Here is a 55,918-nt window from a genome sequence, read left to right on the forward strand (position 1 = left end):
GCGCGACCAGGCCGGCGATCAGGATCAGCAGCGAGAGCACGCCCGCGAAGATCGGTCGATCGATGAAGAATTTCGAGAGGTTCATGGTGTTCTTTTCATTCGCACGGTGGCTCAGGACTTGGCCACGGCCATCGCGGGGGTCTCGGCACGGGCGTTCATGGGCACCACCTGCGGTTGCACCACGTCACCGGGGCGCACGCGCTGCAGACCGTTGACGACGATGCGTTCGCCGGGTTTCAGGCCGCTGAGCACGGTGCGCAGGCCATCGACCGACGCGCCCAGCGTGACGGCGCGGTACTCGGTCTTGTCGCCCTCGCCCACCACCAGCACGTACTTCTTGTCCTGGTCGGTGCCGACGGCGCGCTCGCTCACCAGCAAGGTGCGCGCGGTCTGCGGCTGGCCCATGCGGATGCGGGCGAACTGCCCGGGCATCAGGTGCCCGTCCTTGTTGTCGAACACGGCGCGCACGCGCACCGTGCCACTGCGCGGGTCGACCTGGTTGTCGATCAGCTGCAGCTGGCCGGCGTAGGGCGTGTCGGCGCTGTCCGAGGTGCCCATCTGCACGGGAATGCGATCGATCCGTTGGCGTGCGCTGTGGCCGGCACCGGCCAGGCCCTTGAGCGCGCCGGCCACGGTTTTTTCGTCGGCGTCGAAGCTGGCGTAAATCGGGCTGACCGAGACCAGGGTGGTGAGCACGGGCGCGCCCGGGCCGGCGGCAACGAGGTTGCCCACCGTCACCTCCAGCCGGCCGATGCGCCCGGCCACCGGGGCGCGCACCTGCGTGTAGCCCAGGCTCAGGCGGGCGGTCTGCAGCTGCGCCTGCGCGGCCTTGAGGTTGGCCTCGGCCTCGCGCAGCCCGTTCTCGCGGTCGTCCAGCTCGCGCTGGGCGATCGCCTTGTCGTCCCACAGGCGGCGGGCGCGGGCGTGTTCGCTGGTCGCGTAGGTCACACGCGCCTGGGCCGCGCCCGCCTGCGCGGCGGCCCGCGCCACCTCGGCCTCATACGGCGCGGGGTCGATGGAGATCAGCAGCTCGCCCTTGGCCACCAGCGCGCCCTCGCGGAAATGCGTGGCCTGCACCACACCCGCGACGCGCGAGCGGATGTCCACGCGCTCCACCGCCTCCAGGCGGCCGGAGAACTCGTCCCAGGCGGCGATGTCGCTCTCGGTCACGGTGGCCACGGACACCGGCATGGGCGGCGGCGCGCTCGGCACCGCACTGGCTTGCGCGGGGTTGGACTTCTGTGCGAGCACGATCACCACGAGGGTGACGGCGGCCAGGGCAGCGGCGGTCGGCCACCAGATGCGGCGTTTGAAAGTGGGCAGCTTGGACATGGTTGTTCCTTTTTGAGGGCGAGCGGGACCGTTCCCGGTGGATGACCGGGGTGGGCGTTTCAGGGTGGTGAGAAAGGGGGGCGGTCCGTCAGGACGGCGGCGGCGTCGCGGCCTGGTAGAAGGCGCGGACGTGTTCGCGCACCTCGATGGCGCACGGACATTCTTCAGCGGGCCGATCGCTCAGCGAGTCGGGCCAGCCGGTGGTGGGGGGCAGCACGCCGCTGTGCACGGCAATGCCCGCCTCGCGCAGGCGCTCGGCATAGGTCAGGGCTTCGTCGCGCATCGGGTCGTCGCCGCCGGTCAGGATCAGCGTGGGCGGCAGGCCGGCCAGCCGCTGCGCGCGGCTGGGCACGGCGTAGGGGTGCTCGGCGTCCATCGGCCCGCGCAAATACTGCTGCCAGCCGTCCATCCATTTGCAGCCGGTGGCTTCGCCCATGGTCTGGCGCAGCGAGGCGGTGGCGTTGCACGGGTCCAGCATGGGGGCGACCAGCACCTGCCCTGCCAGCGGCGGGTGGCCACGGTCGCGCACCATCAGCGCCACCGCGGCGGCGATGTTGCCGCCGGCTTCTTCACCGGCCAGGAACAGCGGCGCGTCCTTGCCGGCCAGGCGGCTGCGCTGCTTGTACAGCCACTCCAGCGCCGCGTAGCCGGCCTCCACGGCCTCAGGGAAACGGTGCGCGGGCGCCAGCGGGTAGGCCAGCGAGGCCACCACCGCGCCCGAGCTGGCCAGCAGCCCGGCCAGGCAGGCGCCGCTGTCCAGATCGCCCGAAACAAAGGCACCGCCGTGGAAGTGCAGGACCAGCGGCAAAACGCCGCCGCGTGGCCTCTGGCCCCAGACGCGCAGCTCCCGCGGTGGCGTGCCAGGCACCCACAGGGTTTGGGACGGGTCCATCGGGACGAAGGGAGCGGTAGTTGAAACCATGGGCTGAACTATAGGCATGCCTTTCATGCGGATAAAGCCACCGGCCAACAGTTGTCCGTTTCCATTGCATGAACAATCCGACCACAAAACAGCATTTGCAGGAGTGAGGGCATGGATCAGATCCAATCGATACGGGTGTTTGCGCGGGTGGTGGAGGCCGGCACCTTCACCAAGGCGGCGGAGTCGCTGAACCTGCCCAAGGGCACGGTGACCAAGCTGGTGCAGCACCTGGAGTCGCGCCTGAAGGTCAAGCTGCTCAACCGCACCACGCGGCGCGTGACCGTCACGCCCGATGGCGCGGCCTACTACGAGCGCACGGTGCGTGTGCTCAACGATCTCGACGACATCGAGGCCAGCATGACCAACGCGCAGGCCAAACCCAGCGGGCGGCTGCGTGTGGACGTGGGCACCTCCGTGGCGCGCGAGATCATCATCCCCGCGCTGGCGGACTTCTTCCAGCGCTTCCCCGACATCCAGCTCGACCTGGGTGTGACCGACCGTTCTGTGGACCTGCTGGTCGACAACGTGGACTGCGTGATCCGGGGCGGCGAACTGGTGGACCAGTCGCTGGTGGCACGGCGCGTGGCCAATGTGCCGCTGATCACCGTGGCCTCGCCGGCCTACTTGAAAGCCCATGGCACCCCCACGCACCCGGAGCAGCTGGAGGAGGAGCACCACATGGTGAATCACTTCTCCACCCGCAACGGGCGGCCTTTCTCGAACGCATTCGCGAAGGACGGCGAGCGGCTGGAGATCTCGGGCCGCTACAAGCTGTCGGTGAACGAAAGCAACGCGCTCACGGCGGCGGTGCTGGCGGGTCTGGGTGTTTCACAGATCGCCACCGTGACGGCCCGGCCCTTGATCGAGCGCGGCGAGCTGGTGCAGGTGTTGAGCGACTGGACCGGGCCCGTCATTCCGCTCTACGTGGTGTACCCGCCCAACCGGCACCTGAGCGCAAAGGTGCGGGCCTTCGTGGAGTGGGTCGCCGAGCTGTTCTCGCAATATCCTGAGATGTCGCGTTGACGGGCTCGCCGCTGGCGGGCCACTCGTTGCGACCCGATCCAGGGAAGGTCAACTCGGGGCTGGATGAACACGTGGGGGATGCAGCTCCACGACCGCCTGATGCGGCGGCCGCCTCTGTTGACACGTCCGTGTCGGGAACGCCTCGACACCCGGCATTGACCTTGTGCACCCCGCGTCTCGCCCCCCACGGCAAGCAGCCGGCAGCATCAACACTGTGTTGACATTGTGTCGACGCAGTGGCGAGACCGCGCGGTGTTTCCGAAAGCACCGCGTCGATCCGATGTTCAATAAATCTTTCTGAATCAACGACCTGCGTTCGGTGATCCGCGCTCGCGCTGCATGGCACGCCCATTGCAAAGAAGCCCACAGGCAATCCCGCCCGCCGCTTCTTTTGATGAGGTTTCCATGAGCATCGACGCCACCCTGATCGCACCCGATCAACTCGCCACGCTGCAAGCCGCCGAACCGGTGGTGATCATCGACACGCGCGACGCCGACACCTTTGCCGCCGGCCACATTCCCGGCGCGGTGAACCTGCGCGAGGTGTTCACGTTTCTCGCCACCTCCACGCCCGAGGGCCTGCAGGCGCTCAAGGCCACCTTTGCCGACGCGCTGGGCAAGGCCGGCCTCTCGGGCGCCGAGACCGCCGTGTTTTACGAAGACGCGATGAACAGCGGCTACGGCCAGTCGTGCCGCGGCTACTACCTGCTGACCTGGCTGGGCTACCCCAAGATCAAGGTGCTCAACGGCGGCTTCAGCGCCTGGAAGGCGGCCGGCCTGCCGGTGTCCACCGAAGCGGCCACGCCCACGCCCGCCACCTTCCCCGAGCTGACTATGAGCGACGTGATGCTCACACAGGCCGATGTGATGGCTGCGCTGGGCACCGACACGGTGTTGCTCGACGTGCGCGATGTGGACGAGTGGATCGGCGACAGCTCTTCGCCCTACGGCAAAGACTTCGCGCCGCGCAAGGGCCGCCTGCCCGGCGCCAAGTGGGTGGAGTGGTACCGCTTCATGAAGCCTTCGGCCCAGGGCCCGGTGTTCAAGACGCCCGACGAGGTGAAGGCCGAGTGCGCCACCGCCGGCATCACCACCGACGACACCATCTACCTCTACTGCTTCAAGGGCGCGCGCGCGTCCAACACCTTCCTGGCGCTCAAGCAGGCCGGCTTCTCTGACGTGCGCATGTACTTCGGCTCGTGGAACGAGTGGTCGCGCGACGAGAGCCTGCCGATCGAGACCGGCCTGCCCGTGGCCACTTCCACCAAGTCGAGCAAAAAGCCCGAGCTCGCGCTGGCCGCCTGAACCCGCCCCGCTGCCGTGGCCCGCTTCCCTTCCATCCCCGCTGTCTCTGCCCCTCAACCGCACTCCGCTGAAACACCCATGTCTTCCACCGACACCCTCGAACCCACCGCGCCCGTCACCACCGTCAAGGCGACCCTGCGCCCCATCGACGGCAAGGGCCTCGCCGACTTCGCCGCCGGCGGCAAGGCCAACCCGGCCCGGCGCGGCACCAACAAGGTCCACACCGTGATGGAGGGGCAGTACCGCTCGCTGTCGCACGTGGGCGAGAAACACGTGGTGGTGGTGGACGAGCCGCTGCACCTGTTTGGCGAAGACACGGCGCCCGCGCCGGGGGAGATCGTGCTCTCGGGCCTGGGCGGCTGCATCGCCGTGGGTGTGACGGCCGTGGCCACCTGGAAGGGCGTGAAGCTGAGCAGGCTGGAGGTGTTCCTCGAAGGCGACATCGGCAACCCGGCCGCCTGGGGCGCGGGCGGTGCGCTGGAGAAGACCCCGCCCGAGATGGGCTTTCAGGCGATCCGCGTGAAGGTGCTGGTGGAGGGGGACGCGAGCCGCGAGGTGCTGGATCAGATCGTGCAGCAGGCCAACTTCTATTCGCCGGTGGCCAACACGATGCGCAACCCGATCCCGTTCGAGATCAGCATGGCCTGAGGACATCGCCCCCACGCTCCGCCGCTGCGCGGGTCGCTGCCCCAGGACTGGTGAAGGACCCGGTCCTTGCCGTCTCCTGGGGCTGGGATCGCCTTGGGGCGGCCCGGCGGCGATCCCGCCCGCCTTGATCACTTTTGAAATGAGTTGGTTATGAACCCCGCCGACCTGCCCCCCGAACTCGCCGCCCCGCCCGCAGGGCTCATCGCCGCCGTGCGCGCCATTGCGCAGGGCCCGCTCGCCGAGCAGGCCTACGCCATCGACCGTGGCGCCTACCCGGCCGACGTGATGAAACAGCTGGCGGCGGCCGGCGCGATGAGCGCGCACCTGCCGCAGGCCGACGGCACGCCGGGCGACCATGGCCAGGCCATCCTGGCGATGGCCGAGGCGTCCAAGGTCTGCGGCGCCACCGGCTTCATGATGTGGTGCCAGTGCGTGGCGGGGATGTACATGCAGGCCTCGGGCAACCCGGCGCTCACCGGCGAGCGGCTGGCGCGCCACGTGCGCGGCGAGACGCTGGGCGGCACCGGCCTGTCGAACCCGATGAAGAGCTTTGCGCAGATCGAAAGCCTGTTGCTCAAGGCCACGCCGGTGAAGGGCGGCTACCTCGTCAACGGCACCCTGCCCTGGGTCAGCAACCTCGGGCCCGACCACTACTTTGGCGCGATTGCGGCCGTGTTCGAAGACGGCGCCAGCGCGGGCCGCGAGATGATGTTCATGCTGCGCTGCGACGCGCCCGGCGTGGCGCTCAAGGCCTGCCCGGAGTTCTCGGGCATGGAGGGCACGGGCACCTACAGCGTGCACTGCAAGGACCTGTTCGTGGGCAGCGACGACATCGTGGCCGACCCGGCCAAACCGTACATCGCCCGCATCCGCGGCGGCTTCGTGCTGCTGCAGTGCGGCATCGCGGCCGGCATCATCCAGGGCGCGATCGACAGCATGTGGGCGGTGGAGGGCCAGTTGGGCCACGTGAACCAGTATCTTGAAGACCGGCCGGCTGATTTGCAGGCCGAGTTTGACGCGCTGGTGGGCCGCATCATGAAGCTGGCACAGACGCCGTTCGACCCCTCGACCGACTACTTCATCGACGTGCTCGACGCGCGCGCCCACGGCGCCGAGCTCTGCCTGCGCGCGGCCAACTCGGCGCTGATGCACCAGGGCGCACGCGGCTACCTGATGAGCAGCGAGGTGCAGCGCCGCGTGCGCGAAGCGCAGTTCGTCGCCATCGTCACGCCGGCCATCAAACACCTGCGCAAAGAGATCGCCCGGCTGAGCGCCGAGGAGATGCCGGCATGAGTGCCTTGTCCAATATCTACGGCGAGGTGCGTGAGCTCCCTCTCGCGGCGACGCTTCCGGCGGTCGCCGTCGGCGCGCCGTTCCAGCAGTACATCTGCGACGCCTGTGGCTACATCTACGACGAGGCCGTGGGCGACGCCGACAGCGGGCTGGCCGCGGGCACGCGCTTCGACGACATCCCGGACGACTGGTACTGCCCGCTCTGCGGCGTGACCAAGAGCGACTTCACGCTGTACGAAGCGCCGAACATTGAAGCGCTGCGCGCCCGCAGCGGCAGCGCCGCCCCGGTGGCGCTGCGCGGCGGCACGCCGGGCGTGCTCATCGTCGGCGGCGGCCGCGCCGGCTGGCAGATGGCCGAAGCCCTGCGCGCGCTGGACGCGGCCCTGCCCATCACCCTGGTCAGCGCCTGCGCGGCCGACGTGTACGACAAGCCGCTGCTGTCGGTGGCAATGGCGCGGCAGATGGACCCGGGCACGCTGGTGAAAGAAACCGGCGCCGACGCCGCGAAGCGCCTGACGGTGCGCCTGCTCGCCCACACCGACGCGGTGCGCATCTGCCCCGACACCCGCAGCCTGCGCACCACGCGCGGCACGCTGCGCTACGACCAGCTGGTGCTGGCCCACGGTGCACAGGCCGCGCTGCCGCCGGCGCTGCCGGCCACGCGGGTCTGGCGCATCAACCACCTCGGCGCCTACCAACGGCTGCGCGCCGCGCTGGGCGACTCACCGAAGGACGTGGTGATCGTCGGCGCCGGCCTGATCGGCAGCGAACTCGCCAACGACCTCGCGCTCGGCGGTCACCGCATCGCCCTGCTCGACGTGATGGCGCAGCCGCTGGCGCGCTGGCCGGGCGAGGCGGTGGGCGCGCCGCTGCTCGACGCCTGGAAAGACCTGCCGATCCGCTTCGTGGGCGGCGTGCAGGTGGCCGGCGTCGACAAGATCGGCGACAAATACCGCGTCGCCACCGCCTGCGGGCAGAAGTTCGCGGCCGACCAGGTGATCGCCGCGGCAGGGCTGGCCACGCCCCCCCGGCTGGCACAGAGCGCCGGGCTGGCCTGGGACAACGGCATCGCGGTGGACGCGGCCACGCTGCAGACCAGCGACCCGCGCATCCACGCGCTGGGCGACTGCATCACCATCGCCGGCCAGGCCAGCCGCTACATCGAACCCATCGGCCGGCAGGCACGGGCGATTGCGGCCCACCTCTGCGGTCGCGAACCGGCGCCCTACGAAGCGAAGCCTGCGGTGGTGCGGGTAAAGACAACGACGCACCCGATGACGCTGCACTGAGCGGGCCTCGCGGGCGATGCTGAACAAAGCGGCTGGGCAGACCGACCAAGGCGCGTGGATTCCGTTTCCGGGCTGGCTTCCTGCTCGACAGTGTTTGCGGTATTCTTACCGAACCACCATCGATCAGAATCAAGCCAGAAAATGCCAACCACCGCCACCCTCTCCAGCAAGTTCCAGATCTCCATTCCCAAAGCCGTTCGCGAAGAACTGCATTGGGAAGCGGGGCAAGAATTTGTGTTCATCCCCAAGGACAAAGGCGTTCTCATGATGCCGGTGCCCAAGCTCGAAGAGCTGGCCGGCATCGCCAAAGGGGCACGCAAGGAAGGCTACCGTGACCGCAAGGACCGCTTCTGATGGCAGCGCCCTTGCGCGTGGTCGATACCTCGGCCTGGATCGAATGGCTGGTGGCTTCGACGATTGGCAAAAAACTGGCCAATGAGTTTCCCGACAAAACGCTTTGCATCGTGCCCACCATCGTGCAGCTGGAACTGTCCAAATGGCTGTGGCGAGAACTGGGCGAGGCGCAAGCCGATCAGGTGATGGCCTACACCCTGAAATGCCGGGTGGAGCCGCTGGACACGGCGACGGCCTTGCTCGCAGCCGACCTGCACCGCCAGCACAAACTCGCCACCGCCGACGCCATCGTCTACGCCACGGCGGTGCAACACGGCGCCGAGCTGCTGACCTGCGACGCGCATTTCAAAGGTCTGCCTGGCGTGGTGCTGTTCCCCAAATCGGCTGCTCGTTAAGACCCTTGCTGGCAATGCCCCGATTCTTTCGGGCAACTCCCCCCAGCGCAGCGTGCGCCCTCAGAGCCCCAGCTCGCTCAAGCCGGGGTGGCCGTCGGGCCGTCGGCCCAGCGGCCAATGGAACAGCCGCTCGCTTTCATGGATGGGCCGGTCGTTGATGCTGGCGTGGCGCTCTTCCATGTAGCCCAAATCGTTGAACTGCCAGTTCTCGTTGCCGTGCGAACGGAACCACTGGCCTGAATCGTCGTGCCACTCGTAGACGAAGCGCACCGCGATGCGGTGGCTGTCAAAGGCCCACAGTTCCTTGATGAGCCGGTAGTCCAGCTCCTTCGCCCACTTGCGCACCAGGAAGGCGTGCACCTCGGCCCGGCCGACCGGGAACTCCGCGCGGTTGCGCCAGCGCGTGTCCTCGGTGTAGACCTTGACCACGCGGTCCGGGTCGCGGCTGTTCCACGCGTCTTCGGCCCCGCGCACCTTCTGCGCGGCGGATTCGGCGGTGAACGGCGGCAGTGGCGGGCGCGGCTCCATCAGTACTGCTTGTAGGGAAGAAATTTGCCCGACATCACGATGTTCACGCGGTCGCCATTCGGGTCGGCCTGGCGCTGCATGTCCATCTTGAAATCGATCGCGCTCATGATGCCGTCGCCGAACTCTTCGTGGATCAGTTCCTTGAAGGTGGTGCCGTACACGCTCACCAGTTCGTAGAAGCGGTAGATCAGCGGGTCGGTCGGCACGCTGGTGGGCAGCGAGCCCTTGTAGGGCACGACCATCAGCCACTTCTGCTCGTCGGCGGAGAGGCCGAAGATCTTGCCCAGCACCTTGGCCTGCGGCGGTGTGGCGGTCATCTGGCCCAGGCACAGGGCCGTGGTCCATTCCTTGGACTGGCCCACCTTCTTGGCCACGTCGGCCCAGCTCAGGCCTTTGCTGACTTTGGTGGAGATGATTTTTTCGGTGACGTCGAGTCGGCTCATGGTGTTGCCTCTGGGTGTTGAAGAAGTGGGAAATGGAATCAATGGGCTTTGGCCCGAGATACAAGGAAATCAACGATGTGGTTGCGCAGGTCGTAGTAACCATCGAGGTGGTGCAGCTGCGCCCGCGTGCGGCCGCGCGGCAGCGGGTTGACCACCACCTCGGCCATGCCACCAGGCCGGTAGCCCTGCCCGGTCTCCTGGCCGTTGGTCATGAGCAGGATGCGGTCGGCCAGCAGGATGGCTTCGTCCACGTCGTGCGTGATCATGAACACGGTCTGGTGCGTCTCGCGCACGATGGCCATCAGCTCGTCCTGGATGGTGCCGCGCGTGAGCGCGTCCAGCGCGCCGAAGGGCTCGTCGAGCAGCAGCATCTTGGGCTGGATGGCGAACGCGCGCGCGATGCCCACGCGCTGCTTCATGCCGCCCGAGAGCTGGCTCGGCTTCTTGTCGATGGCGGGCAGCAGGCCCACCAGCGCAACGAACTTTTCGGCGTGTTCGTTGATCTGCGCTTTGCTCCACTCGGGCCAACGCGACTTCACGGCGAAGGCGATGTTCTGCCGCACGGTGAGCCAGGGCATGAGCGCGTGGCTCTGGAACACCACGCCGCGCTCCAGGCTGGGGCCGGCGATTTCGCGGCCGTCCATGAAGCAGTGGCCCGAGGTGGCGGTGTCCAGACCCGCGAGCACGTTGAGGATGGTGGTCTTGCCGCAGCCGCTGTGGCCGATGATGCAGACGAACTCGCCCTTGTCGAGGGTGAACGAGACGTCGGCGAACACCGGCTTGTCCGCCTGGTAGGCCTTGGCGAGCTGTTCGACTTTGAGGAAACCTGAAGACATGGAGAAGCCCTTTGGGTTGGCCGCGACCACTGGGGCCGCAAGCGTTGTGCCTTCACGCACGCTGGTGTCACTCCACATAGGTCACCGCCTTCTGCAGCTGCGCAAACATCAGGTCCAGCAACATGCCGACCACGCCGATCAGCAGCACGGCGAAGATCACGTTGGTCAGCGAGAGGTTGTTCCACTCGTTCCACACGAAGTAGCCCACGCCCGTGCCGCCCACCAGCATCTCGGCCGCCACGATCACGAGCCAGGCGATGCCCATGCTGATGCGCATGCCGGTGAGGATGGTGGGCGCTGCGGCGGGCAGGATCACCTGGAAGGCCTTGCGCAGCGGGTTGACCTCCAGCGTGCTGGCCACGTTGAGCCATTCGCGTTTGACGGCGGACACACCGAAGGCGGTGTTGATCAACATGGGCCACACCGAGCAGATGAAGATCACGAAGATGCCGCTCACGTCCGAGTCCTTGAGCGTGTAGAGCGCCAGCGGCATCCAGGCCAGCGGGCTGATCGGCTTCAGGACTTGCACGAAGGGATCGAAGGCCTTGCGCATCAGCGGCGACATGCCGATGAGGAAACCCACGGGAATCGCCACCGCCATGGCCAGCAGGAAGCCGAGACCGACACGGCCCAGCGAATGCGCGAGCTGGATGCCGATGCCCTTGTCGTTCGGGCCCTTGTCGTAGAACGGGTCGGACAGGTGCGCCCAGCTGGCCTTGGCCACCTCGATGGGCGGCGGGAAGCCGCTGCTCTTGGCGGCGCCCGGGTCCTTGCCCATCATCTTCGCGTACTCGATCTCTTCGGCCGTCATGCCGGTGGACGCACCGCCGATGGTCGGGCCGGAGGTCGCGAGTTGCCAGGCGCCGAGAAAGCACACGAAGATCAGCAGCGAGACCACCGCCGCACGCAGGTTCAGACTGACTGTTTTCATTTCACGAACTCCTGCTTGCAAACAGAAACCCTGTGGGCGTGAAGAGGTGCAAACCGGGAGGCACCGCCGGGCCGGCTTTGCCGGACGGCCAGTGCCGCCCCCTTGAGGGGGTCGCGCGCAGCGCGGCGGGGGTGCTTCATACTTTGCTGATCGCGAAGCTCTTGAGGTAGGCGTCGGCCTTGGCCGGGTCGAACTCCTTGCCCATGATGGTGTGCTTGGTGTAGGTCGGGCCGGCCTTGAACTCCATGCCCAGGTTCTTCATGTGCTTGCGCGCGTCGGTGATCAGGAACACCTTCTCGGCCACGGCCTTGTAGTCCACATCGCCCTTCACATAGCCCCAGCGCTTCATCTGCGTGAGCATCCACACGGCCATGCTCTGCCAGGGCATGGGGTCGAAGTCGGCGCGGTCGGGCACGTTCTGGATCTTGCCCAGGCCGTCGGCGAACTTGCCGCTGAGCACCTGGTTCAACACGGCCTCGGGCTGGTTGAGGTACTGGCTGGGCGCGATCACCTTGGCGATCAGTTCGCGGTTCTTGGGCTGGCGCGCCATGGCGGCGGCGTTGAGCACGGCGCGGTAGAGCGCCGCAAAGGTGTTGGGGTTCTTCTGGATGAACTCGGTGCTGGTGCCGAAGGCGCAGCAGGGGTGGCCGTTCCAGAGGTCCTTGGTGAGCACGTGGATGAAGCCCACTTCGTCGAACACCGCGCGCTGGTTGAAGGGATCGGGGCCGAGGAAGCCGTCGATGTTGCCGGCGCGCAGGTTGGCCACCATCTCGGCCGGCGGGATCACGCGCAGCTGCACGTCGGTGTCGGGGTTCAGGCCGTTCTCGGCCAGGTAGTAGCGCAGCAGGAAGTTGTGGATCGAGTAGTCGAACGGGATGCCGAACTTGAAGCCCTTCCAGTTCTTCGGGTCGCGGTTGTCCTTGTGCTTGAGCGCGAGCGTGATGGCCTGGCCATTGATGTTCTGGATCGTGGCCACGTTCATCGGCACGGCGTTGCTGCCCAGGCCGAGCGAGATGGCCAGTGGCATCGGCGAGAGGAAGTGCGAGGCGTCGTATTCCTTGTTGATCATCTTGTCGCGCACCAGCGCCCAGCCCGCGGTCTTGGTGACTTCGACGTTGAGGCCCTGCTTCTGGTAGAAGCCCAGCGGGTGCGCCATGATCAGCGGCGTGGCGCAGGTGATCGGGATGAAGCCGATCTTGAGGTTGGTCTTCTCCAGCGAACCTTGTTTCTCTTGCGCCATGGCTTGCAGGCTGGCCACCGGCAACACGCTGGCAATGGCGGCCATGGCCGTGCCCTTGCCCACCGCGCGCAGGAAGCGCCGGCGCACCTCGTCGTGCGGGAACAGCGCCTTGACCAGCGTGGCTTCGATGAACTCGTTGCTGTAGGCCTCGAACTCGGCGGTCTCGCTGCGCCGACGCAGTTCCACGGCCGCACCATCGGCGGCCACCTCGGCGTGGTGGTCGGCGATGGTGTGGTCACGCCCGCAGCTGCACTTGAGCATGAGCGGGCGGTCGGCGTTGTAGGGATCGAAGAATTCGGACATGGCGCGCACCTCGGGAGTTGATGACGCGGTGGGCGTTGCAAGCAACGGGCCAGTGGCGGCCCGGAGTTGGCTGTTTGCCGTCGCGCAGGCAAAGTCGCGAGGCCTTCGCCGACGCCGTGTAGGGCCAGCCCTACACGGCGGTGGTCAAACGGTGCCGTTCAACGCGGCGCGCGGTGCCGTTCGGCGTAGAGCGCGAGTTCCACGTCGTTCTTGGTGCCGGTCTTCTCCAGCACGCGGGCCCGGTAGGTGCTCACCGTGTTGGGCGCCAGGCCGAGCTGCGCACCAATTTCGCTCACGCTCTGGCCTTGCGTGAGCAGGCGGTAGACCTGGTGCTCGCGGTGCGAGAGTGTTTCGGGCCCGGCCTGCGCGGTCGTGTTGCCCACGGCGGCGGCCAGCGCTTCGGCGGTGGCCTGCGTGAGGAACACGCCCCCGCCAGCGGCCTTGCGCACGGCGTAGAGCATGTCGTCGGGGTCGGCGCTCTTGTTGAGATAGCCGCAAGCCCCCATGCGGATGCAGCGCACCGCGTACTGCTTCTCGGGGTAGGTGCTGAGCATGAGCACCGGCAGGCGCGGGTGCTCGCGCTTGATCGCCTGCAGCACGTCCAGCCCGTCCAGCTCGGGCATGGCGATGTCGAGCAGCACCAGGTCCAGGCCCTCGCTGCCGTGGAAGGCCTTGACCTCGGCCAGCACCTCGGGACCGGTCTGCGCCTCGGCCACCACCTGCACGTCGGGCGCGTCGGCCAGGATCTGCTTGAGCCCCTCGCGCACGATGCGGTGGTCGTCACCGATCAACACGCGCAGGGTGGTGGCGACCACGTCGTTCATGACGGCTCCTCTCCGGGCAGGCTCAGCTGCAGGCGCATCTGCGTGCCCTCGCCGGGCGCGCTGGTGATGTGAATCTGGCCGCCGAAGTGCCGCGCCCGTTCGCGCATGCCCATCACGCCATAAGCGTCGCCGGCCTCGAAGGCCTGCGCCGGCGCGCCCACGCCGTCGTCCTGCACGGTGAGCAGCAGTTCGCCCGCGGCCACGGCGATCACCACCCGCAGGTGGCGGGCCTGCGCATGGCGGCCCACGTTGCTCAGCATCTCCTGGAAGATGCGGAACACCGCCATCGCCATCGGTTCGGGCGGCTCGGGCCAGTGCTCATCCGGGTCCATGTCCATGCACCAGTCCAGTGCAAGCTCGGCCGACTGCACGAACTCCTGCGCCTGCCACTCCAGCGCCGCCCACAGGCCCTGGTGGTCGAGGATGCTGGGGCGCAGGTCGGTGATGATGCGGCCCACGTTGTCGACCGCGCTCTCGATCAGGCGGCTCATGTTCTGGCACTTGCAGCGCATGCGGGTGCGCATGTCTTCGGCCGCCTCGGGGCTGCGCTGCTGCTGCTCGGCCAGGCGCTTGTCCATCCAGTTGACGTCCATCTTGAGCGCCACCAGCAGGCTGCCCAGCTCGTCGTGCACCTCGCGCGCGATGCGGGTGCGCTCGTCCTCGCGCACGGTCTCCGACCAGGCCGCCAGCTCGCGCACCTGCCGCAGCGCGGTTTCGAGCGCCAGCGTGCGCTCACGCACGCGTTCCTCCAGCTGGTCCTTGGCGCGCTGCAGTGCGTCGGCCGCTCGCCGGCGCTCGGTGATGTCGACAAAGGTCACCACCGCGCCGCGCACCTGCGCGTCCTCGATCACCGGGTGGCTGGAGTACTCGACCGGAAAGGCCGAGCCGTCGCGGCGCCAGAACACCTCGCTGTCGATGCGGCAGGGCAGGCCGCGGCGGAAGGCATTGAAGATCGGGCACTCGGCCTCGGGGTAGGGCGAGCCGTCCGGGCGCGCGTGGTGCGTCAGCTCGTGCATGTTGCGCCCGATCACCTCGTGCGGCTCATAGCCGATCAGCCGGGCGCCCGCCGGGTTGATGAACACGCAGGCACCGTCCAGGTCCACCCCGTAGATGCCTTCGCCGGTGGAGGCCAGCAGCAGCGCCACCGGGTCGCGCCAGGACCCGACCGCGGGCGAGTGGCTCAACTGGACTGGGGCATCGAGGGTCATGACACCCCTCAAGCAATCGATGTGCCCGGGCGCTCAGGTCCCGCCGCGCCCCTGGCCCACCCACGCAAACCCTGAGCCCGGCACCCCGTCCGCCAATACATAATTGATCACTGATATTTAACCGCGCCCTGCGCCCGCCCTGATGAACCCTCGCTCCTTTGCCCCGCTGCTCTGCGCACTCTGGGTCGGCCTCACCGGCGTCGCCCACGCGGCCGAGGTGAGGTTCCAGCCGGTGGCCCCGGGCGTTTACGCCTTCATCGGTGAAAAGTCCGGCCGCACGTACGACAACGAAGGCCTGAACGCCAACATCGGCCTGGTGGTCACGCCGGCCGGCGCGCTGCTGATCGACAGCGGCGCCAGCCTCCAGGGCGCCCAGCAGATCCAGGCGGCGGTCAAAAAGGTCACCGACCAGCCGGTGAAGTGGGTCATCAACACCGGCGGGCAGGACCACCGCTGGCTGGGCAACGGTTACTTCGCCGCCCAGGGCGCCGAAGTCATCGCCCACGCCAACGCCAAGGCCGACATGCTGGCCCGCGGTGGCGACCACCTCGCGGCCCTGAAGACCGAGCTGAAGGAGAAGCTCGACGGCACCGTGCCCACGCTGCCGACGCGCTGGCTGGCGGGCCACGACGAGACCCTGAACCTGGGCGGCACGGAGGTGGAGGTGAAGCACCGCGGCGGCGCCCACACGCCGGGCGACCTGATGGTCTGGCTGCCGCAGCAGAAGCTGGTGTTCAGCGGCGACATCGTCTACGTCGACCGCATGCTCGGCGTGATCCCGGTCAGCCACACCGGCCGCTGGCTGCAGAGCTTTGCCGCGCTGGAGGCGCTGCAACCGGCGCGCATCGTGCCCGGTCATGGCGACGTGTGCGAGCTGCCCAAAGCCCAGGCGCAGACGCGCGACTACCTGCAGGCGATGCGTGCGCACATGAAGCAAGCGGTGGAGAACGGCACGGACATCGGCGCCGCCATCAAGGCCTTCGATGCGAAGCCCTGGCAGGGCCTGCTCAACGCCGCCGAGCTGCACCCCGGCAACGCGAGCCGCACGTACCTGGAGCTGGAGCGGGAGTGAGGCGGCGCGGCATCAGCCGCGCGCGTCGAACGCCATGATCGAGCGAGCCACCTGACTCAGCGGCAGCACATCGTCCACCCCGCCCAGCGCCACCGCTTCCTTGGGCATGCCGTAGACCACGCAGCTGGCCTCGTCCTGCGCCAGGGTGCGGGCACCCTTGTCGTGCAGCGCCTTCATGCCGCGCGCGCCGTCGTCGCCCATGCCGGTGAGGATGATGGCCAGCGCATCGCGCCCCGCGCAGTCGGCGGCCGAGCGGAACAGCACATCGACCGAGGGTTTGTGGCGGTTCACCGGCGGACCGTCGGCCACCACGGCGAAGTACTGGCCCGCGGCCTTGCGCAGCTGCATGTGGCGCCCGCCGGGCGCGATCAGCACCAGACCGCGCTCCAGCCGGTCGCCATCGCGCGCCTCGCGCACGTTCATCGCGCACAGGCCGTCCAGCCGCTGCGCATACATCGCGGTGAATTTCTCGGGCATGTGAAGCACCACGGCGATGCCGGGGCTGTCGCCGGGCAACGCGGTCAGCACCGATTCGATGGCCTGCGTGCCGCCGGTGGAGGCACCGAGCACGATGGGCTTGTTGACCGAGAGCGCGTGCAGGCCCGCCACGGGCGGGCGCGAGACGGCGGCGGCCGGCGAGCGCTCGGCGGGCGCGGCCGCACGGCGCGGCCGCGAGCGCGCCGCGGTCTTGAGCGTCTGCAGCAGCTCGCGCCGCGACTCTTCGAGGAACTGCTTGAGCCCCAGGCGCGGCTTGGCCACCACGGCCACCGCGCCGGCGGCCAGCGCGTCCAGCGCCATGCGGCTGCCGTCGGTGGTGAGCGTCGAGCAGATCACGGTCGGAATCGGGGCCTCCTCCATGATCTGGCGCAGGAAGGTCAGCCCGTCCATGCCGGGCATCTCGATGTCCAGCAGCAGCACGTCGGGCCGGTTCTTGCGGATGGCGAGACCGGCGATCAGCGGGTTGGGCGCACTGCCCACGAGTTCGATGGCGGCATCGTCCTTGATCAGGTGCATCAGCGTCTGCCGCACCACCGCCGAGTCGTCCACCACATAGACTTTGATGTTCATGAGTCGCTTTCAGACCGGCACCTGACGGACCTCGGGCGCGGCTGCGCCCACCGTCCAGCGCAGCCGCCGGTACATCCGTCCCCCCAGGTCCTGCCCGATCACGCGCACCCCGCGGTCACGCAGCGTGGTCAGCGTCCACAGGGCATTCGCTTCGCCGACGTGCTGCTGGGTGATCAGGCCCGGAAACATGTTGCCGCCGCCATACACATAGGCCTCGCAAAGGCGCAGGCTGATGCCACGCGCCAGCAGCAGCCGGTCCATCGCCTCGACGGCCACCGAGCCGTAGGAGGTGCTGGATTTTTCATGCGAGAGCGGCGGCTTGCTGTGCACGATGTGACACATCACACCGATGGTGCGGCGCGGGTCGGTGAGGATGACGGCCACGCAGGACCCGAGCAGGGTGTGGAGCACCTCGCCCCGCTCGGCGCAGGCCACGTCGCCCGGGTGCAGGGTGCGCACGGCATCGGGCGCCGGTCGCGTCATCGGCGCGGTCAGCACACTGCCGGACAGCGTGGCGTCGAATTTCATGCGTCCAGCTTGCGAAAGGCACCCGGGGCCATGACCTGCAGCGGCGTCCGGCAGGGCACACGGCCTTCGGCGGTGCCGATGAAGAACAGCCCGCCCGGGCGCAGCTGCGCCAGCACACGGTCGACCACCGCGATCTTGGTGGGCGGGTCGAAATAGATCAGCACATTGCGCAGGAACACCACATCGAAAGGGCCCAGGCCGGTGATCGGCTGGCACAGGTTGACCTGGCCGAACCGCACGTGCCCGCGCAGCGGGTCCTTCATCTGGACCAGCCCCTCGGCATCCCCTTCGCCGCGCAGGCAGTGGCGCTTGAGGCGTTCGGGCGACACATGGCGCAGCCGGTCTTCGGGGTAGATGCCCTGGGCCGCGCTGCGCAACACGCGGTCGCTGATGTCGGTGCCGAGGATGCTCCAGGCCGCGCCCACATGGCCCCTGGCCTGCAGGTCGGCCAGCAACATGGCGGTGCTGTAGGCCTCGTCGCCGAACGAAGAGGCCGCGCTCCAGACCGCCAGCGACTGCGGCCGGGTGGCGACCAGTTCGCGCTCCAGCAGATCAAAGTGCGCCGGCTCGCGGAAAAAGTAGGTTTCGTTGGTGGTGAGCAGGTCGATCGCGACCTGCAGTTCGCCCTGGTCGTCGTCGCCGGCGATCAGGGCGGCGTAGGCCTCGTAGCCCGCCAAGCCCAGGCGCTGGATGCGCGGCGCCAGGCGCGACGACACCAGCGGGCGCTTGGACTCGGAGAACGACAGACCACAGACCTCGTACATCAGGCCCGTGATCTGGCGGTAGCTGCGATCACACAGCGGGTTCATGGACGTGCTTTCGATCCCGGTCCCGGCGCTGCGCTCATGCCGCTTCCGTCTGCTGGGCGGCCTCGCAGAGTTGCGCCATCTCGCTGATGTCGAAGGCCTTGTCCGGGTCCAGGATGATGACGAAGCGCGCGGCGAGTTTGCCCATGCCCAGGATGAAGTCGCGCCGCACGGCCGAGCCAAAACTCGGCGGCGGCTCGATCTGGTCGGCCGGGATCTCGATCACTTCACTGACCGCATCGACCAGCAGGCCGAGCTCGATCCGCTCGCCCTCGCGCACCGCGTCGAAGATGACGATGCAGGTCTTCTTGCCGATCTGTGCGGCCGCGTGGCCGAAGCGCGCGTGCAGATCGATCACCGGCACCACGGCACCGCGCAGGTTGATCACCCCGCGCACAAAGTCGGGCATGAGCGGCACGGTGGTCATGGGACCGACCTGGATGATCTCGCGCACGGTGCGGATGTCCATCGCGAAGACCTCCTTGCCGAGCAGAAAGGTCAGGAACTGGGCGGCGCCCTCGGCGACCTCGGTTTTCTGGGTGGCCATGGATCGCTCCGGTCAGTACGGGCGGAAGTTGCCGGTGCCGGTGCGCGGCACCGGTGCACCTGCCACCGCGGCCATGCGCAGGTTCGACCCCGCCCCCTTGCGGCGCTGCACCGGCTCGGGAGCGCCCCTGTGCCCCACCGCCTCGTGGTCGTCGGAGCCGAAGAAGGCCACCGCCTGCTGCAGCTGCTCGGCCTGGCCGGACAGCTCTTCGGAGGTGGCGGCCAGCTCTTCGGAGGCCGAGGCGTTCTGCTGCGTGGCCTTGCTGAGCTGGCCCATGGCGCCACCGATCTGCGTGACGGTCTGGCTCTGCTCGCTGGACGCTGCGGCGATTTCCTGCACCAGCTCGGAGGTGCGCTGGATCGACGGCACGATCTCACCCAGCAGCCGGCCCGCCCGCTCGGCCGTGTCCACGCTGTTGCCGGCGAGGTCGCCGATCTCCTTGGCCGCTTCCTGGCTGCGTTCGGCCAGCTTGCGCACTTCGGCGGCCACCACGGCAAAGCCCTTGCCGTGCTCGCCGGCGCGCGCCGCTTCGATGGCGGCATTGAGCGCCAGCAGGTTGGTCTGGTAGGCGATGTCGTCGACGATGCTGATCTTGGCGGCGATCTGCTTCATCGCCTGCACGGTCTGGGTGACGGCCTGGCCACCGTCGCCGGCTTCCTTGCTGGCCTTGGTGGCCATGCTGTCGGTCACGCGGGCGTTGTCGCTGTTCTGCGAGATCGAGGCCGACATCAGTTCGATCGAGGCGGTGCTCTCCTCGACCGACGACGCCTGCTCGCTGGCGGCCTGCGACAGGCTCTGCGCCGTGGCGCTGACCTGGTTGGCCGCGCCGGTCAGCGCGTCGGCGGCGGAGCGCACCTCATCGATGATGCCCGCGAGCTTCTCGCAGCTGGCGTTGGCGTCCTGCTTGACCTGGTCGAAGGTGCCCGCGGCCTGTCGCACGATGCGCTGCGTCAGGTCGCCGTTGGCCAGGCCCGAGAACACACGGCCCACGTCGTCCACGATCGCGGCCAGCGTTTCGCTGGTGGCGTTGGCATCGTCCTTGACCTGGCCAAAGGTGCCGGTGTAGTCGCGGGTGATGCGTTGCGTCAGGTCGCCGTTGGCCAGCGCGCCGAACACGCGCCCCACGTCTTCAAAAATCACCGAGGTGGTTTCCATCAGACCGTTGACGCCTTCGCACAGCACGGCGATGGGGCCTGACTTGCCGTCCATGGGAATGCGCCGGGACAGGTCGCCGTTGCGCGCGGCCGTGGCCACCTGCTGGGCCTGTTCGACGGCGTTCTCCAGCATGGCCTTGGCCTTGACCTGCTCGGTGACCTCGGTGGCGATCTTGACGATCTTCACGACGCGCCCCATCTCGTCGTTGACCGGCGCGTAGACGGCCTGGATCCAGACCTCCTGCCCGGTCTTGGTGACGCGCCGGAACACGTCGGACTGCGGCTTGCCGTCGGCCAGGTCGCGCCAGAACTGGGCGTAGGCCGGCGAAGTCACCTGCGCCGGATCGACGAACAAGCGGTGGTGCTGGCCCACCACCTCGTCAGCGCGGTAGCCCATCACCTGCAGGAAGTTCCGGTTGGCGTTGAGCACATGGCCACCCAGGTCGAACTCGATGTAGGCGTAGGAGTTGTCGATGGCGGCCAGGATGCCGCGTGCGTTCTGGCGCTCGATCTCGGTCGTGGTGATGTCGTAGCGCACCCCGAGGTACTTCATCGGCTTGCCGTTCTCACCCAGGATCGGTGCGATCACCGCGTCGACGTAGTACGGCGTGCCGTCCTTGGCGCGGTTCTTGATGAGCCCGCGGAACATCTGCCCGCGGCCGATGGTCGACCACATCTGCTTGAACACGTCCTTGGACATGTCGGGGTGCCGCGTGGTGTTGTGCGGCTGGCCGATCAGTTCCTCGCGCGAGAACTTGGACACCTCGATGAACTTCTCGTTGATCGAAAGGATGTCGCCCTTCTTGTCGGCCTCCGAGACGATGCTGGTCTCGTTCATGATGTCCGTGCGCACCTTGAGCTCGGCCTCCACAGCGTCCAGCCGCGCCCGCAGTTCGGCCAGGGAGGCCTCGGCTTCGGTGCGTGCGCGCGACTGCTGCTCCAGCTCGTCGTTGAGGCGTTCCAGCTCGGAGCCGGCAAAGACACGGGCGGCCCAGGAGGGGGTGTTCGGGTTCATGGAGCTCATCCTTCAAAAAGTGGATTGTTCGGCTGGGTTGGAACCAGGGCAGGAGACGCGACGAGGTCGGCGTTGGGGATCGGGCGGCTGGATCGCCAGCTGGCTCAGAGACGCCACGTCGAAAATGAGGGCCACGTCGCCGTTGCCCAGGATCGAGGAACCGGACATGCCGCGCAGGCTGCGGAACATGCGGCCCAGCGGCTTGATCACGGTCTGGTGCTGGCCGAGCAGCTGGTCCACGAGCACGCCAAAGCGATGGCCGCCGGACTGGATGACGACCACGCTCACGCGCTCGGGCTCGAGCGAATCGAGCGCATACAGGGTGCGCAGGCTCACCACCGGCAGCACCTGGCCGCGCAGTTCGACCACACCGCGTCCGCTGGCGTCCATGCCGGTGGTGGTGGAGCGGTTTTCGATCACCTCGACCACCGCGTCGAGCGGGAAGATGAAACGGGAGGCGCCCACGCCGACCAGGAAGCCGTCGATGATGGCCAGGGTCAGCGGCAGGCGGATCTCGATGGTGGAGCCCTGTCCTTCCTCGCTGCTGAGCTGCACCGAGCCGCGCAGGGCTTCGATGTTGCGGCGCACGACGTCCATCCCGACGCCACGGCCACTGAGGTTGGTGACCTTCTCGGCGGTGGAGAAGCCGGGCGCGAAGATCAGCTTGAGGATGTCGGCGTCCGGCGGCACCACCCCGTCCTCCAGCAGGCCGCGCTCCCAGGCGCGGGCCAGCACCTTGTCGCGCCGCACGCCGCGGCCGTCGTCGGTGATGCGGATCAGGATGCTGCCGGACTCGTGGCAGGCCGAGAGGATGAGCCGGCCCTGCGCCGGCTTGCCGGCGGCGATGCGCTGCTCGGGCGTCTCCAGCCCGTGGTCCAGACCGTTGCGCACCAGGTGCATCAGCGGGTCGGCGATGCGCTCGACCACCGACTTGTCCAGTTCGGTGTCGCCACCGACGATCTCCAGCTGCACGTCCTTGCCCAGCTCGGCCGCGGTGTCGCGCACCACGCGCCGGAAGCGCGAGAAGGTTTCGCCGATGGGCACCATGCGCAGCTGCAGCGTGCCGTTGCGGATTTCTTCGATCAGGCGGCTGATCTGGTCGTTGGCCTCGATCAGCGAGCCCTGGCGCGACTGGCGCGCCAGCAGCGAGGCGCCGGCGCCCGCAATCACCAGCTCGCCCAGCAGGTTGATCACGGCATCGAGCCGGTCGGCCTGCACACGGATGAAGCGCTGGTCCTCACCGCCCTCGCGTGCCTTGGCGGCGCCCGTTGCGGGCCTGCTGGCTGGTGCTGCGCCGCGCACGGCGGGCGCGGGGTCGGTGCCCTCGGGGGTTGACCGGCTCCCACCTGCGGCCGGTGCCGGCGGGGTGATCTGCAGCGTGACGTCGTCGCGCACGAAGCTGAACGCGGCCTCGATCGCCGCGTGGTCGGCGGAGGTCTCGAGGTCGAAACAGAAGCTCAGGTGGCAGCTTTCGGGATCGATGGCGTCGACCCCGGGCACGGCCGAGGTGTCGCAGGCGATGCGGGTGATGGTGCCCAGGCTGCGCACGTAGTTGAGGATGGCCAGCGGGTCCATGCCGTTGCGGAAGGTGTCGGCGTGGAAGGCCACGCTCACCGTCCAGGCACCGCCCGCGGGGTCTGTGGCGGCGTTCGACGGCCCCTGCGGTGTGGCCGGAGACGGTCGGGGCGTGTCGCCGCTGAAGGCCTGCAGCCGCTCTTCCAGGTCGGCGCGCTGCGCCGCCTCGTCGTCGCCGACAGGCGCCTGCGACTGGGCCTGGCGGATCAGGAAGCGGATCTGGTCGTTGCACTGCAGCAGCAGCGTGCCCATGTCGGGTGTGAAGGCCACCGCGCCATCGCGCAGCCGGTCCAGCAGGGTTTCGACGTGGTGGGTGAAGGCGACCACTTCGTCCAGGCCGAAGATGCCGGCCGAGCCCTTGACCGTGTGTGCGCAGCGGAACAGCGCGCCCAGCAGCTCCGCATTGTCCGGCTGGTCCTCCAGCTCCAGCAGCAGCAGCTCGATCGATTCGAGCTGCTCGTCGGACTCGCTGACGAAGGCCGGCAGGGCCTCGGTGATGAAGCTCTGGTCGTTGTCGTGCTGGCTCATGAGGTCGCTCCAGGTGCGGTGCGGGTCGACAGCCAGTCCGTCAGCCCCAGGGCGGCGCAGGCGTCCGCCAGCGGGGTGCTCGGCCGCAGCAGCCGCAGCGCCAGCGACCGGGCGTCCAGGGAACGCGCCAGCGACACCAGCAGCTGCACACCGGCGGCGTCGACCTGGTCGACGGACGAGGCCTCCAGCGCCCATCCGTCGTCGGCATCGGGCGCTGTGCCTGCGGCGGTATCGGCCAGCCAGGCCAGGCACAAGCCGCGCAACTCGCCGGCGGTGTAGATGGTCAGCTCCTGGGGCAGGCTGCGCGGTGCGTCCATGTCGTGCCCCTCAGGGAAGAATGAGTTTGGAGACCGCGTCCAGCAGCTGGGGCGGGTTGAAGGGCTTGACGATCCAGGCCTTGGCACCGGCGGCCCGGCCCAGCTCTTTCTTGGCCTCCTGGCCTTCGGTGGTGAGCATCACCACCGGGGTGAATTTGTGGCGCGGGTGCTTCTTGACTTCGGTCACGAAGGCAATGCCGTCCATCACCGGCATGTTCACGTCGCTGACGATCAGGTTCACCTTGCCCGCCTTCTCCAGCTGGGCCAGGCCCTCCTTGCCGTCGCCGGCTTCGAGCACGTCGTAGCCAGCGCGGTTGAGGGCCAGCTTCACCACCATGCGCAGTGAACTGGAGTCGTCGACGATCAGAATGGTCTTGGCCATGGGTGCTCCCGGTTCAGAAGAAAGTGGTCTCGCTGGCGCCACGGGCCGCCTCGGAAGGGGCAACGCCCGCCGTGACCTGGCGCTGTTCGTCGGTGGTGTAGCCGGCCGTCAGCAGCGCGGTCCATTCCTCGGTCGCCGGCACACTGCCTTGCTCCAGAGCCGTCTGCAGCTGCTGCGCGGCACTCGCCATCGACCCGCTCACCTGGTCAAGGATCTGGTGGACGCGGTCCTGGAACTGGAAGGCGATCATGAGTTGCTCGACCAGCGCCTTGACCATCACGCCGCGCTCACGAAACTCCGCGGCGCGCTGATTGAGCCCGCCAACGACACCGTGCATCTCGGAGATCACCTCGGTCACGATGTCCCCGGAGGCCTGCATCGAACGCTGGTCCTCGTGCACCTGCTGGTCTGCCTCGCGCAGCACGGTGTTCATGTGCGTGCCAAACCGCCCCACCTGTTCGGTGATGTGCTTGCCGGTGCTGCCCGACTCGTTGGACAGGCGGCGCACCTCGGCCGCCACCACGGCAAACCCGCGCCCGCTCTCGCCCGCACGCGCCGCTTCGATGGCCGCATTGATTGACAGCAGATTGGTCTGGCGTGCCAGCTTGCCGACGTCCTCGGCCATTTCAGCCAGACTCACCGACGAGGCCGCGATGGAGCGCACCGAGCCGTGGATGCGGTCCCTTGATTCAATGAATGCCGCGAAGCCCTGCAGCAGTTCGTTCAGTCGCGTTTCGCAGCGGGCCAGTGTGCCGGCGCGCTCGTCCATCTCGGTGGCGGTGAAGTCGCCGGGCGTCACGATGGCATCCAGCTCCTGCAGGATGGTGGTAAAGCCTTCCAGCAGCTTGTGGGTCGCATCCTGCATTTGCTCCTGCGCGGTGCACAGGTGGGCCGACCACAGCTGCACGGCCTGCGTCACCCGCTGAGCCACCTCCTCTGCCGAGGGGGCCGCAGCGGCCCGCGACGAGGCGGGCATCAGCCAGCTGAAGGGCTGCAGCAGCCAGGCACTCAAACCAGACGGACGCTCCAGCCTGGACGGCTGGAATCGCAACGGAACGGTCATGTCGGAACCCCACGGCAGTTCAAAGGGTGGGGCTTTCGGAGCCCCTACCGTCACGCTATCGACCGTCCGTCAAGCGACTTGAGCAAACATAAGCCCATCAATATGAAACAACTTGTTTCAGAATGGCACAGGGATCGGCGCTCACGCCCCCCGCTGGATCGGCACCGTGCGCCGCGCCGGCTTCTCCGCCCGCGCCCGCAGCTGACCGCAGCCGCCGTCCACGTCCTGCCCGGCCGACTGGCGCAGCTTGGTCAGGATGCCGCGGCGGTGCAGGTGGCGCGCGATGGCCGCCGCCTTCTCCCAGCTCGGGCGCTGGTAGGGCATGCCCTCGACGGCGTTGAACGGGATCATGTTCAGGATCGCGTACTTGCCGGTGAGCAGGCGCACGATGCCGTCGAGTTCTTCCTCGCTGTCGTTGATGCCGTCGAGCAGCGTCCACTGGTATTGAATGGGGTAGTCGGTCGCGCGGGCGTAGGCCTCGCCCGCGGCCACCAGCTCGTCGGGCGTCATGCGCGGCGCGCGCGGCAGCAGCCTCTCGCGCAGATCGGCCTTGGTCGTGTGCAGCGAGAGCGCCAGCGCGGGCTTGACCGGCCCCCTGGGCAGCGCCTCGAACACGCGCGGGTCGCCCACGGTGGAGAACACCAGGTTCTTGTGGCCGATGTTGCCGATGGTGCCGAGCAGGTCGATGGCTTCCATCACGTTGTCCAGGTTGTGCGCGGGCTCGCCCATGCCCATGAACACCACCTTCTTCACCGGCCGCAGGCTGCGCGCGAGCGCCACCTGCGCCACGATCTCGGCGCTGCCCACCTGGCGGATCAGGCCGGTGGTGCCGGTCATGCAGAACACGCAGCCCACCGCGCAGCCGATCTGCGTCGAGACGCAGACGCCGTCGCGCGGCAGCAGCACGGTCTCGACCATCTGGCCGTCGCCCAGCTTCACCAGCAGGCGCGCCGAACCGTCTTCGCCCGGGTGCTGTGATTCGAGCCGCGCGAGCCCCGCCAGATCGGCTTCGATGGCGGGCAGCTCGGCGCGCAGCGTGGCGGGCAGGAAGTGTTCGATCTGCCGCCTGCCCGACGTCTGCGGCAGCGCCAGGCTCCACAGGCGGAGCACGCGGTGTTGGTGGCGCTCATTGGCCCCGAGCGCGTGCAGGCGCTCGCGCAGGTGTTCGATGCGATGAAACGAAGTCATGGTCGGGGCGATTGTCGGCCATGGCCTGCAGGGATAACCCTGCAATGTCTTTGCACAGACAGTCACCGGCGGCGCGCGCCGATAGCATTTTTCCCTTCCCAAGCACGCCACCGCCGCCATGAACCGACTCACCCCCCGCCCACCGCTGACCCCCGCCCAGTTGCACGGCGCCGTTGACTGGGCCATCGTCTCGCGGCGCAGCATCCGCGCCTTCCTGCCCGACCCGGTGGAGCGGGCCCAGGTGGAGGCCCTGCTCGCCGTGGCGCGGCACGCCGCCTCTGGCGTGAACACACAGCCGTGGAAAGTGCATGTGCTCACCGGGGCGGCCAAGGAGCGGCTGAGCCGGGCCATCGCCGCCGTGGACGACGACCCGGCCCAGTCGGGTCAGCTGAGCGAGCCCTACCCCTACTACCCGCAGGACTGGGTGTCGCCCTATGTGGACCGGCGCCGCAAGGTCGGCTGGGACCTGTATGGCCTGCTGGGCATCGACAAGGCCGACAAGGCACGGATGCACCACCAGCACGGCCGCAACTACCGCTTCTTCGACGCCCCGGTGGGCCTGATCTTCACGATCGACCGGGTCATGCAGATGGGCAGCCTGATCGACTACGGCATGTTTCTGCAGAGCGTGATGGTGGCCGCGCGGGCCCGCTCGCTGGACACCTGCGCGCAGGTCGCCTTCACCCGCTTTCACCGGGTGATCGCCGCCGAGCTGGGCCTGCCGGAGAGCGAGATGGTGGTCTGCGGCATGAGCCTGGGCCACGCCGACCCCAGCCGCATCGAGAACGCGCTGGTCACCACACGGGAGCCGGTCGAGGCCTTCACCACGTTCCACGCATGACACAACCGACCCAGGAGACCCCATGAACCGCCACCCCTACGCCGCCGGACTGGACCGCAACCCCGCCAACCACCTGCCGCTCACGCCGCTGGGTTTTCTGGACCGCAGCGCGCTGGTGCATCCCGAGCGCGTGGCCCTGGTGCATGGCACTCTGCGCCAGACCTGGGCGCAGACACGCGAACGCGCCTACCGCCTGGCCTCGGGGCTGGTGGCGCTGGGTGTGCAGCGGGGCGACACGGTCTCGATCATCGCCCCCAACACACCGGCCATGCTGGAGGCCCATTTCGGTGTGCCCCTGTCGGGTGCCGTGCTCAACGCCATCAACTGCCGGCTCGACGCGGAGGGCATCGCCTTCATCCTGCGCCACGGTGAATCGCGGGTGTTGCTGGTGGACCGGGAGTTCACCGACGTTGTCGCCCGGGCGGTGGCCGGGCTTGCGTCACCGCCGCGCCTGATCACCATCCACGACAGCCTGGCACCCGAGGGGGCCGCCCTGGGCGACACCGACTACGAGCAGTTGCTGGCGAGCGGCGACCCCGGCTTTGCCGGCGTGTGGCCGGAAGACGAATGGGCCCCGATCGCACTGAACTACACCTCGGGCACCACCGGCGACCCCAAGGGCGTGGTGCCCAGCCACCGCGGCACCTACCTCATGAGCCAGCTGCAACTGACCGACTGGGCCATGCCCAGGGCACCGGTCTACCTGTGGACCTTGCCCATGTTCCACGCCAACGGCTGGTGTTTCACGTGGGCCATCACGGCGGCAGCGGGCACCCACGTGTGCCTGCGCAAGGTCACGGGCGAGGCCATCTTCCAGGCCATCACCGAGCAAGGGGTGGACCACTTCTGCGCCGCGCCCACCGTGCTCGCCATGCTGGCCAGCGCCGGGGAGCACCGCCGCGAGCCGCTGCCGCGCAAGGTCCGGGTCCTGACGGCGGGGTCGCCTCCACCGGCGGCCATCCTGCAAAGCGTGGCGGGCATGGGTTTCGACATCGATCACGTGTACGGCATCACCGAGGTCTCGGGCACACCGGTGAGCTGCGCCCGCCAACCCGAATGGGCCGGCCTGGCCGATGCCGACCGCGCCCGGCTGCAAGCGCGGCAGGGCGTGCGGGCGGCGGCGCTGGAGCACCTGGCGGTGCTCGACCCTGAAACCCTGACGCCGGTGCCCCGGGACGGCAAGACCGCGGGGGAAATGATGATCCGCGGCAACACGGTGATGATGGGTTACCTCAAGAACCCGCAGGCCACGGAGAAGGCGTTCGCCGGGGGCTGGTTTCACACCGGCGACGTGGCCGTGGTGCACCCGGACGGTTATGTCCAGATCACCGACCGGTCCAAGGACGTGATCATTTCCGGCGGCGAAAACATCTCGTCGGTCGAGGTCGAAGACCTCCTGCACCGGCATCCCGCCGTGCTGTACGCGGCGGTGGTGGCGCAGCCCGACGAACGCTGGGGCGAGGTGCCTTGCGCCTTCGTCGAGCTCAAACCGGCGGCCCTGCCCGTCACCGAGGCCGAACTCATCGCGTTCTGCCGCGACCAGATGGCCCATTTCAAATGCCCGCGCCGGGTGGTGTTCCTCGCCCTGCCGAAAACGGCCACCGGCAAGATCCAGAAGTTCCGGCTGCGGGAGCTGGCCGGCAGCCAGGACGCCATCACCCGACCGGCCCAGCTGCCCGCAGCGGCCTGACGCTCCATCCCGCGGTCACCCGCCTCGCGCAATGGCCTTCAGCACGTCGAGATCGGTCACCTCGATGGAGCCGTAACTCAGGCGGAGGGCGCCCCGCTCCTGAAGCTCTTGCAGGGTCCGGTTGACCACCTGGCGCGAGAGGCCGCACAGGCGCCCGATCTCCTCCTGCGAGAGGGTGATGCGGCGCTCCGTGCTGGGGTACAGGTCCGAATGGAACAGGCCCGCGAGGCCGTAGGCCACCTGCGCCGTGATGTCGCCCAGCCGCTGGTTCTGCACCATGGCAACGAAGTGGCCGAGCCGCGCATTGAGATGCCCGACCATCCACAGGGCAAACGGATGGCTGTCTTCCAGCAGCCACATGAAACTGCTCCGGGGCAGGAAAGCCACCGCCGAGTCGCGCAGTGCCACCACCTCGTAGGGACGGGGCTCCCCTTTGAGCACCGCGCCTTCGCCAAACCAGGCGCCCGCCGGCACGCTCGCGAACGTGCTGCTCTTGCCCGCTTCGGTGATGTTTTCCAGCTTGAGCATGCCGTCCATCACCCCCAGCCAATGCGCCGACGGCGTGGCACGGGCGCACACGGTCGTGCCGGCCGCAAACGGCCGAACGGCCATGTCGAACCGGACGCGGTCCAGCTGGGCATCGGTCAGTTGGCGGGTCCAGGTCGAGCTGGCCAGGAGGGCGTCCAGGGTGGTCGTTGTCACGGTGTCTCGTCTGTCTTTGTGTGGTGCGATGCGTCAGCCATTCTGAACAGGCACGGCGTCGATGCCAAGCGCCATTGTCCCCGCCCGTGACACGACCGCGCCCCCGGCGGACAATGCCTTTCAAAAGGAGACCCCACGATGAAATCCGTGTCCCACATCCAGCGCAACCCGCACGGCCATTGGGTCGGTGACGGCTTCCCGGTGCGCAGCATCTTTTCGTACAACGACAACCCGACGGCGTTCTCGCCGTTCCTGCTGCTCGATTTCGGCGGCCCCACCACCTTCGACGCGACCACGAAGCGCCGCGGCGTGGGCGCGCACCCGCACCGCGGTTTCGAGACCGTGACCATCGTCTACAACGGCGAGGTCTCGCACCGCGACTCGACCGGCGCGGGCGGCACCATCGGCCCCGGCGATGTGCAGTGGATGACGGCCGCGTCGGGCATCGTGCACGAGGAGTTCCACAGCGAGGCCTTCGCCCGCAGCGGCGGGCCGTTCCAGATGGTGCAGCTGTGGGTGAACCTGCCGGCGCGTGACAAAATGGCGCCGCCCGGTTACCAGGGCATCACCGCGGCGCAAACGCCCACGGTGGACTTGCCCGAAGGGGCTGGCACCGCACGCCTGATCGCGGGCTCGTTGCTCGGCGCGCAAGGCCCGGCGCACACCTTCACCCCCATGCAGGTGTGGGACGTGCAGATCAAGGCCGGCCACACCGTGACCCTGCCCGCGCCTGAGGGCCACACCACGGTGCCGCTGGTGCTCAAGGGCCGGGTGAAGACGCAGGACGGCGCCGAAGCGACCGATGCCGAGATGATCGTTTACGAGCGCGCGGGCGAGGGGGTGACGCTCACCGCCGTGACCGACACCACCCTGCTCTGGCTGGCAGGTGAACCCATCGACGAACCGGTGGTGGGGTATGGGCCGTTCGTGATGAACAGCGAAGCCGAGATCCACCAGGCCTTTGCCGACTTTCAGAGCGGCGCCATGGGCAGGCTTTGACCACTCATCAATACAAGGAGAAAACGATGCTGGACATGGTGATCAACGCCCGCGCGGCCGACCTCGGCCACGGCCTGATGGTGCGGCGCGTGCTGCCCTTCGCGAAGCGCCGCAATGTCGGCCCTTTCGTCTTTCTCGACCACGCCGGTCCGGTGCCGCTGCCTCCGCAGTACGACCGCGCCGCCGACGTGCGCCCGCACCCGCACATCGGGCTGTCCACCGTGAGCTACCTGCTCAGCGGCCAGATCATGCACCGCGACAGCCTGGGCACGCTGCAGCTCATCCGCCCCGGCGAGGTGAACTGGATGACCGCCGGGCGCGGCATCACCCACAGTGAGCGCTTCACCCACCCCGATTCATATGCCGACGGCGGACTGGAGCTGATGCAGCTCTGGGTGGCGCTGCCCGAGGCGGACGAAGAATGTGATCCCGCGTTCACCCACTACCCGGCGAGCGCCTTGCCGGTGATCGAATCGGAAGGTGTGTGGATGCGCCTGGTGGCCGGCAGCGCCTACGGCGAGAGCAGCCCGGTGCACACGCACTCACCGCTGTTCTACCTGCACACCGAGTGGCAGGCCGGCGCACGCAAGGCCCTGCCCGGCGGCCACCGCGAACAGGCGGTGTACGTGGCCAAGGGCGAGATTCAACACGCGGGCGAGGTCTACCAGCCCGGCCAGTTGCTGGTGTTCGGCGACGACGTGGATGCGGTGATCACCGCCCGCACGCCGGCCACGCTGATGCTCTTCGGCGGCGAGCCCCTGGGCGAGCGCCACATCTTCTGGAACTTCGTGTCATCGCGCAAAGAGCGCATCGAGCAGGCCAAGGCCGACTGGGCCGCCGGCCGCTTCGCGCTGCCGCCGGACGACAAGGACGAGTGGATTCCGCTGCCAGCCTGAAGGCCGGTGGACCAGCGCTGGCTCACCCAGAGGGTGATGCCAAGAGCAGCGCCAGCAGAGAAAGAACGCGCCCGGAGCGCGTGCCCCAACCCAGAACACGGCGGAACCGGCTCCGCCGGGCCGCTCGTGTTGCCCCCCCTCAGGGGGGTGACGCCGCAGGCGGCGCGGGGGGGACTCCGTAATAAGTCCGGTACCAGTCCACAAACCGCTGCACACCGACCTGCAGGTCGGTGTCGGCGCGCACGCCGAAGCCCCGCTCCAGCGCCGAGGTGTCGGCCCAGGTGTCGGGCACATCGCCCTGCTGCATGGGCATGAAATGTTTGATGGCTTCGCGGCCCGTGGCCTGTTCCAGGCAGGCGATGAAGTCCATCAGCGGCACCGGGCCGTTGTGGCCCACGTTGAGCACGCGGTGCGCGGCCTGCCCGTCGTGCGCCACCGGCGGCACGCCCGCCACCGCGAGCACGGCGTCGACCACGTCGTCCACGAAGGTGAAGTCGCGGCGCATCTGGCCGTGGTTGTAGACGTCGATGGGCCGGCCTTCGAAGATCGCGCGCACGAACTTGAAGATCGCCATGTCCGGCCGGCCCCAGGGGCCGTAGACCGTGAAGAAGCGCAGCGCGCTCGCCGGGATGCCGTAGAGGTGGCTGTAGCTGTGGGCCATCAGCTCGTTGGCCTTCTTGCTCGCGGCGTAGAGCGAGATCGGCGCGTCGGTCACCATGTCTTCGCGCAGCGGCATCTGGCGCGCCGCGCCGTAGATGGAGCTCGACGAGGCGTACACGAGGTGCTTCACCCCATGGTGGCGGCAGCCTTCGAGCACGGTCAGCATGCCGGCGAGGTTGCTGTCGAGGTAGGCCATCGGGTGCTCCACCGAGTACCGCACGCCGGCCTGCGCCGCGAGGTGCAGCACGATGTCGTAGTGCCCCTCGTCGAACAGCTTCGCCGTGGCCTCGCGCTCGGCGAGGTCGAGCCGGTGGAACACGAAACCGGGCCGCGCCTGCAGCAGCCTGAGCCGCGCCTCCTTGAGGCTGGGCTCGTAGTACGGGCTCATGTTGTCCACGCCGTCCACGGCCAGCCCGAGGTCCAGCAGGCGCTGGCTCAGGTGAAAGCCGATGAAGCCGGCGGCGCCGGTGATCAGGATGCGCGGCGCAGGAAGGGTCTCAAGCAGGTTCATGGCAGGACACCCCGGATGTCGGGGCGGTAGACGAAGCGCTGGGCCCGGGTGGGCGCGGCACAGCTCGCGCGCATGGCGTCGGCACCGAACAGCACCCACTCGCGGCGGTGCGCCTCGCCCAGCGAGACGGCCTTGGCCACATCGAAACACTCGAGCGTCGCGTCGGTCGGCACCAGCAGCTGGCGGTTCGGCGCTTCGCGCATCCAGACCCAGGCGTTGCGCTCCTGCTGCGCCAGCGGCGCGAGGTAGCTGAAGTGGGTCAGCGGGCGGTGGCTGAACAGCAAGAACTGCTCTTTGAAAAAGATGAGCGCCAGTTCAGCGTTCGCCGGCAGCTTCTGTTCCACCTGCTCCATCATGTCCTGCGGCGTGCGGTAGGGGTCGACACGCGGCCAGATCATCAGCGACACGAACACCCAGATCGTGAGGCTGGTGGCGGCCATGCGCACCAGCAGGTCGCGCCGGCGGATCACGATCAGCAGCACCAACAAGGTCGTGCCCATGGTGATCAGCGGCGTGGCCAGTGTGGCGATCAGCTCGGCGTAGTCGGGCGCCTTGCGCAGCAGGCGCTCGGGCGAGAACCGCAGCATCAGACCCAGGCCACCGAGCGCCGCCGCGAGCGCACACAGGAACCACTGGAAAAAAGCACTGGTGCGCCCGCCCAGCCCCTGCGCACGGACCTTGGTCCACAGCACGCCCATCACCAGCGCCAGCATGGGCAGGGCTGGGAAGATGTAGACCTCGCGCTTGCCCGAGCTGATCGAGAAGAAGAGCAGCACCAGTCCGACCCAGGCCAGCAGCACCTTGAGCCGGGGGTCCTCGCGCAACAGCGCCAGCAGCGACCGGAAGAACACCAGCAGCAGCACCGGCAGCGGGAACCAGACAGTCGGGATCGCCTGCGTGAAGAAGTAGTGCCAGGGCTTGACGTGGTGCCAGGCGTTGACGAAGCGCTCGCCGGTCTGGCGGAACAGCAGGTCGTTGCGGTAGGCCACCATGGTGTCGGTGCCAATGCTGTGCACCTGCCAGAGCATGGGGCCCAGCCACAGCGCCACGGTGGCCGCCATCACCAACACGCCCGCCACCAGCTTCCAGCGCCACACCGGCACCGCGCCGCCGCCAGGGTTCTTCGCCCAGAAGGCCAATGGCAGCAACATCAGCAGCGGCAGGAAACCCACCCCCTTGGTCATGATGCCCAGCGCCATCGCAGCCCACGCCGTGAAGTACCAGCCCCAGTGCGGCCCGGTGAAAAAGTGGCGCAGCAGGCCGTAGCAGCCCAGCGTGATCCAGAAGGTCACGAGCGCGTCGATCTGGCCGGCCTTGCCCTGCAGCAGGAACTGCGGCGTGAACACCAGCACCAGCACCGCGAACAGCGCGGCCTGCGGGCTCCACAGGCGGCGGCCGAGGTCGTGCACCAGCATCAGCGTGCCCACCGAGGCCAGCGCGCTCGGCAGCAGGAACGAGAGCTTCAGGTGGCCCAGCAGCGCAAACGCCGCGGCGCTGAACCACATGAACACCGGCGGTTTGTCGGGGTAGGGCTCACCACCGCGTGTGGGAAACAGCCACTGGCCGCTTTCGACCATCTCGCGCGCCACCTGGGCAAAGCGCGGCTCGTCGGCGGGCCAGGGGTAGCGCAGCCCGATGCCGAGCAACAACACGATGGCGGTGGCGGCAAGCCAGAACAGCGCCTGCCGGCGGGCAGCGTCGTCAGTGGGCAGGGACATGCGGATGCTCTTTGCGGAACCGGTGCAGGCGTTGTTTGAAGCCGTGATGGTAGAGGTACAGACCCAGCCCGGTGGACAGCACCAGCATCACCAGGCTGACCCAGAGCTGCGAACTGTCGTGCAGCGCGAAGCCCGAACCCGCGTAGGCGAACAGCAGCATCTGCGGCAGGTAGCCCAGCAGGCTGCCGAAGAACACGGCGACCGGCCGCAGGTCGGACAGGGCCGCCGCGATGTTGGTCACGAGGTTGCTGCCCACCGGAATCAGGCGGATCACGCAGATCCAGATCCAGGTGTCTTCGGCCAGCACCGCCTTGATCAGCCCGATCTTCTGCGCGTGTTTCTGCCGCACCCACTCGAAGCCCAGCTTGTGCACCGCGAGCATGGTCAGCATGGCGCCGCAGCCCGTGAGCAGCGTGCCGATCAGGCCGCCCTGCCAGCCGCCGAACAGGAAGCCGCAGCTGAAGGCCAGCACCTGGCGCGGGCCGCCCAGCGCGGTGTAGACGACGGCGCCGACGACGAACACCGGCCAGGCGATGGCCCAATGTTGCTGGAACAGCTGCTGCAGCAAGACCTCTTCGGTGACCGGTCCCCACCAGCCCAGGTGCAGGGACAGGAAGGCCAGCGTCAGGACCGCCGTGAGCAGCAGGGGCTTAGTGAGGCTTTTCATGCGCGGGGATGGACTGGACCTGCGCGACGACCGGGCGCTTGCCGCGCCGCGCCAGCCACATCACCCCCGCCATGTCGACCAGGCCGACCCAGAGCCGGTTCCAGGCGTTGTACTTGGACACGCCCACGTGCCGCGCACGGTGGTTCACCGGCACGACGCGGATCACGCCGCCCAGCCGCAAGACCAGCGCCGGCAGGTAGCGGTGCATGTGGTCGAAGTACGGCAGCCGCAACCAGGTCTCGCGCGGGATCAGCTTCAGGCCACAGCCGGTGTCGGGCACCTGGTCGCTCAGCAGCTTCTGCCGCACGGCGTTGGCGATGCGCGACTGGAACTTCTTCCACTCGGTGTCCTGGCGGTTCTTGCGGTAGCCGGCGATGCAGAAGTGGGCCGACTGCGACTCGGTCTCGCGCGCCGAGCGCAGCAGCCCGGGCATGTCGGCGGGATCGTTCTGGCCGTCGCCGTCGATGGTGATGAGGTAGCGGCCGCGGGCCTGCAGGGCCGCGCTGCACAGCGCTGTGCTCTGGCCCACGCTGGCCTGGTGGCGCACCAGCTGGCCGGCCGCGCCCAGGTCGGTGCAGCTCTGCACGAACTCGTCGCCGGTGCCGTCGTCGCTGCCGTCATCGACCAGCACGATCTCGAAGGCGCACTCGGGACGCAGCGCGGTCACCACCTCGTTCACGAGTTTGCCGATGTTGCCGGCTTCGTTCTTGGCGGGAATCAGCACCGACACCAGCGGGGCATCGCCCGTCTGCGCGGCGCCAGCGGCGTTCGCCGGGCGGGGATTTGTCATTGTGGGTTCACCAGGGAGATTCGACGCACTGGGTGGGGCTGTGTGCCACACGGCGCAGGAAAGGCGCAGAAGCGAGTTTTGCGGACGATGCTTAAGAAGACCTTAAGTCGGCCCGCACCGATCCGCTTATTTTCCCACGCGCGAGCACCGGGCGCCCCTCACCAGCCCAGGCCGATGTGCAAAGGCAGGTACACCGCCATGCCCGACACGATGGTGCCCAGCACACTGCGCTGCCAGACGAACCAGGCCGCGCCCGCCACGGCGGCGAACAGGCGCGCGTCCTGCCAAGTCTGAACCAGGTGGCCCTGCGTCATCACGATCTCCGGGATCACCACGGCCGAGAGTGCGGCGATGGGCGCGTACTGCAGGCCGCGCTGCGCCCAGTGCGGCAGGCTCCAGGGCTTGCTGGAGAAGAAGAAGAAACCCCGCGTGATGGCGGTGATGCAGCCCATGCCGAGGATGGTCAGCAGGGTCCAGGGATCGAGGTCAAACATGCTTCGCCCCCGGCGGTGGCGGCGACGCCTTCTCGATCACCAGGCAGATCGCCACCGCCGCCGCGATGGCCACCAGGATGTTGAGCCGCAGCGGCAGGGCCCACGCCGCCACCGCCGCCGCGCCGGCCACACCGGCCGAGACGACCCGCAGCTGCGAGCTCGCCAGCGAACACAGCAGGCCCAGCAAGGCCAGGATGCCGGCAAAACCCAGGCCCCAAGCGGTGGGCACGGCGTTGGCCAGCACCACGCCGACCACGCTGGCGCTCATCCAGGCCACGTAGTTCACCGCGCAGTTGCCCGCGAGGTAGGCCTGCTGGCGCGCGATGCCGTCGGCGTCGGTGGCCACGTGCGGGTATCGGCGCACGAAATACACGTAGGTCAGGTCGCCGGTGTAAAAGCCGGTGACGATGCGCTGCCAGCGTGGCAGGTGCATCACATAGGGTCGCAGGTGGATGGAGAACACCACGAACCGCAGGTTGACGCAGAACGAGGCCGCCAGGATCACCCACATCGGCGCGCCGGCCACGATCATGGGCACGGCCGCGAGCTGCGCGCTGCCGGCAAACACGATCACCGTCATCAACAGGGCTTCGATCACCGACAGCCCCGACTTGACCATGGCCACGCCGGTCATCAGGCCCCAGGCGCCGATGCCCACGGCCACTGAGGCCTGGTCGCGGAAACCTTCCCAGAATTCCGCGTGGCGGCGGTGTTCGGCCAGAAAAAACATCAGCCGGCGGCTTTCACGGCGGCGTCCAGCACCTGGCCGGGCACGAGCGGAAAACCGCGCAAGAATTCGCCCGCGGGCAACCGCTTGCCTCCGGCGCGCTGCAACTCGGTCAGCACCAGCACGCCGTCTCCGGTCGACACGCGAATGCCGTCGGCGCCCGCCGACAGCACCTGGCCGGGCACGCCCGCAGCGCGAGCGGCCTCGGGGTGCGCGGCCCAGACCTTGATCGCCTCGCCCGCCAGCGCCGTTGCGGCGCCCGGGGCCGGGTTGAAGGCCCGCACCCGCCGCTCGATCACTGCCGCGGGCAGCGCCCAGTCAACGGCGGCTTCGGCCTTCTCGATCTTGTGCGCGTAGGTCACCCCGTCCGCTGGCTGCTTTTCAGCGGCCAATCCGCCGCAGGCGGCCAGCTCCAGCGCTTCGACGATCAGGCGACCGCCCAACGTGGCCAACCGGTCGTGCAGGCTGCCCGTGGTGTCGTCGGTGCCAATGGCCAGCCGTTCCATCAGCAGCATGTCGCCGGTGTCCAGGCCCGCGTCCATCTGCATGATGGTCACGCCGGTCTGCACATCGCCCGCCTCGATGGCGCGGTGGATGGGCGCCGCGCCGCGCCAGCGCGGCAGGAGGGACGCGTGGATGTTGAGGCATCCCTTCACAGGCGCATCGAGCACCCACTGCGGCAGGATCAGTCCGTAAGCGGCGACCACCATGGCATTGGCCTTCGCGGCAAGAATGGCTTCGTGCGCGGCGGTGGCGTCTTCGGGGTATTTGCCGTCCAGCCGAAGGCTGCGCGGCTGCGCCACCGCGATGCCATGTTCCAGCGCGCACTGCTTGACCGGCGACGCCTGCAGCTTCATGCCACGACCAGCCGGCCGATCGGGCTGGGTCAGCACCAATGGAATCTCGAATCCCGCCGCGAGCAGGCGCTCCAGCGCCACACGGGCGAACGCCGGCGTGCCGGCGAAGACCACACGCATGGCCGTCATGCCTTCTGCGCTTCGCGTTGCGATTTCAGCAACTTGCCTTTGATCCGGTTGCGTTTGAGCGGCGAAAGGTATTCCACGAACACCTTGCCCATCAGGTGGTCCATCTCGTGCTGGATGCACACGGCCAGCATGCCCTCGGCCTCGATCACGCGGCTCTGCCCCTCGGCATCCTGGGCCCGCACCTTCACGGCAATGGAACGCTCCACACCGTCGTAGATGCCCGGCACCGACAGGCAACCCTCCTCACCCTTGCGGGTTTCGGCGCTGGCCCAGTCGATCACCGGGTTGACCAACACCAGCGGCTGGTCGCGGGTTTCGCTCACGTCGATCACGACCAGGCGCTCGTGCACGTCCACTTGCGTGGCCGCCAGCCCGATGCCGCTGGCGTCGTACATGGTGGCCAGCATCCGCTCGATCAACGCGCGAAGGCGGTCGTCAAACGCCACCACCGGTTTCGCCACGGTGTGCAGGCGTGGGTCGGGGTAACGCAGGATGGGGAGCAAATCGGGCGGGTTCATGGCAAAGGCGGCGACGCAGCGGTCGGGGTCTGGGCAAAACGTTGGTCACGGCGAACGTGGCGCCGCCGTGACCATCGGGAGGGGTTTGTCGCTATTTTCGCTACTTTTCGCGGATCGCGTGGACGGCCACGTCCATTAATATTGCCTAATCAAGGGCTTGGGCGCAAAATCAAATGCGAATTGTCAAGACTTGAAGCGCCGTTTGTCCGGGTGACCGGGCACGGTTTTCGGCCAGATTGCGCCAGCCCCAGGGGCCCACACATGCCATTGAACACCCGCTCGTCCGCCCTCCCGTCCGCCTTCAGCCTGTCGCGACCCGTGGCTGGCGCCTGTGCGTTGTTGATCGCGATGGCCACCGGCACCGCCTGGGCGCAGAGCCAGACCGTCACGTCCGGACAGCGTGCCACCGCCAACCAGGTGGCCCAGACCGGGGTGCCGCTGTCCGAACTGGCGCCCAACGCGCCCGACAGCCACACCGTCGTGCGCGGCGACACGCTGTGGCGCATCTCCGGGCTGTTCCTCAAGAGCCCGTGGCGCTGGCCTGAGCTCTGGGGCATGAACCTGGAGGAGATCAAGAACCCGCACCGCATCTACCCGGGTCAGGTGCTGTACCTGGACAAATCCGGTGGCCGCGCCCGCCTGAGCACCCGCCGTCCGGGCGAGGGTGGCACGCCGACGGTGCGCGTGTCGCCACGCACCCGCGTCGAGAGCCTGTCCGATTCGGCGATCCCGCCGGTCAACATGCAGGCCATCGAATCCTTCCTGGCCGAGCCCCTGGTGGTGGACGAAGCCACCTTCGCACGCGCTCCCCGCATCGTCGCCACACCGGAAAACCGGGTGCTGCTCAGCCTGGGTGACCGTGCCTATGCCCGCGGCCAGTACGGCGACGGCGCCATCGCCCAGGAAGCGCTGACGATGGAAGCGGGCAAACCCCGCAATTTCCGCGTGTTCCGGAACGCGGTGGCGCTGAAAGACCCTGCGACGGGCGAAATCCTCGCCTACGAGGCCCAGTACATCGGCAAGGCGCTGCTGGTGCGCCCCGAAAGCCGTCGAGACACCGAGACGCCGGCCTCGGCCCAGAAGCCCGCTGGCAAGGACGTCTACAAACCCACCTACGACAACACCGCGCACAACATCGAACGCGTGCCGGTGGCCGAGAAGGAGCCGGTCAAGCCTGCGGCGACCGGTGAGCTGGTGCCCGCCACCATCGACATCGTGAGCGCCAAGGAAGAAATGCGCGTGGGTGACCGCATGCTGCCGGAGCCTCCGCGCGTGTTCCCCAACTACGTGCCCCGCGCCCCAGACCAGGCGCAGAATGGCCTGATCGTCTCGGTCTACGGCAACGCCGTCCGGTATGCCGCCCAGAACCAGGTGATCGCGATCAATCGCGGCAAGGCGCACGGCCTCGAAGACGGTCATGTGCTGGCCCTTGTTCGCGATGCCAACACCATGACCGACAAAACCGACGACAGCCGGCCTCAGTTGCGCCTTCCGGGCGAGAGCAATGGCCTGATGATGGTCTTCCGGACCTTCGACAAGGTGTCTTACGCCGTGGTGCTGAACATCCAGGACGGCGTCAAGATCGGCGACCGCTTCACCAACCCCTGAATCGCGGGCCCATGGACAGGGGGGCCCTGGCCGGCTGGCTCAGGCTGCTGCTCACGCCCGGCGTGGGCAACGACACGGCCCGAAGGCTTCTCACCGCGTTTGGCTTGCCGCCTGGCGTCTGGGCCCAGAGCCCCAGCGCCTGGCAAACGGTCACCAATGCGCGCACCGCACGCGCGATGCAGAACATCCCCGACACGCTGGAACCCGCCATCGATCGCCTGATGGCCTGGCTGGATGAAAGTCCAGACCACCAGGTGGTCACGCTGGCCGATGCCCACTACCCGGGCGCACTGCTGAACACCGCCGACCCACCACTGATGCTGTACCTGCGCGGACGGCCTGAGGTGCTCGACCATCCGCGCAAGCTCGCCATCGTGGGCAGCCGCAACCCCACGCCGCAAGGCGAGACCAACGCCCGCCAGTTCGCGCGGTGTCTCGGCGAGGCGGGTGTCTGCGTGGTGTCGGGGCTGGCTCTGGGTGTGGATGGAGCGGCCCATGCTGGCGCCCTGGATGGCGGGGGCACCACCATCGCCGTGGTGGGCACTGGACTCGACACCGTGTACCCCAGACGGCACGATGCGCTCGCCAGTCGCATCGCAGAGCACGGGTTGCTGATCAGCGAGTACCCCCTCGGAACGCCGCCGTTGGCCGCCAACTTCCCCCAGCGCAACCGCATCATCGCGGGCCTGTCGCAGGGCACGCTCGTGGTCGAGGCCGCCGTGCGATCAGGCTCCCTGATCACCGCGCGCTTCGCGGCGGAGCAGGGGCGCGAAGTGTTCGCGATCCCGGGCTCCATTCACGCCCCGCAGTCGCGCGGTTGCCACGCGCTGATCCGGCAAGGGGCCAAGCTGGTGGAATCGGCGCAGGACATTCTGGAAGACCTGCGGATCGCTGAACCTGCCGGACAACGCTCGGAACCCGAACGGGCGACGGCCCCGATCGACGATTTGCTTCAGGCCGCGGGACACGACCCCGTGAGCTTTGACGCCTTGCAGGCCCGCACAGGCCTGGACACAGCCACGCTGCAAGCCCGTCTGCTGGAGCTGGAGCTGGACGGCAAAGTGGGGCGGATGCCGGGCGGTCTGCTGCAGCGAATCACCCGGGGCTGAGCAGCGACAAGCGCGTCACCGCGCCGCTCCTTCACCGAGGAAGTGGTGGCGCCGGATTCGCAAGGCTTATCGCTGCATCGCCCCTTCAGGGGCCGCGCGAAGCACAGCGAGAGTCAGCCCAACAGCCTTTCGGGATTGGCGTCCAGCTTGGCCAGCGCATCGCGCGTGGCCCGCACGGTCAACGCCTCTTCCTCGCTCGGCACCAGCAACCCGGCCTGCAGGTAGGCCGCCACCCGGGTGGCCTGAATGAGGAAGCAGCGCCCGACATTGGTCACGAAGAGGAACAGCTGACCACGCTCGCTGCGCCAGGCAAACTGCACGCTGTTGAGCTTGCCGTTGTGATCCAGACCGAACCAGGAACCGATCTGCAGCTCCACCGCCCACGCACGCATCGCTTCGTTGGGCTGACTGCCGCCCTGCTTGATCACCTCGATGTTGCTGGCGTCCACGCCCGTGATCATCTCGATGCTTTCGTTGTCCAGGTCCAGGTCGCCCACGCCGCTGTCGGGCATGTAGTCCTCCAGGTGGGTCAGGCGCTGGGACAGCTTGTCGAGGGCTTCCTGCGAGATGGCCTCGGTGCGCGACATGAAGGCATCGGCCAGGGTATCGCTCACCGCCTTGATGTGCTGGTCTTGAACACCCGGCGTGTAGCCCAGCAGGCTCATGCCCTGGCGCAAACGTTGCAACAGGCCAGGCAATTGCTGGATCACGCGAGCGCGATCGTTGCGGTTGGGTTTGGCACTGGCCGCCCACAGCAGGTCCGATGCCACCTTCTTGAGCGACGCGGTTTCCTCGTGCTTCAACCCATATTTGACGCTGGCCACGGCCAGCACCTCGACCCAGACCTTGAACAGAAACTCTCGCACCTCATCGCGCACGACGATGTCATCGAGCAGCTTGCGCAGCTCGATGGTGTACTGCACCGACAGGGTTTCCTTTTGCTCCACCTGCTGCGCAACGCTCACAAAACGGCTGGTGCTGCCCTGCTCGCTCAGGTAGGTGGACAAGAACTTCTGAAACTCATCGAGCACCAGCTGGAACACGCGGCGCCCCGTCTCCGGGTATTGCTCGATCACCTGCACCACACGCTTGATCTCGGCTTCCAGCGCCACCGAACTGACATTGGACTCGAAGCCCATCACGCAGGAACCCATGCGGTCGATGAGACGCCGCGCCGGGTGTTGCAGCGCGCTGAAAAACTCGGGTTCGGCCAACGCCACGCGCAAGACCGGAATCTGCAGGCGGGCAAACCAGACGCGCACGCTGGGGGGGATGCGTTCTTCGGCCAGGATGCTCTGGAACATCAGTGCCACCACCTCGATGGTGGCCTTTTCGGTCGGCGTGCTGGCGGCCTGCTTGAGTTCGATCGTGCGCTGTCGCAGGACCGTCGCGGCCTTTTCCACATGGGAGTTGTCCATGTAGATCATGCCGGGACCGGATGATCCTATCCCCACGGAAACCGGGCTGCCGGAGATCGGTTCGGGCGCCACCCGCTGCATGACCTGCTGAAGCATCGGCGACGGCGGCAGCAACTGGGTGGCCTCGAAATCGCCCCCCACCTTGTCCATCAACAGCCGCCGCAGCCGACCGACGACTCCCTGAGCCCGCATCCGGGCCCGCGCCAGCGGCGACGAATGGGTCATCATGCGGGTTTCGTCGTGAACACCCGTGACGGAGGCGCCTGAGCCGGGACGACTGGAACCGAAACCACCCCCGGAGTCGCTGCCACCGCCACTGTGGGGGGCGCCACCATCTGTCGCACTGGCCGCACCTCCGGCGCTCGCCGCACCTGAGCTGCCGAATCCGCCACCATCGGAGCGTGCTGGTTGGGCACTGGGCCCGGCTCCCCCCGGCGCAGGGCCGGTCGAGCGGCTGCCCGGCGTGCGTTTGACCAGTGCCTGCAGGTCGATCTCTTTCATCACCCCGCTGGAGACGAGAAACTCGTTCGCCGCCCGATAGGCAGCCAGCATGCTCTTGGCCAGGGCGGGCGAGAGCGCATCCTGCACCAGCACCCAGCCCTCGCGGGTCATCTGCACGTCCAGCCACTGGTCCACCAGAAGGCGGGCGACCACATCGGGCAGGAGCACATCGCCCCGCGGCAGCTCCTGGCGCTTCTCCAGGTGCTGAACGCGCAACCTCAGTTCATTGAGTTCGGTGGACACCAGATCCAGCACCCTCATCGCCAGGCGCGAGGCGATGATCTGGTCGTCAATGGCCCCTTCCGCGAGCAGTTCAAGGCGCCCCGACGGAACGCTGAAACCGCTGCTGGGAAGGGTTCCGTGGCGCGGCAGCAAGCTGCGCTGCAGGGCCTTGCGGCTCTGGTTCAACCAGGCGGTCTGGCATTTCTGGAACGCCTGCCACGCGTCTCGGCGCTCCTGCATTTCGCGCGCCGGACCGGCTTGATCCAGCACCGACACCAACCGGGTTTCACAGGCCTTGACCAACTCGGGCAGGGCGCGCCCCACGTGAACCACAAAGAGCTCGCGTGCCTGCTTGGCCAGAGAGGAAACGTGCTGATCGGGGGTAACCACAATGGTTTCAGTATGACACGAATGCAGATCGCTTTAACCGACGAAAAGCCGGGCAAGGCGTTCTGTGGCGGCCCGCCTAGACCATCGCCCCGCTGTTCGGATCGTCCGGGTCGCCCGGGTTGGACTTGCCCGTCGGCTTGATCAGGTCTTCGCGCTTGATGCCCAGCCACATGGCAATGGCGGCCGCCACAAAGACCGATGAATAGATGCCGAACAGGATGCCGATGGTCAGCGCCATGGCGAAATAGTGCAGGGTCGGGCCACCGAACAGCAGCATTGACAGCACCATGATCTGGGTCGATCCGTGCGTGATGATGGTGCGGCTGATGGTGGAGGTGATGGCGTGGTCGATGATCTGGACCGTGGTCTTTTTGCGCTGGCGGCGGAACGTCTCACGGATGCGATCAAAAATCACCACCGACTCGTTGACCGAATAGCCCAGCACGGCCAGCACCGCGGCCAGCACCGGCAGCGAGAACTCCCACTGGAAGAACGCAAAGAAGCCCAGGATGATGACCACATCGTGCAGGTTGGCGATGATGGCGGACACCGCGTACTTCCACTCGAAGCGGATCGCCAAGTAGATCATGATGCCCAGAATCACGAACCCGAGCGCCTTGAGCCCGTTCTCCACCAGCTCCTGCCCCACCTGAGGGCCGACGAACTCGGTGCGGCGCAGCTGCACCGCGGGGTTCTGCGCCTTGAGCGCAGTCAGCACCGCTTCGCTCTGCTGACCCGAACTCTGGCCGGCCCTGGCGGGCAGGCGCAGCAGCACATCTTGCGAGGTGCCGAAGTTCTGCACCGGCACGTCGACATAGCCCAGCCCCTCGATCACCTTGCGCACCGATTCCAGATCGGCCGGCTGTTCGTAGGCCACCTCCATCACGGTGCCGCCAGTGAACTCCACCGACAGGTGCAGGCCACGGGTGACCAGAAAGAACACCGCCAGGAAAAAAGTGATGGCAGAGACCGCGTTCAGCACGATGGCGTGCTTCATGAACGGGATGTCTTTGCGGATGCGGAAAAGTTCCATGCTTCAAGCTCCTGGGGTCAATCGGCCTTGGCCACTGCGTTGTCGCCGTCGGGGCGCCACACCGTGCCGATGGACACGCTCTTGAGCTTCTTTTGCCGGCCGTACCAGAGGTTGACCAGGCCGCGCGAGAACACCACGGCCGAGAACATGCTGGTCAGGATGCCGATGCAGTGCACCACCGCAAAGCCGCGCACCGGGCCGGAGCCGAACGCCAGCAGGGCCACACCCGCGATCAGCGAGGTGATGTTGGAGTCGAGGATGGTGCCCCAGGCGTGGTCGTAACCCACGTTGATCGCGGTCTGTGGTGAGGAACCGTTGCGCAGTTCCTCACGCACGCGCTCGTTGATCAGCACGTTGGCGTCGATGGCCATGCCCAGCGCCAGCGCCATGGCCGCCATGCCGGGCAAGGTCAGCGTGGCCTGCAGCATGGACAGGATCGCCACCAGCAGCACGAGGTTGAAGCCCAGCGCGAGGCTGGAGAACACGCCAAACAGCATGTAGTAGGCGCACATGAAGGTGGCGACCGCCAGGAAGCCCCAGATCACGCTGTTGAAGCCGCGCGCGATGTTTTCCTTGCCCAGGCTGGGGCCGATGGTGCGTTCTTCAATGATCTCCATCGGTGCGGCCAGCGAACCGGCGCGCAACAGCAGCGCCGTGTCGCTGGCTTCCACCGTGTTCATGCTGCCCGATATCTGCACCCGGCCGCCCCCGATTTCGCCGCGAATCACCGGTGCCGTCACGACCTCGCCCTTGCCCTTTTCGAACAGGATGATGGCCATGCGCTTGCCGACGTTCTCTCGGGTCACGTCGCGGAACACGCGTGCGCCTTTGCTGTCCAGTGTCAGGTGCACGGCGGGTTGTTGCTGGTCGTCAAAGCCCGCCTGGGCATCGGTCAGGTTCTCGCCCGTGAGCAGCACTTCGCGCTTGACGATGACGGCGCGGCCGTCGCGCTCCAGGTACTTTTCGGAGCCAAAAGGCACCGCACCCGCGCCACCCTCGGCGGCCTGGCCCTCGGAGCTCTCGTCCACCAGCCGCACTTCCAGCGTGGCGGTGCGCCCCAGGATGTCCTTGGCCTTGGCCGTGTCCTGGACGCCGGGGAGCTGCACCACGATGCGGTCGGTGCCCTGCTGCTGGATCACCGGCTCGGACACCGCCAGCTCGTTGATGCGGTTGTGCAGCGTGGTGATGTTCTGCTTGAGCGCCTGGTCCTGCACCGTGATCGCGGCGGCCGGCTTGATCGTGGCCGACAGGCGGAACTCGGCGCCATCGGCCGCCTGCACCACCTGCAGGTCGGGGAACTGGTCCTGGATCACGGCCTGCACCGCCTGCGCCGTCGCGGCGTCGCGGGCGCGCAGCTCGATGGCCTGGCCGTTGCGCTGGATGCCGCCGTGACGCACGTTCTTCTCACGCAGCGCCGCGCGCAGATCGCCGGCCAGCACGTCGGCCTTGCGCTGCAGTGCCGCCGGCATGTCCACCTGCAGCATGAAGTGCACGCCGCCACGCAGGTCCAGACCGAGGTACATGGGCGACGCACCCAGGCTGGCCATCCAGGCCGGCGTGCGCGGCACGAGGTTCAGCGCCACCACATAGCCCGGGTTGGCCGGATCCACGTTGAGCGTGCGCTCGATCGTGTCGCGCGCCTTGATCTGCACGTCGGTGTTCTCAAAACGGGCGCGCACCGAATTGCCTTCGAGCTGGATCAACGACGGCTGGATGCTCTGCGCCGCCAGCGCCTGCTCCACCCGCGTGACCGTGGTCAGATCGACCTTCACCGACGAACGCGCCGCAGACACCTGCACCGCCGGCGACTCGCCGAACAGGTTGGGCAGGGCGTACAGCACGCCGATCACCAGCGAAAAAGCGATGACCAGGTACTTCCAGAGCGGGTAACGGTTCATGAGGAGCAGGCCCTTCGGCGCAGAGGTGACTTCAATCCAGAGTGCCGCAGAACCGGCTTTGCCGGGCTGCAGGCACTGCCCCCTTGAGGGGGTGACGCGCCGCCAGGCGCGGCGCGGGGGTGTTACTTAATAGTGCCCTTGGGCAGCACCTGAACCACGGCCGTGCGCTGCATCTGGACTTCCATGCCGTCGGCCAGTTCCACACCGACATAGGTCTCACCCACCTTGGACACCTTGGCCAGGAAGCCGCCGGCGGTCACGACCTCGTCGCCCTTGGCCAAGGCTTCAATCATGGCCTTGTGCTCCTTCTGGCGCTTCATCTGGGGGCGGATCATCACGAAATAGAGCACCACGAACATGAGCACCAGCGGCAGCATGCTCATCAGGGTGTCCTGGGTGCTGCCACCGGAGGCGGCTTGGGCGTAGGCGGAAGAAATGAACACGGGGCGTCTCCAACAGGATCAAAAAGGGTCAAAACAAGGCCCGACGGGCGAACCCGGCCGGGCCTTGCGGCGCAACCGCCCATTGTATGACGCCCCCTCTCCCTCATGGTGGCCGGGGCCAAGGCCCCGGCCGGCTCCGGATCAGGCGGCGCGCGCCACGTCCGCCGGACCCGCGCGCCACTGCGCCAGCAACCCGCTCCAGCGACCGCGCGCGGCCGCCAGGTGGCGCTCTTTCACATGGCCGAAGCCCTTGATCTGCTCAGGGAGGCGGGCAATGTCCAGGGCCAGCGCGTGGTTGCCCGCGTCCAGGCCTTCCAGCAGCTCCTCGACGCTCGCGCGGTATTCGCCGATCAGGGCCCGCTCGGTGCGGCGCTCCTCGGTGCGGCCGAACACGTCCAGCGCCGTGCCGCGCAATCCCTTGAGCTTCGCCAGCAGGCGGAAGCCGGTGAACATCAGCGGTCCGAAGCGCTGCTTGACCAGCTCGCCCTTGGCGTTTTTCTTCGCGATCAGCGGCGGCGCCAGGTGCACGTGCAGCTTGAAGTCGCCTTCGAACTGCGCGGCCAGCTTCGCGTGGAAGGCCGGGTCGCTGTGCAGCCGGGCCACCTCGTACTCGTCCTTGTAGGCCATGAGCTTGAACAGGTTCCGCGCCACGGCTTCGGTCAGCGTGGTCTTGCCGAGCTTCGCTTCGGCGTCCTGCACACGGCGCACCAGCACCTCGTACTCGCCGGCGTACGCGGCGTTCTGGTACGCGGTCAGGAACTCGACCCGGCGCGCCACCAGGCTGTCCACCGTCTCGCGCTTCTTGAACTGGATCACCTGCTGGCCCAGCGGATTGACCAGCGCAGCCAGGGCCTTGGGATCGTGCGCGGCGCGGCGGCCCCACTCGAAGGCCTGCTTGTTTTTCTCGACCTGCACGGCGTTCAGCTCGATGGCCCGCATCAGCGCCGTCAGGCCCAGCGGCACCCAGCCGCGCTGCCAGGCGTAGCCCAGCATCATGGGGTTGGTGTAGATCGAATCGCCCATCAGCTTCGACGAGGCGGCCTCGGCGTCGAAGGTGCCCACCGCGTCGACGCCCAGGCTGGCGGTCAGCGCGTCCACGCAAGCCTGCGCGGGGTTCTGCCAGTCGGGGTTCTTCACGAAGGCGGCCGTGGGCGTGGCGCTGGCGTTGAGCGCCACATGGCTGCGGCCCGCGCGCAGGCGCTGCCAGCTCTCCTTGTGTGCCGCCACGATCGGGTCGCAACCGATGATCAGGTCGGCCGACGCCGCCGAGACACGGGTGGTGCGGATCACGTCCTGGTGCGCGCCGATCAGCACGTGGCTCCAGGTCGCGCCGCCCTTTTGCGCCAGGCCCGCCGCGTCCTGCGTGACGATGCCCTTGCCTTCGATGTGGGCCGCCATGCCCAGCAGCTGACCGATGGTGATGACGCCGGTGCCGCCGACGCCCGCGACGATCACGCCCCAGGCCTCGGCGCCCAGCACCGGCAAAGCCGGCTCGGGCAGCGCGCCGCCGGTCCACTCGGTCTTGGCGCCGGCTTTGTCTTTCTTGCGCAGCTGGCCGCCATCCACCGTGACGAAACTCGGGCAAAAGCCTTTGACGCAGGAAAAGTCCTTGTTGCAGCTGCTCTGGTTGATGGTGCGCTTGCGGCCGAACTCGGTCTCCAGCGGTTCCACGCTCAGGCAGTTGCTCTGCACGCTGCAGTCGCCGCAGCCTTCACACACCAGCTCGTTGATCACCACGCGCTCGGTCGGCTCGACCAGGGTGCCGCGCTTGCGGCGGCGGCGCTTTTCGGTCGCGCAGGTCTGGTCGTAGATGATGACCGTGGTGCCCTTGATCTCGCGGAACTCGCGCTGCACCGCGTCCAGCGTGTCGCGGTGCTGGATCGCGATGCCGCTGGGCAGGCCGCTCACGCTGGCGTATTTCTCCGGCTCGTCGGTGACGATGGTGATCTTCACCGCGCCCTCGGCGCGCATGCTCTGCGCGATCTGCACCACGCTGTGGCCCTCAGGCCGCTCGCCCACCTGCTGGCCGCCGGTCATGGCCACCGCGTCGTTGTAGAGGATCTTGTAGGTGATGTTCACGCCGGCCGCGATGCTCTGGCGCACCGCCAGCAGGCCGCTGTGGAAGTAGGTGCCGTCGCCCAGGTTGGCGAACATGTGCTGGTCGTGGCTGAACGGCTGCTGGCCGACCCAGGGCACGCCCTCGCCGCCCATCTGGGTGAAGCCCACGGTGGCGCGGTCCATCCAGATGCTCATGAAATGGCAGCCGATGCCGGCCATGGCGCGCGAACCTTCGGGCACCTTGGTGCTGGTGTTGTGCGGGCAGCCCGAGCAGAACCAGGGCTGGCGCTCGGCGCCCGCCACGCCCTGCGTGAGCAGGGTCTGCATGGACTGCTCCTGCGCGGTCAGGATGGCCAGCTGCGCGTCGATGCGCGCCATCACGTCCTCGGGCACCTGGCCCATCTTCTTCAGGCGCTTGGCAATGGCGCGCGCGATGATCGCGGGCGACAGGTCGGCGTTGGCGCGCAGCAGGGTGCGCTCGCTGGGATTGGGCATCGACCACTCGCCGCCACTGAAATCGCCCTCGACCTCTTCAAACTTGCCCAGCACGTTGGGCCGCACGTCGGGGCGCCAGTTGTAGAGCTCTTCCTTCAACTGGTATTCGATGACCTGGCGCTTCTCTTCCACCACCAGAATCTCGCGCAGGCCCGTCGCGAACTCCCGCGTGGTCTGCGCCTCCAGGGGCCAGACCACCGCCACTTTGTGCAGGCGCAGGCCAATGCGCCGACACGTGTCGTCGTCCAGGCCCAGGTCCAGCAAAGCCTGGCGCGTGTCGTTGTACGCCTTGCCGCTGGCGATCAGGCCGAAGCGGTCGTTCGGCCCGGCGATCACGTTGTGGTTGAGCTTGTTGGCACGGATGTAGGCCAGCGCGGCGTACCACTTGAAGTCGAACAGGCGCGCTTCCTGGTCCAGCGCGTGGTCGGGCCAGCGGATGTGCAGCCCCCCGGGCGGCATGACGAACTCGGGCACCACGATGTTCACACGGTCCGGATCGATGGTGGCGGTGGCGCTCGATTCCACGATCTCCTGGATCGTCTTCATGCCGGCCCAGACGCCGCTGAAGCGGCTCATGGCGATGGCGTGCAGGCCCAGGTCGAGGATGTCCTGCACCGAGGTGGGGAAAAACACCGGCAGGCCGCAGGCCTTGAAGATGTGGTCGCTCTGGTGCGCGGCGGTCGAGCTCTTGGCCACGTGGTCGTCGCCGGCCACCGCGATCACGCCGCCCCAGGGCGTGGTGCCGGCCATGTTGGCGTGCTTGAACACGTCAGAGCAGCGGTCCACGCCCGGGCCCTTGCCGTACCAGATGCCGAACACGCCGTCGAACTTGTTGCTGCCGGGCGGGGCAAAACCCAGCTGCTGCGTGCCCCAGAGCGCGGTGGCCGCCAGCTCCTCGTTCACGCCGGGCTGGAACACGATGTTCTGCGCCTTCAGGTAAGGCGCCGCCTTCTGCAGGGCCTGGTCGTAGCCGCCGAGTGGCGAGCCGCGGTAGCCGCTGATGAATCCCGCCGTGTTCTTGCCCTGCAGGGCGTCGCGCTGGCGCTGCAGCATGGGCAGCTTGACCAGCGCCTGCACGCCGCTCATGAAGGCGCGGCCGTGGTCCAGCGAATATTTGTCGTCGAGGCTGACGGTCTCTAGGGCTTTGCGGATGTGCTCGGGCAGTGGGGCGTTCATCTTGTTGTCTCCTGTGGGTGGAATGCCGCCTTGTGGGCGGTTTCTTGAGCCGACAACCGACCGGATCGGTCGGCTTCAGTGTGCCGCACAGTGTATGACCCGGGCGCTGACAGGTGTTTGCTTTTCATGCCCAGTTTCGCGACACTTGAGAAAGCTTCTTTCTAGAAACAGCCAATCATGGAAACACTCGACAAGTTTGACCTCGCCATCCTGAACGAACTGCAAAACGACGGCCGCCTGACCAACGCCGAGCTGGCCAGCCGCGTGGGCCTGTCGGCCGCGCCCTGCTGGCGCCGGGTGCGCGCGCTGGAGGAGGCCGGCTTCATCACCGGCTACCGGGCCGAGCTCAACCGCGACAAGATCGGCCTGGGCGTGCTCGCCTTCGTGCGGCTGGACGCCGAGCGCAACAGCGGCGACGTGCTGCGCCAGATGGAGGCCGCGATCCAGAAGATCCCCGAAATCGTGTCCTGCCACTACATCAGTGGCTCGGGCACCTTCGAGCTGCAGGTGGTCTGCCCCGACCTCGGCGAATTCAGCCGCTTCGCGCGCGAGGTGCTGATCAACCTGCCCAACGTGAAAGACCTGCACACCAGCTTTTCGCTGGGCGAGGTGAAGGCGGCGAGCGCACTTCCGTTGTCGCACCTGTTACCCAAAAGTTCGGGGGCGGCACGTTCGTCGAAAACTTGACCCCTTTTTGTGACCATCCGTCCTCAAACTTCGACCGCCGAGGGAATAGACCGCTGTAAGTGCTTGGAAAACGTGACTTTCTCCCGGGTTCGGGCTTGCAACAATATGTTGCCATCCCTAACATCAGGCCCCATACAAGAGTGACCAAAGTATTCAAAATGCTGTGGCCACACCGGTTTCCCCTCCATGAAGGCAACGTCGTGAACAAGTCCCTGATCCTCAAGTCCGCCATCGCCCTGGCCCTGGCCACCCCCCTGCTCGCGTCGGCCGAGTCGCAGCTGGTCATTGGCACCGGCAACGCCACCGCCGACCTGAACTTCCGCGTGGTCGTCCCGCGCGTGCTGTTCCTGGGCGTGGGCACCGGCGCCACCGGCCTGGCCACCAACACCACCGAAGACACCGTGACCTTCGACTACTCCACCAACGCGGCCGCGCTGGGCACGGGCGCCGCCGCCGGCGCCATCACCGGCAACGTGGTGCCGGTGCGCGTGGTGGGCAACAACGGCCAGATCACCCTGGCCGCCAGCACCACCGGCGCGCTGACCAACGGCACCGCCGACACCATTGCATGGTCGGAGATCACATCGACCAGCAGCCTGGCCGATCTGCCCAGCCCCGCGATCCCGCTCACCGGCGCCGGCGCCGCCAGCAACGTCACCCTGTCCTCCGGCACCAAGGTCACCGACCGTTCGGCCAACTGGACCTTCAGCTACGCCAACTCGGCCGTGGTGGCACCCGGCACCTACGGCACCACCAACGGCCGCGTGACCTACACCGCCGCCATGCCCTGAGTGCGACCGCCCGGCGGGCCTGTTCCCGGGCTGGCAGACAGCCCCCCCACGGAGGGTCCGCACACCGCGGTCCCTCCGTTGTCGTTTGAGCCTCCGCCGACGCACCCTGAAAACCTTCTGGCGCCAGCCTGCTCCAAGTCCACTTGACACCATGATCCCCGCGCAGCGCCTTTGCCCTCCCCACCGGCTCGCCGCCCTCGGCCTGCTGGTGCTGTGCTGCGCGCCGATGGGCGTGGCGCACGCCTGGTCGATCACGCTGGCCGCCGCGTCCCGCCGCGTGTTCCTGCACGTGGGCAACGGCACCGCCGAACGCGACAACGGCACCGTCAACCTGGTCAGCGCCAACCTCACCGGTGCGCAACTGCTCAGCGGCACGCCACAGGCCATGACCAGCGACAGCACCCAGTCGGCCAGCCTCTACGACGGTTACAACACCTGCCCCACGCCGGCCAGCCAGGTGATCATCGGCGCCTCGTACCGCCGCAGCAACGCCAACAACGGCCCGGCCAGTGCGACGCTGCGCGTGACCTCTCCGGCCAACCTCGTCAGCGCCGCGGGCGACACGATCCCGTTCAGCCAGATCAGCTGGACCGTCTCGGCGCCCGGCAGCAATGTGCCCAACGTGATCCCGGCCGGCACCTTCAATGGCGCCACACAGACCTTGGCCACCATCCCGGCCAACACCTACATCGAGAACTGCCACAGCTTCACCTACGCCAACAGCGCGGTGCGGGCGGCGGGCACCTACAACGGGCAGGTCACCTACACCGTGAGCAGCCCATGAACGCCCGCACCCTGCTGTTCTGCGCCGTGCTGGCCCTGGCCAACACCCCTGCGCTCGCCAACCCGCACCGGCTCGACGACTCGCGCAGCCACACCGTGCCGCCCAACGCCCAGATGCAATGGACGCCTCAGACCCGGGCCGACCGCGACGGTGGCACCGAGGCCTGGATCCGCGTCAACGTCCACATCGACACCCGCGAGTGGGACGGCCGCAGCGGGCGCATCTACATGGTGCTGCCGCGCGACGAGGCGTCGCGCATCGAAGCCGTCTGGACCGCCCGTGGCCCCTTGCGTTCCGGGCGGCTGGTCTCGGGCGAAAGAAGCCTGGTGTTCGCCGGCACGATCCGCGGCGCCAGCCTGCAGGACCAGCTGCTGGTGCACCTGATCTCCGGCCCCGACTGGCAAAGCAACAGCCGCCGCCTCAACTTCCACTTCGAGCTGGACGTCGAGCCCGCCCTCCTGCCCCCATGACACGCCTGCTGCCCACCGCCCTGATCGCCGCCGTCCTGCTGCCCGCCACCGCGCTGGCCCAGGGTTTTGCCGCCTACATTTCACCCCCGCGTTTCGAGGTGCAGGTCAAGCCCGGCGAACCCCTGCGCCAGGTGCTGGAGATCCAGCACGTCGGCCGCACCAAAGGCAACTACCGCATCTACACCAACGACTGGACGCTGGGCGCCGACAACGCCGTCACCTTCAGCAACGAGCTCAGCGCCGACAGCTGCCGCCCCTGGGTGGCGATCGAGCGCCGCGAACTGGCCATCGAGCCCGGCGCGCGCTACCGCTACCGGTTTGAAATTTCGCCACCCGCCGGCACGCCGCCACGCGAATGCCGTTTCGCCATCATGGTCGAGGGGCTGGACCCGGCGCAGGTGCAGGGCAACATCAGCTTCCCCGTGGGCGGGCGCATCGGCGTGATCGTCTACGCCGCCATCGGCAACGTGGCGCCGCAACTGGCCATCGCCGGCACCGAGACCGTGCAGGTCGGCGGCAAGCCCGTGGCCGTGCTCAGGATCAGCAACCACGGCAGCGCCACCGGCCGGCTGGAGGGTTTCATCGACGGCACCGACGCCGCCGGCCTGCGCGTCGAGCTGTCGCCGGCGGACCTGCCCGTGCTGCCCGGCGAAACCCGGCGCATCGCGCTCTCGCCCGTGGCGCCCGAAGGCAAACCGGCGCCCGAGCTGCGCTTCCCCCTGCGCGCCAAAGGGAACCTGGAATCGGGCAAAGCCCGCCTGCCGCTGGACGTGAGCTTCGCCCCATGACGCTGGTGATCCGGGCCACCTGCGGCCTGCTGGCGCTGGGGGGCGCACTGGCCCATGCACAGGAACCTGTCCGGCCAGCCTCGGGCACGGCAGCGACCGCGACGGCCGCCCCGAGCGCGCCCGCCGGCTACCAGGACCGCGTCATCGAGGGCCTGGCGCCCGCAGAAGACGACGCCCTCGACATCCCCTACGACCGCAGCGGCTGGCCGCGCCAGCTCCAGCTCGACGCCCGCGTGGGCACCCTGGCGTTTGACGACGGCCGCCGGGCCCGGCTTGGCTACGGGGTCTACGGCCTGATCGAAACACCCAACCACGGGGTGCTGTCCGTGGATGGCAGCGTCACCCCTGGCGAAAGCCAGAGCAGCCTCACCCTGGGCCAGCGCGAACTGCCGCTGCCCGGCGGCTGGGTGGGCCACCACGAACTGGGCGTGATCAGCGCGCCGGCCAACGACCTGGCCCGCCTGCCCTCGCGCGTGCTGGTGCCCACCTCCAACCTGCTGGGGCTGCGCGGCGAGTGGGAACACGCCGCCAGCGGCGTGAGCCTGCTGGCCGCCAACGGCGAGCCCGGCCAGCTGACCAGCCTGCCCGCCAGCGGCTTTCAGGGCCTGGGCGGTCGGCGCTCGGCGCTCGGTGCGCAGTGGCACCCGGGCGGCACCGACCTCGCCGCCAGCGCGCTCCCGGCCATCGGCCGCACCCGCCTGGCCGAACCCGGCTGGACGCTCGCCGTGCAACACGAACGCGCCAGCGGCGTCCCGGCGCTGCAGCTGGCCGACACCACCCAGGACGCCAGCGCCACCCTGTTCCACCTGCGCCACGAGGGCGCCGAACTGCGCACCCAGGGCCAGGTGCTGCGCGCCCAGAACGCCGGCCAGGGCGCCAACGGTTTCTGGGTCGATGTCGATGGCGACGAAGGCCCGCGCCAGCACGGCCTGAGCGTCTACCGGCTGGAGCCCGGCCTGAGCTGGGCCGGCCTGGCCATGCCGAGCGACGTGCAGGGCGCGACCCTGCGAAGCGAGTGGCGCACCCGCCAGTGGTCGGCCGAAGGCTCCTACGACTGGCTGCGCTCCATCAGCGGGCGCGCGGCCAGCGGCAGCTACGCCTCGGGCAGCGCGCGCTGGCGCCTGGACCGCAGCCACCAGCTCAGCGCCGGCGCCGCGCTGCGCCGCTTCGACGGCAACGCCTGGACCAGCTACACCGACTGGCGCTGGCAGAACGACTGGGGCACCAGCGGCCTGCGGCTGGAACTGGCCGGCGCCACCCGCCAGCAGGGGGCCACCCGCGAGATCAGCCACGACCACGAGTGGCTGGTGCCGCTGGGCTGGACCGTTTCCACCAGCCTGGGCTTTGGTCGTTACGGCGCTCGCACCGACCCGGGCGCGAGCGAGCCGGGCGGCCGCTTCTGGTCGGCGGCGCTCGCGATCAACGCGCCGGTGGGCAGCAGCGCCCAGCTGCGCGGCCAGTTCGGCACCGAAAAGGCCAGCAACGGCCAGAACCGCCACAACCTCAACCTCGGCGGCCAGTGGCGCCTCACCCCACGCTGGAGCCTCGACGGCACCTACACCCGCGCCATCGGCCGCAGCCGCAGCGTGCGCCCGCTCGACCCGCTGGCCCCCATCGTCAACGACACCGACACCACCTCCGACCGCAGCTTCCAGGTGGTGCTGCGCTACGAACTCTCGGCCGGCAGCCGCAGCGTGCCGCTGGGCGGGCGCGCCAGCGAGGGCGGCGGCC

At 68.1% G+C, this 55,918-nt stretch carries 53 protein-coding genes (1 of these 53 cut by a window edge); 20 read left to right on the forward strand and 33 right to left on the reverse strand.

Annotated features, from left to right (window positions below; translation table 11 throughout):
* Positions 1-111 precede the first annotated feature (111 nt).
* Entirely contained in the window at positions 112-1,332 is a 1,221-nt protein-coding gene (locus IV088_RS07720) for an efflux RND transporter periplasmic adaptor subunit (RefSeq protein WP_291100039.1), read from the reverse strand.
* A gap of 88 nt (positions 1,333-1,420) precedes the next feature.
* The gene (locus IV088_RS07725; protein WP_291100041.1) at positions 1,421-2,224 is read right to left on the reverse strand and encodes an alpha/beta hydrolase; all 804 of its coding nucleotides are present in this window, start codon (positions 2,222-2,224) and stop codon (positions 1,421-1,423) included.
* Positions 2,225-2,365: 141 nt separating this feature from the next.
* Here IV088_RS07725 and IV088_RS07730 point away from each other — a divergent pair, with 141 nt between their 5' ends.
* The 7 genes from IV088_RS07730 to IV088_RS07760 all read left to right on the forward strand — a co-directional run bounded on the left by IV088_RS07730 (position 2,366) and on the right by IV088_RS07760 (position 8,561).
* Positions 2,366-3,277: a LysR family transcriptional regulator gene (locus IV088_RS07730; protein WP_291100044.1), complete on the forward strand. Its 912-nt coding sequence runs from the start codon at positions 2,366-2,368 to the stop codon at positions 3,275-3,277.
* 405 nt (positions 3,278-3,682) lie between these two features.
* Entirely contained in the window at positions 3,683-4,582 is a 900-nt protein-coding gene (locus tag IV088_RS07735) for a sulfurtransferase (protein ID WP_291100047.1), read from the forward strand.
* Between the two features lie 78 nt (positions 4,583-4,660).
* The gene (locus IV088_RS07740; RefSeq protein WP_291100049.1) at positions 4,661-5,230 is read left to right on the forward strand and encodes an OsmC family protein; all 570 of its coding nucleotides are present in this window, start codon (positions 4,661-4,663) and stop codon (positions 5,228-5,230) included.
* A 150-nt stretch (positions 5,231-5,380) separates the two neighbouring features.
* The gene (locus IV088_RS07745) at positions 5,381-6,523 is read left to right on the forward strand and encodes an acyl-CoA dehydrogenase family protein (RefSeq protein ID WP_291100052.1); all 1,143 of its coding nucleotides are present in this window, start codon (positions 5,381-5,383) and stop codon (positions 6,521-6,523) included.
* The gene (locus IV088_RS07750) at positions 6,520-7,812 is read left to right on the forward strand and encodes an FAD-dependent oxidoreductase (RefSeq protein WP_291100055.1); all 1,293 of its coding nucleotides are present in this window, start codon (positions 6,520-6,522) and stop codon (positions 7,810-7,812) included. Before IV088_RS07745 ends, IV088_RS07750 begins: the two co-directional genes overlap by 4 nt.
* A gap of 141 nt (positions 7,813-7,953) precedes the next feature.
* Positions 7,954-8,166 carry an AbrB/MazE/SpoVT family DNA-binding domain-containing protein gene (locus tag IV088_RS07755; protein WP_291100058.1) on the forward strand — a complete coding sequence of 71 codons (213 nt, stop codon included), beginning with the start codon at positions 7,954-7,956 and terminating at the stop codon, positions 8,164-8,166.
* Positions 8,166-8,561 carry a type II toxin-antitoxin system VapC family toxin gene (locus IV088_RS07760; RefSeq protein ID WP_291100061.1) on the forward strand — a complete coding sequence of 132 codons (396 nt, stop codon included), beginning with the start codon at positions 8,166-8,168 and terminating at the stop codon, positions 8,559-8,561. Before IV088_RS07755 ends, IV088_RS07760 begins: the two co-directional genes overlap by 1 nt.
* Positions 8,562-8,621: 60 nt before the next feature.
* Here IV088_RS07760 and IV088_RS07765 read toward each other — a convergent pair whose 3' ends face one another.
* The 7 genes from IV088_RS07765 to IV088_RS07795 all read right to left on the reverse strand — a co-directional run bounded on the left by IV088_RS07765 (position 8,622) and on the right by IV088_RS07795 (position 14,874).
* Complete coding sequence (locus IV088_RS07765; protein WP_291100064.1) at positions 8,622-9,089, reverse strand: nuclear transport factor 2 family protein; 468 nt, start codon at positions 9,087-9,089, stop codon at positions 8,622-8,624.
* Positions 9,089-9,532: a cyanase gene (cynS, locus tag IV088_RS07770; protein ID WP_291100067.1), complete on the reverse strand. Its 444-nt coding sequence runs from the start codon at positions 9,530-9,532 to the stop codon at positions 9,089-9,091. The genes IV088_RS07765 and cynS overlap by 1 nt, the downstream gene beginning before the upstream one ends.
* 38 nt (positions 9,533-9,570) lie before the next feature.
* A complete protein-coding gene (locus tag IV088_RS07775; protein ID WP_291100071.1) occupies positions 9,571-10,446 on the reverse strand; it encodes an ABC transporter ATP-binding protein in 876 nt (291 codons plus the stop codon).
* A complete protein-coding gene (gene ntrB / locus IV088_RS07780) occupies positions 10,436-11,299 on the reverse strand; it encodes a nitrate ABC transporter permease (protein WP_291100074.1) in 864 nt (287 codons plus the stop codon). The genes IV088_RS07775 and ntrB overlap by 11 nt, the downstream gene beginning before the upstream one ends.
* A 136-nt stretch (positions 11,300-11,435) precedes the next feature.
* Positions 11,436-12,842 (reverse strand): CmpA/NrtA family ABC transporter substrate-binding protein, encoded by a 1,407-nt coding sequence (locus tag IV088_RS07785; protein WP_291100077.1) that lies wholly within the window; start codon positions 12,840-12,842, stop codon positions 11,436-11,438.
* 158 nt (positions 12,843-13,000) lie between these two features.
* Positions 13,001-13,666: a response regulator transcription factor gene (locus IV088_RS07790; RefSeq protein WP_291100080.1), complete on the reverse strand. Its 666-nt coding sequence runs from the start codon at positions 13,664-13,666 to the stop codon at positions 13,001-13,003.
* The gene (locus IV088_RS07795; RefSeq protein ID WP_291100083.1) at positions 13,663-14,874 is read right to left on the reverse strand and encodes a PAS domain-containing sensor histidine kinase; all 1,212 of its coding nucleotides are present in this window, start codon (positions 14,872-14,874) and stop codon (positions 13,663-13,665) included. The genes IV088_RS07790 and IV088_RS07795 overlap by 4 nt, the downstream gene beginning before the upstream one ends.
* Positions 14,875-15,016: 142 nt before the next feature.
* Between IV088_RS07795 and IV088_RS07800 the strand changes: the two genes are divergently transcribed.
* Positions 15,017-15,946, forward strand: a complete 930-nt coding sequence (locus tag IV088_RS07800) for an MBL fold metallo-hydrolase (protein WP_291100086.1) — start codon at positions 15,017-15,019, stop codon at positions 15,944-15,946.
* Positions 15,947-15,958: 12 nt separating this feature from the next.
* Here IV088_RS07800 and IV088_RS07805 read toward each other — a convergent pair whose 3' ends face one another.
* The 10 genes from IV088_RS07805 to IV088_RS07850 form a co-directional block, all read right to left on the reverse strand.
* A complete protein-coding gene (locus IV088_RS07805) occupies positions 15,959-17,014 on the reverse strand; it encodes a chemotaxis response regulator protein-glutamate methylesterase (protein WP_291100089.1) in 1,056 nt (351 codons plus the stop codon).
* Between the two features lie 9 nt (positions 17,015-17,023).
* Complete coding sequence (locus IV088_RS07810; protein WP_291100092.1) at positions 17,024-17,542, reverse strand: chemotaxis protein CheD; 519 nt, start codon at positions 17,540-17,542, stop codon at positions 17,024-17,026.
* Entirely contained in the window at positions 17,539-18,351 is an 813-nt protein-coding gene (locus IV088_RS07815) for a protein-glutamate O-methyltransferase CheR (protein ID WP_291100095.1), read from the reverse strand. The genes IV088_RS07810 and IV088_RS07815 overlap by 4 nt, the downstream gene beginning before the upstream one ends.
* Before the next feature lie 34 nt (positions 18,352-18,385).
* Positions 18,386-18,895, reverse strand: coding sequence for a chemotaxis protein CheW (locus IV088_RS07820; protein ID WP_291100097.1), 510 nt, complete (start codon positions 18,893-18,895; stop codon positions 18,386-18,388).
* 12 nt (positions 18,896-18,907) lie between these two features.
* Complete coding sequence (locus IV088_RS07825) at positions 18,908-21,064, reverse strand: methyl-accepting chemotaxis protein (protein WP_291100100.1); 2,157 nt, start codon at positions 21,062-21,064, stop codon at positions 18,908-18,910.
* A 12-nt stretch (positions 21,065-21,076) separates the two neighbouring features.
* On the reverse strand, positions 21,077-23,167 hold the full coding sequence (locus IV088_RS07830; protein ID WP_291100103.1) for a chemotaxis protein CheA: 2,091 nt from the start codon (positions 23,165-23,167) through the stop codon (positions 21,077-21,079).
* The gene (locus IV088_RS07835; protein ID WP_291100106.1) at positions 23,164-23,484 is read right to left on the reverse strand and encodes an STAS domain-containing protein; all 321 of its coding nucleotides are present in this window, start codon (positions 23,482-23,484) and stop codon (positions 23,164-23,166) included. Before IV088_RS07835 ends, IV088_RS07830 begins: the two co-directional genes overlap by 4 nt.
* 10 nt (positions 23,485-23,494) lie before the next feature.
* On the reverse strand, positions 23,495-23,866 hold the full coding sequence (locus IV088_RS07840) for a response regulator (RefSeq protein ID WP_291100108.1): 372 nt from the start codon (positions 23,864-23,866) through the stop codon (positions 23,495-23,497).
* Between the two features lie 13 nt (positions 23,867-23,879).
* Positions 23,880-24,929 (reverse strand): methyl-accepting chemotaxis protein, encoded by a 1,050-nt coding sequence (locus tag IV088_RS07845; RefSeq protein WP_291100111.1) that lies wholly within the window; start codon positions 24,927-24,929, stop codon positions 23,880-23,882.
* A 141-nt stretch (positions 24,930-25,070) separates the two neighbouring features.
* Positions 25,071-26,117: an RNA methyltransferase gene (locus IV088_RS07850; protein WP_291100114.1), complete on the reverse strand. Its 1,047-nt coding sequence runs from the start codon at positions 26,115-26,117 to the stop codon at positions 25,071-25,073.
* A 118-nt stretch (positions 26,118-26,235) separates the two neighbouring features.
* Here IV088_RS07850 and IV088_RS07855 point away from each other — a divergent pair, with 118 nt between their 5' ends.
* Positions 26,236-26,958 (forward strand): nitroreductase, encoded by a 723-nt coding sequence (locus IV088_RS07855; protein WP_291100117.1) that lies wholly within the window; start codon positions 26,236-26,238, stop codon positions 26,956-26,958.
* Between the two features lie 22 nt (positions 26,959-26,980).
* Positions 26,981-28,648: an AMP-binding protein gene (locus IV088_RS07860; protein ID WP_291100120.1), complete on the forward strand. Its 1,668-nt coding sequence runs from the start codon at positions 26,981-26,983 to the stop codon at positions 28,646-28,648.
* A gap of 15 nt (positions 28,649-28,663) precedes the next feature.
* Here the strand turns inward: IV088_RS07860 and IV088_RS07865 are convergent, their stop codons facing one another.
* Positions 28,664-29,350 carry a Crp/Fnr family transcriptional regulator gene (locus IV088_RS07865; protein ID WP_291100123.1) on the reverse strand — a complete coding sequence of 229 codons (687 nt, stop codon included), beginning with the start codon at positions 29,348-29,350 and terminating at the stop codon, positions 28,664-28,666.
* Between the two features lie 138 nt (positions 29,351-29,488).
* Here IV088_RS07865 and IV088_RS07870 point away from each other — a divergent pair, with 138 nt between their 5' ends.
* On the forward strand, positions 29,489-30,349 hold the full coding sequence (locus tag IV088_RS07870) for a pirin family protein (protein ID WP_291100126.1): 861 nt from the start codon (positions 29,489-29,491) through the stop codon (positions 30,347-30,349).
* Between the two features lie 26 nt (positions 30,350-30,375).
* Positions 30,376-31,245 carry a pirin family protein gene (locus tag IV088_RS07875; protein ID WP_291100129.1) on the forward strand — a complete coding sequence of 290 codons (870 nt, stop codon included), beginning with the start codon at positions 30,376-30,378 and terminating at the stop codon, positions 31,243-31,245.
* Between the two features lie 139 nt (positions 31,246-31,384).
* Here IV088_RS07875 and IV088_RS07880 read toward each other — a convergent pair whose 3' ends face one another.
* The 8 genes from IV088_RS07880 to def form a co-directional block, all read right to left on the reverse strand.
* On the reverse strand, positions 31,385-32,416 hold the full coding sequence (locus tag IV088_RS07880; protein ID WP_291100132.1) for an NAD-dependent epimerase/dehydratase family protein: 1,032 nt from the start codon (positions 32,414-32,416) through the stop codon (positions 31,385-31,387).
* Entirely contained in the window at positions 32,413-34,134 is a 1,722-nt protein-coding gene (locus tag IV088_RS07885) for a glycosyltransferase family 39 protein (RefSeq protein WP_291100135.1), read from the reverse strand. Before IV088_RS07885 ends, IV088_RS07880 begins: the two co-directional genes overlap by 4 nt.
* Positions 34,118-34,801, reverse strand: coding sequence for a TVP38/TMEM64 family protein (locus IV088_RS07890; RefSeq protein ID WP_291100138.1), 684 nt, complete (start codon positions 34,799-34,801; stop codon positions 34,118-34,120). The genes IV088_RS07885 and IV088_RS07890 overlap by 17 nt, the downstream gene beginning before the upstream one ends.
* Positions 34,785-35,591, reverse strand: coding sequence for a glycosyltransferase family 2 protein (locus IV088_RS07895; protein ID WP_291100142.1), 807 nt, complete (start codon positions 35,589-35,591; stop codon positions 34,785-34,787). The genes IV088_RS07890 and IV088_RS07895 overlap by 17 nt, the downstream gene beginning before the upstream one ends.
* A gap of 158 nt (positions 35,592-35,749) precedes the next feature.
* Positions 35,750-36,085 (reverse strand): AzlD domain-containing protein, encoded by a 336-nt coding sequence (locus IV088_RS07900; RefSeq protein WP_291100145.1) that lies wholly within the window; start codon positions 36,083-36,085, stop codon positions 35,750-35,752.
* Positions 36,078-36,815: an AzlC family ABC transporter permease gene (locus IV088_RS07905; protein ID WP_236962794.1), complete on the reverse strand. Its 738-nt coding sequence runs from the start codon at positions 36,813-36,815 to the stop codon at positions 36,078-36,080. Before IV088_RS07905 ends, IV088_RS07900 begins: the two co-directional genes overlap by 8 nt.
* Positions 36,815-37,789: a methionyl-tRNA formyltransferase gene (fmt, locus tag IV088_RS07910; protein ID WP_291100260.1), complete on the reverse strand. Its 975-nt coding sequence runs from the start codon at positions 37,787-37,789 to the stop codon at positions 36,815-36,817. Before fmt ends, IV088_RS07905 begins: the two co-directional genes overlap by 1 nt.
* Positions 37,790-37,794: 5 nt before the next feature.
* Positions 37,795-38,316, reverse strand: a complete 522-nt coding sequence (gene def, locus IV088_RS07915; protein WP_291100153.1) for a peptide deformylase — start codon at positions 38,314-38,316, stop codon at positions 37,795-37,797.
* Between the two features lie 261 nt (positions 38,317-38,577).
* Between def and IV088_RS07920 the strand changes: the two genes are divergently transcribed.
* Together IV088_RS07920 and dprA are read left to right on the forward strand one after the other, a co-directional pair.
* The gene (locus IV088_RS07920; protein WP_291100156.1) at positions 38,578-39,924 is read left to right on the forward strand and encodes a LysM peptidoglycan-binding domain-containing protein; all 1,347 of its coding nucleotides are present in this window, start codon (positions 38,578-38,580) and stop codon (positions 39,922-39,924) included.
* Between the two features lie 11 nt (positions 39,925-39,935).
* Positions 39,936-41,033, forward strand: coding sequence for a DNA-processing protein DprA (gene dprA, locus IV088_RS07925; RefSeq protein ID WP_291100159.1), 1,098 nt, complete (start codon positions 39,936-39,938; stop codon positions 41,031-41,033).
* Positions 41,034-41,146: 113 nt separating this feature from the next.
* Here dprA and IV088_RS07930 read toward each other — a convergent pair whose 3' ends face one another.
* The 5 genes from IV088_RS07930 to IV088_RS07950 all read right to left on the reverse strand — a co-directional run bounded on the left by IV088_RS07930 (position 41,147) and on the right by IV088_RS07950 (position 50,667).
* Entirely contained in the window at positions 41,147-43,564 is a 2,418-nt protein-coding gene (locus IV088_RS07930) for a DUF1631 family protein (protein WP_291100162.1), read from the reverse strand.
* A 76-nt stretch (positions 43,565-43,640) separates the two neighbouring features.
* Positions 43,641-44,597: a protein translocase subunit SecF gene (gene secF, locus IV088_RS07935; protein ID WP_291100165.1), complete on the reverse strand. Its 957-nt coding sequence runs from the start codon at positions 44,595-44,597 to the stop codon at positions 43,641-43,643.
* A 17-nt stretch (positions 44,598-44,614) separates the two neighbouring features.
* Positions 44,615-46,495 carry a protein translocase subunit SecD gene (secD, locus tag IV088_RS07940; RefSeq protein WP_291100168.1) on the reverse strand — a complete coding sequence of 627 codons (1,881 nt, stop codon included), beginning with the start codon at positions 46,493-46,495 and terminating at the stop codon, positions 44,615-44,617.
* A gap of 122 nt (positions 46,496-46,617) precedes the next feature.
* Positions 46,618-46,938, reverse strand: coding sequence for a preprotein translocase subunit YajC (gene yajC, locus IV088_RS07945; protein WP_291100170.1), 321 nt, complete (start codon positions 46,936-46,938; stop codon positions 46,618-46,620).
* 141 nt (positions 46,939-47,079) lie between these two features.
* A complete protein-coding gene (locus IV088_RS07950; protein ID WP_291100173.1) occupies positions 47,080-50,667 on the reverse strand; it encodes an indolepyruvate ferredoxin oxidoreductase family protein in 3,588 nt (1,195 codons plus the stop codon).
* Between the two features lie 177 nt (positions 50,668-50,844).
* Between IV088_RS07950 and IV088_RS07955 the strand changes: the two genes are divergently transcribed.
* The 6 genes from IV088_RS07955 to IV088_RS07980 all read left to right on the forward strand — a co-directional run.
* Positions 50,845-51,354, forward strand: coding sequence for an Lrp/AsnC family transcriptional regulator (locus IV088_RS07955; RefSeq protein WP_291100177.1), 510 nt, complete (start codon positions 50,845-50,847; stop codon positions 51,352-51,354).
* Positions 51,355-51,554: 200 nt separating this feature from the next.
* Positions 51,555-52,145 carry a hypothetical protein gene (locus IV088_RS07960; protein ID WP_291100180.1) on the forward strand — a complete coding sequence of 197 codons (591 nt, stop codon included), beginning with the start codon at positions 51,555-51,557 and terminating at the stop codon, positions 52,143-52,145.
* 151 nt (positions 52,146-52,296) lie between these two features.
* Entirely contained in the window at positions 52,297-52,929 is a 633-nt protein-coding gene (locus tag IV088_RS07965; protein ID WP_291100182.1) for a hypothetical protein, read from the forward strand.
* Entirely contained in the window at positions 52,926-53,399 is a 474-nt protein-coding gene (locus IV088_RS07970; RefSeq protein ID WP_291100185.1) for a hypothetical protein, read from the forward strand. The genes IV088_RS07965 and IV088_RS07970 overlap by 4 nt, the downstream gene beginning before the upstream one ends.
* Entirely contained in the window at positions 53,396-54,187 is a 792-nt protein-coding gene (locus tag IV088_RS07975) for a hypothetical protein (protein ID WP_291100187.1), read from the forward strand. The genes IV088_RS07970 and IV088_RS07975 overlap by 4 nt, the downstream gene beginning before the upstream one ends.
* Positions 54,184-55,918: the 5' portion of an SdrD B-like domain-containing protein gene (locus IV088_RS07980; protein ID WP_291100189.1), read on the forward strand. The gene runs 287 nt beyond the window's last position; only the first 1,735 of its 2,022 coding nucleotides appear in the window; the start codon lies at positions 54,184-54,186; the stop codon falls past the right edge of the window. The genes IV088_RS07975 and IV088_RS07980 overlap by 4 nt, the downstream gene beginning before the upstream one ends.

This window comes from Hydrogenophaga sp. (assembly GCF_018780075.1).
Classification (GTDB): Bacteria; Pseudomonadota; Gammaproteobacteria; order Burkholderiales; family Burkholderiaceae_C; genus Hydrogenophaga.

Bases quoted from the DNA above. Each gene is read 5' to 3' on its own strand.
- IV088_RS07720 (WP_291100039.1), bottom strand. From the start codon at position 1,332: ATGTCCAAGCTGCCCACTTTCAAACGCCGCATCTGGTGGCCGACCGCC.
- IV088_RS07725 (WP_291100041.1), bottom strand. From the start codon at position 2,224: ATGGACCCGTCCCAAACCCTGTGGGTGCCTGGCACGCCACCGCGGGAG.
- IV088_RS07730 (WP_291100044.1), top strand. From the start codon at position 2,366: ATGGATCAGATCCAATCGATACGGGTGTTTGCGCGGGTGGTGGAGGCC.
- IV088_RS07735 (WP_291100047.1), top strand. From the start codon at position 3,683: ATGAGCATCGACGCCACCCTGATCGCACCCGATCAACTCGCCACGCTG.
- IV088_RS07740 (WP_291100049.1), top strand. From the start codon at position 4,661: ATGTCTTCCACCGACACCCTCGAACCCACCGCGCCCGTCACCACCGTC.
- IV088_RS07745 (WP_291100052.1), top strand. From the start codon at position 5,381: ATGAACCCCGCCGACCTGCCCCCCGAACTCGCCGCCCCGCCCGCAGGG.
- IV088_RS07750 (WP_291100055.1), top strand. From the start codon at position 6,520: ATGAGTGCCTTGTCCAATATCTACGGCGAGGTGCGTGAGCTCCCTCTC.
- IV088_RS07755 (WP_291100058.1), top strand. From the start codon at position 7,954: ATGCCAACCACCGCCACCCTCTCCAGCAAGTTCCAGATCTCCATTCCC.
- IV088_RS07760 (WP_291100061.1), top strand. From the start codon at position 8,166: ATGGCAGCGCCCTTGCGCGTGGTCGATACCTCGGCCTGGATCGAATGG.
- IV088_RS07765 (WP_291100064.1), bottom strand. From the start codon at position 9,089: ATGGAGCCGCGCCCGCCACTGCCGCCGTTCACCGCCGAATCCGCCGCG.
- cynS (WP_291100067.1), bottom strand. From the start codon at position 9,532: ATGAGCCGACTCGACGTCACCGAAAAAATCATCTCCACCAAAGTCAGC.
- IV088_RS07775 (WP_291100071.1), bottom strand. From the start codon at position 10,446: ATGTGGAGTGACACCAGCGTGCGTGAAGGCACAACGCTTGCGGCCCCA.
- ntrB (WP_291100074.1), bottom strand. From the start codon at position 11,299: ATGAAAACAGTCAGTCTGAACCTGCGTGCGGCGGTGGTCTCGCTGCTG.
- IV088_RS07785 (WP_291100077.1), bottom strand. From the start codon at position 12,842: ATGTCCGAATTCTTCGATCCCTACAACGCCGACCGCCCGCTCATGCTC.
- IV088_RS07790 (WP_291100080.1), bottom strand. From the start codon at position 13,666: ATGAACGACGTGGTCGCCACCACCCTGCGCGTGTTGATCGGTGACGAC.
- IV088_RS07795 (WP_291100083.1), bottom strand. From the start codon at position 14,874: ATGACCCTCGATGCCCCAGTCCAGTTGAGCCACTCGCCCGCGGTCGGG.
- IV088_RS07800 (WP_291100086.1), top strand. From the start codon at position 15,017: ATGAACCCTCGCTCCTTTGCCCCGCTGCTCTGCGCACTCTGGGTCGGC.
- IV088_RS07805 (WP_291100089.1), bottom strand. From the start codon at position 17,014: ATGAACATCAAAGTCTATGTGGTGGACGACTCGGCGGTGGTGCGGCAG.
- IV088_RS07810 (WP_291100092.1), bottom strand. From the start codon at position 17,542: ATGAAATTCGACGCCACGCTGTCCGGCAGTGTGCTGACCGCGCCGATG.
- IV088_RS07815 (WP_291100095.1), bottom strand. From the start codon at position 18,351: ATGAACCCGCTGTGTGATCGCAGCTACCGCCAGATCACGGGCCTGATG.
- IV088_RS07820 (WP_291100097.1), bottom strand. From the start codon at position 18,895: ATGGCCACCCAGAAAACCGAGGTCGCCGAGGGCGCCGCCCAGTTCCTG.
- IV088_RS07825 (WP_291100100.1), bottom strand. From the start codon at position 21,064: ATGAACCCGAACACCCCCTCCTGGGCCGCCCGTGTCTTTGCCGGCTCC.
- IV088_RS07830 (WP_291100103.1), bottom strand. From the start codon at position 23,167: ATGAGCCAGCACGACAACGACCAGAGCTTCATCACCGAGGCCCTGCCG.
- IV088_RS07835 (WP_291100106.1), bottom strand. From the start codon at position 23,484: ATGGACGCACCGCGCAGCCTGCCCCAGGAGCTGACCATCTACACCGCC.
- IV088_RS07840 (WP_291100108.1), bottom strand. From the start codon at position 23,866: ATGGCCAAGACCATTCTGATCGTCGACGACTCCAGTTCACTGCGCATG.
- IV088_RS07845 (WP_291100111.1), bottom strand. From the start codon at position 24,929: ATGACCGTTCCGTTGCGATTCCAGCCGTCCAGGCTGGAGCGTCCGTCT.
- IV088_RS07850 (WP_291100114.1), bottom strand. From the start codon at position 26,117: ATGACTTCGTTTCATCGCATCGAACACCTGCGCGAGCGCCTGCACGCG.
- IV088_RS07855 (WP_291100117.1), top strand. From the start codon at position 26,236: ATGAACCGACTCACCCCCCGCCCACCGCTGACCCCCGCCCAGTTGCAC.
- IV088_RS07860 (WP_291100120.1), top strand. From the start codon at position 26,981: ATGAACCGCCACCCCTACGCCGCCGGACTGGACCGCAACCCCGCCAAC.
- IV088_RS07870 (WP_291100126.1), top strand. From the start codon at position 29,489: ATGAAATCCGTGTCCCACATCCAGCGCAACCCGCACGGCCATTGGGTC.
- IV088_RS07875 (WP_291100129.1), top strand. From the start codon at position 30,376: ATGCTGGACATGGTGATCAACGCCCGCGCGGCCGACCTCGGCCACGGC.
- IV088_RS07880 (WP_291100132.1), bottom strand. From the start codon at position 32,416: ATGAACCTGCTTGAGACCCTTCCTGCGCCGCGCATCCTGATCACCGGC.
- IV088_RS07885 (WP_291100135.1), bottom strand. From the start codon at position 34,134: ATGTCCCTGCCCACTGACGACGCTGCCCGCCGGCAGGCGCTGTTCTGG.
- IV088_RS07890 (WP_291100138.1), bottom strand. From the start codon at position 34,801: ATGAAAAGCCTCACTAAGCCCCTGCTGCTCACGGCGGTCCTGACGCTG.
- IV088_RS07895 (WP_291100142.1), bottom strand. From the start codon at position 35,591: ATGACAAATCCCCGCCCGGCGAACGCCGCTGGCGCCGCGCAGACGGGC.
- IV088_RS07900 (WP_291100145.1), bottom strand. From the start codon at position 36,085: ATGTTTGACCTCGATCCCTGGACCCTGCTGACCATCCTCGGCATGGGC.
- IV088_RS07905 (WP_236962794.1), bottom strand. From the start codon at position 36,815: ATGTTTTTTCTGGCCGAACACCGCCGCCACGCGGAATTCTGGGAAGGT.
- fmt (WP_291100260.1), bottom strand. From the start codon at position 37,789: ATGCGTGTGGTCTTCGCCGGCACGCCGGCGTTCGCCCGTGTGGCGCTG.
- def (WP_291100153.1), bottom strand. From the start codon at position 38,316: ATGAACCCGCCCGATTTGCTCCCCATCCTGCGTTACCCCGACCCACGC.
- IV088_RS07920 (WP_291100156.1), top strand. From the start codon at position 38,578: ATGCCATTGAACACCCGCTCGTCCGCCCTCCCGTCCGCCTTCAGCCTG.
- dprA (WP_291100159.1), top strand. From the start codon at position 39,936: ATGGACAGGGGGGCCCTGGCCGGCTGGCTCAGGCTGCTGCTCACGCCC.
- secF (WP_291100165.1), bottom strand. From the start codon at position 44,597: ATGGAACTTTTCCGCATCCGCAAAGACATCCCGTTCATGAAGCACGCC.
- secD (WP_291100168.1), bottom strand. From the start codon at position 46,495: ATGAACCGTTACCCGCTCTGGAAGTACCTGGTCATCGCTTTTTCGCTG.
- IV088_RS07950 (WP_291100173.1), bottom strand. From the start codon at position 50,667: ATGAACGCCCCACTGCCCGAGCACATCCGCAAAGCCCTAGAGACCGTC.
- IV088_RS07955 (WP_291100177.1), top strand. From the start codon at position 50,845: ATGGAAACACTCGACAAGTTTGACCTCGCCATCCTGAACGAACTGCAA.
- IV088_RS07965 (WP_291100182.1), top strand. From the start codon at position 52,297: ATGATCCCCGCGCAGCGCCTTTGCCCTCCCCACCGGCTCGCCGCCCTC.
- IV088_RS07970 (WP_291100185.1), top strand. From the start codon at position 52,926: ATGAACGCCCGCACCCTGCTGTTCTGCGCCGTGCTGGCCCTGGCCAAC.
- IV088_RS07975 (WP_291100187.1), top strand. From the start codon at position 53,396: ATGACACGCCTGCTGCCCACCGCCCTGATCGCCGCCGTCCTGCTGCCC.